This window comes from Kitasatospora sp. NPDC057223, assembly GCF_042669755.1.
Taxonomy (GTDB): Bacteria; Actinomycetota; Actinomycetes; order Streptomycetales; family Streptomycetaceae; genus Kitasatospora.
The window spans coordinates 57,672-115,342 of record NZ_JBHUWW010000003.1; the positions used below are offsets into that span (position 1 = coordinate 57,672).

General features: G+C 74.0%; 28 protein-coding genes (2 of these 28 cut by a window edge). 9 read left to right on the plus strand and 19 right to left on the minus strand.

Annotated features, from left to right (window positions below):
* Positions 1-113: the 5' end (the start) of a tannase/feruloyl esterase family alpha/beta hydrolase gene (locus tag ACFUK0_RS02335; RefSeq protein ID WP_380246119.1), read on the minus strand. It extends 1,483 nt beyond the left edge of the window; the window shows 113 of its 1,596 coding nt (coding positions 1-113); its start codon is at positions 111-113; its stop codon lies beyond the left edge, outside the window.
* A 677-nt stretch (positions 114-790) separates the two neighbouring features.
* Here ACFUK0_RS02335 and ACFUK0_RS02340 point away from each other — a divergent pair.
* The gene (locus ACFUK0_RS02340; RefSeq protein WP_380246120.1) at positions 791-1,372 is read left to right on the plus strand and encodes a hypothetical protein; all 582 of its coding nucleotides are present in this window, start codon (positions 791-793) and stop codon (positions 1,370-1,372) included.
* 7 nt (positions 1,373-1,379) lie between these two features.
* Here ACFUK0_RS02340 and ACFUK0_RS02345 read toward each other — a convergent pair whose 3' ends face one another.
* From ACFUK0_RS02345 to ACFUK0_RS02355, 3 genes are all read right to left on the minus strand, one after another.
* Positions 1,380-4,151 carry an AAA family ATPase gene (locus ACFUK0_RS02345; protein WP_380246121.1) on the minus strand — a complete coding sequence of 924 codons (2,772 nt, stop codon included), beginning with the start codon at positions 4,149-4,151 and terminating at the stop codon, positions 1,380-1,382.
* Positions 4,152-4,549: 398 nt separating this feature from the next.
* Positions 4,550-4,978: a hypothetical protein gene (locus ACFUK0_RS02350; protein WP_380246122.1), complete on the minus strand. Its 429-nt coding sequence runs from the start codon at positions 4,976-4,978 to the stop codon at positions 4,550-4,552.
* Positions 4,979-5,441: 463 nt separating this feature from the next.
* Entirely contained in the window at positions 5,442-6,311 is an 870-nt protein-coding gene (locus tag ACFUK0_RS02355; RefSeq protein WP_380246123.1) for a Bax inhibitor-1/YccA family protein, read from the minus strand.
* Positions 6,312-6,848: 537 nt separating this feature from the next.
* Between ACFUK0_RS02355 and ACFUK0_RS02360 the strand changes: the two genes are divergently transcribed.
* Both ACFUK0_RS02360 and ACFUK0_RS02365 read left to right on the plus strand, forming a co-directional pair.
* Positions 6,849-7,697 carry an alpha/beta fold hydrolase gene (locus ACFUK0_RS02360; RefSeq protein ID WP_380246124.1) on the plus strand — a complete coding sequence of 283 codons (849 nt, stop codon included), beginning with the start codon at positions 6,849-6,851 and terminating at the stop codon, positions 7,695-7,697.
* Between the two features lie 188 nt (positions 7,698-7,885).
* Complete coding sequence (locus ACFUK0_RS02365) at positions 7,886-8,077, plus strand: hypothetical protein (protein ID WP_380246125.1); 192 nt, start codon at positions 7,886-7,888, stop codon at positions 8,075-8,077.
* Positions 8,078-8,192: 115 nt separating this feature from the next.
* Here ACFUK0_RS02365 and ACFUK0_RS02370 read toward each other — a convergent pair whose 3' ends face one another.
* From ACFUK0_RS02370 to ACFUK0_RS02420, 11 genes are all read right to left on the minus strand, one after another.
* Complete coding sequence (locus ACFUK0_RS02370; RefSeq protein WP_380246126.1) at positions 8,193-9,176, minus strand: aldo/keto reductase; 984 nt, start codon at positions 9,174-9,176, stop codon at positions 8,193-8,195.
* Positions 9,177-9,586: 410 nt separating this feature from the next.
* Positions 9,587-11,389, minus strand: coding sequence for an IPT/TIG domain-containing protein (locus tag ACFUK0_RS02375; protein ID WP_380246127.1), 1,803 nt, complete (start codon positions 11,387-11,389; stop codon positions 9,587-9,589).
* A gap of 592 nt (positions 11,390-11,981) precedes the next feature.
* Positions 11,982-13,658: a ricin-type beta-trefoil lectin domain protein gene (locus tag ACFUK0_RS02380; RefSeq protein WP_380246128.1), complete on the minus strand. Its 1,677-nt coding sequence runs from the start codon at positions 13,656-13,658 to the stop codon at positions 11,982-11,984.
* A 283-nt stretch (positions 13,659-13,941) separates the two neighbouring features.
* A complete protein-coding gene (locus ACFUK0_RS02385) occupies positions 13,942-14,130 on the minus strand; it encodes a hypothetical protein (RefSeq protein ID WP_380246129.1) in 189 nt (62 codons plus the stop codon).
* 56 nt (positions 14,131-14,186) lie between these two features.
* Positions 14,187-14,936: an SRPBCC domain-containing protein gene (locus ACFUK0_RS02390; protein WP_380246130.1), complete on the minus strand. Its 750-nt coding sequence runs from the start codon at positions 14,934-14,936 to the stop codon at positions 14,187-14,189.
* A gap of 30 nt (positions 14,937-14,966) precedes the next feature.
* A complete protein-coding gene (locus ACFUK0_RS02395; protein WP_380246131.1) occupies positions 14,967-16,214 on the minus strand; it encodes a cytochrome P450 in 1,248 nt (415 codons plus the stop codon).
* Between the two features lie 10 nt (positions 16,215-16,224).
* Positions 16,225-16,440 carry an MbtH family protein gene (locus ACFUK0_RS02400; RefSeq protein ID WP_380246132.1) on the minus strand — a complete coding sequence of 72 codons (216 nt, stop codon included), beginning with the start codon at positions 16,438-16,440 and terminating at the stop codon, positions 16,225-16,227.
* Between the two features lie 3 nt (positions 16,441-16,443).
* The gene (locus ACFUK0_RS02405) at positions 16,444-40,578 is read right to left on the minus strand and encodes a non-ribosomal peptide synthase/polyketide synthase (RefSeq protein ID WP_380246133.1); all 24,135 of its coding nucleotides are present in this window, start codon (positions 40,576-40,578) and stop codon (positions 16,444-16,446) included.
* A gap of 104 nt (positions 40,579-40,682) precedes the next feature.
* Positions 40,683-42,992, minus strand: coding sequence for an ABC transporter ATP-binding protein (locus ACFUK0_RS02410; RefSeq protein WP_380246134.1), 2,310 nt, complete (start codon positions 42,990-42,992; stop codon positions 40,683-40,685).
* A 184-nt stretch (positions 42,993-43,176) separates the two neighbouring features.
* Positions 43,177-43,563 (minus strand): DUF5132 domain-containing protein, encoded by a 387-nt coding sequence (locus tag ACFUK0_RS02415; RefSeq protein ID WP_380246135.1) that lies wholly within the window; start codon positions 43,561-43,563, stop codon positions 43,177-43,179.
* Positions 43,564-43,858: 295 nt separating this feature from the next.
* Positions 43,859-45,559, minus strand: coding sequence for a DUF885 domain-containing protein (locus ACFUK0_RS02420; protein WP_380246136.1), 1,701 nt, complete (start codon positions 45,557-45,559; stop codon positions 43,859-43,861).
* Positions 45,560-45,767: 208 nt separating this feature from the next.
* Between ACFUK0_RS02420 and ACFUK0_RS02425 the strand changes: the two genes are divergently transcribed.
* The 5 genes from ACFUK0_RS02425 to ACFUK0_RS02445 are packed head-to-tail and all read left to right on the plus strand — an operon-like array spanning position 45,768 to position 52,285.
* Positions 45,768-47,345, plus strand: coding sequence for an ABC transporter substrate-binding protein (locus ACFUK0_RS02425; RefSeq protein WP_380246137.1), 1,578 nt, complete (start codon positions 45,768-45,770; stop codon positions 47,343-47,345).
* 14 nt (positions 47,346-47,359) lie between these two features.
* The gene (locus ACFUK0_RS02430) at positions 47,360-48,328 is read left to right on the plus strand and encodes an ABC transporter permease (RefSeq protein WP_380246138.1); all 969 of its coding nucleotides are present in this window, start codon (positions 47,360-47,362) and stop codon (positions 48,326-48,328) included.
* Between the two features lie 2 nt (positions 48,329-48,330).
* Entirely contained in the window at positions 48,331-50,196 is a 1,866-nt protein-coding gene (locus tag ACFUK0_RS02435; RefSeq protein ID WP_380246139.1) for a dipeptide/oligopeptide/nickel ABC transporter permease/ATP-binding protein, read from the plus strand.
* Complete coding sequence (locus ACFUK0_RS02440) at positions 50,193-50,984, plus strand: ABC transporter ATP-binding protein (RefSeq protein ID WP_380246140.1); 792 nt, start codon at positions 50,193-50,195, stop codon at positions 50,982-50,984. The genes ACFUK0_RS02435 and ACFUK0_RS02440 overlap by 4 nt, the downstream gene beginning before the upstream one ends.
* Positions 50,981-52,285: an NAD(P)/FAD-dependent oxidoreductase gene (locus ACFUK0_RS02445; RefSeq protein WP_380246141.1), complete on the plus strand. Its 1,305-nt coding sequence runs from the start codon at positions 50,981-50,983 to the stop codon at positions 52,283-52,285. Before ACFUK0_RS02440 ends, ACFUK0_RS02445 begins: the two co-directional genes overlap by 4 nt.
* On the opposite strand, the gene ACFUK0_RS02450 is transcribed toward ACFUK0_RS02445, so the two are convergent.
* Entirely contained in the window at positions 52,275-53,357 is a 1,083-nt protein-coding gene (locus ACFUK0_RS02450; RefSeq protein WP_380246142.1) for an alpha/beta hydrolase, read from the minus strand. The genes ACFUK0_RS02445 and ACFUK0_RS02450 overlap by 11 nt on opposite strands.
* Positions 53,358-53,617: 260 nt before the next feature.
* On the opposite strand from ACFUK0_RS02450, the gene ACFUK0_RS02455 reads away from it, so the two are divergent.
* Entirely contained in the window at positions 53,618-54,958 is a 1,341-nt protein-coding gene (locus ACFUK0_RS02455) for a glutamine synthetase (RefSeq protein WP_380246143.1), read from the plus strand.
* A gap of 60 nt (positions 54,959-55,018) precedes the next feature.
* On the opposite strand, the gene ACFUK0_RS02460 is transcribed toward ACFUK0_RS02455, so the two are convergent.
* The 3 genes from ACFUK0_RS02460 to ACFUK0_RS02470 form a co-directional block, all read right to left on the minus strand.
* Positions 55,019-55,591 carry a GNAT family N-acetyltransferase gene (locus tag ACFUK0_RS02460; protein ID WP_380246144.1) on the minus strand — a complete coding sequence of 191 codons (573 nt, stop codon included), beginning with the start codon at positions 55,589-55,591 and terminating at the stop codon, positions 55,019-55,021.
* The gene (locus tag ACFUK0_RS02465; RefSeq protein ID WP_380246180.1) at positions 55,588-56,760 is read right to left on the minus strand and encodes a type III PLP-dependent enzyme; all 1,173 of its coding nucleotides are present in this window, start codon (positions 56,758-56,760) and stop codon (positions 55,588-55,590) included. Before ACFUK0_RS02465 ends, ACFUK0_RS02460 begins: the two co-directional genes overlap by 4 nt.
* A 314-nt stretch (positions 56,761-57,074) precedes the next feature.
* Positions 57,075-57,671, minus strand: partial view of a 3-oxoacyl-ACP synthase III family protein gene (locus ACFUK0_RS02470; protein WP_380246145.1) — the 3' portion only. It continues 438 nt past the right edge of the window; only the last 597 of its 1,035 coding nucleotides appear in the window; the start codon falls outside the window, past its right edge; the stop codon is at positions 57,075-57,077.

The following is a 57,671-nucleotide window of genomic DNA, read 5'->3' on the forward strand; positions in this document are numbered from 1 at the left end:
GCCTTCACCGCAGGGCTCACACAGCTGTACGCGGTGGCCGCCGAGGCGCCCGGCGCGTAGACAGCGGCGGCCAGAGGTACTCCGGCCGCGATGGCCGCCAGAATTCGTTTCATCGAAGTCCCTTCCAGGGGGGTGGGCCCGGTGCCGGCGGAACTGCCGCTCCCGGGGCTGTGGTTGCAGGGTGTGCTCGGCCGGAGTGGGCGCCGTGCGGTCCGCTGCTGACGGGATTCAGACTGGCCCGGTGCACGGGGCGTGCACATCAGTCAGTTGACGGCGGCGGCAGCCGGCGCCGGGTGACGGCCCGCCCGAGCGGGCGGACCCGGGCCGTGGCGGCAAACACGCAGGTCGGCGCGGTGACTCCGGAAGGGTGACGGCCGGCGACGCGTACCCGTCGCGACGGGTGACCGGTCGTGCCCTGGGTCATTCGACGGTCCCGCCGGCCGTCGGTGCCCAGCACGTCGGAACACGTGTGCCACGAGTCCCGTGCACCATTGGCTCACCGGAGGACGTGTGCGACCTGTGCGGACGGCGCGGCAGATCTCGTTCGGGCCCCGGATCCCGCGCGCCGGCCCGGGCGACCAGGAGATGTGCCAGGATGGTCGCCGCCGACGGTTCAGCGGCACACCTCGGGGCAGGTCCCCGGAGAGGCCCTGATCGGGGCGGTACGGGTGGCGAATCACGTTGCGACGTGCTCACCGCCTCGACACCCGTCCAGGTGTCCGTCCAGGTGTCCCGGATCTCGGTGTGGAGACATGCGCAGCAGCATCTATGTACGGAGGAGTGACCGGTTGTGACCAGCCATTCAGCCACCACGCTCCGATCGCGGTACGTCGCACAGGCCGCGTCGGATCTGGAGGAGAACCGCCGCCGACAGCAGGACTTGGCCGAGAAGCTCAAGTCGCTGCAGCAGGAGGAGGCGCTCCTGATCGACATCATGACGCTGGCCGAGCACTACCAGGACGGCGCGGAGCCCTCCCCCCTCCCGGAGCAGGCCCAGGACGAACAGGGCGAAGAGGACGAACCGGTTCCCGCCCGGCCGCAGCGGCGCGCGAAGTCCGCACCCGCCGTGGCGGCGTCACCCACGGCTGCCGCGCGGGCCGGCGGGACGGGGAGGGCGCAGCGGCCGCTGCTGGGGGACATCCTGCTGGAGCTGCTCGCCGGGTACAGCGAGCCGCGCCTGGCGAAGGACCTGCGCGACGAGCTGATGGCGAAGCACCCGGCCCGCGAGCCGACCCCGCAGGTCGTGCGGAACACCCTGGAGTCGTTGGTCGCGAAGGGCCAGGTGCAGCGTCACAAGGAGGACCGGTCGGTGACGTACACCCTGGAGAGCGCCGCCCACCGGGCCGCGGCGTCCGGCGGCGCGGCCGGATAGAGCCCGCCTAGGATCCCGCGCCGGCGTCGTCCGGGATCGCCGCCAGGGCGTCCCGCAGGGCCGCGCGCGAGGTGATGCCCAGTTTCGGGAACACCCGGTACAGGTGGGAGCTGACGGTGCGCGGGGACAGGTGTGTCCGCTCCCCGATCTCCTTGTTGGTCAGACCGCGTGCGGCGAGGTCGGCGATCCGGAGCTCCTGCCAGGTCAGTGCCGCCGGGTCGGTGGAACGGTGCTGCGCGGGCGCCCCGCAGGCGCGCAGTTCGGCGTGGGCCCGTTCGGCCCAGGCCCCGGCGCCGAGCTGTTCGAAGGCTTCGGCGGCCTGGCCCAGCACCTGCCGTGCGGCCCTGGGCCCCTGGCTGTGGCGCAGCCGGCCGCCGTGCGCGAGGCGGATGCGGGCCCGTTCGAAGGGGAAGTCGGCGGCCCCGGGATGGGTCTCGGCCTGCCGGAACAGCTCGGCCGCCCGGTCGTCGTCCTCGGCGGTCATGGCGAGCACCCCGAAGGTGACCAGGGCGAGGCGGGGTGAGACGTCGGGCAGCTGCGCCGCCTGCGCCGCCAGCGCATGCTCGCGGGCCTCCCGGGCCCGGCCGGTGTGCAGGGCGGCTTCGACGAGGTCGAGCAGGGTGCGTGAGGCCTGATGGGCACCGGGTTCGAAGGTGCCGGGCCGGGTGATGCCGGTCGCGCAGAGGTAGGCGCTCTCGTAGTCCCCCTCGCTCAGGGCGGCGACCGTTGCCACGGCGTCGGTGATCTGGGTGAGGAAGCCGATCCTGCGGGGGCGGGCCCAGCGGTCGACGACGGCCTGCAGCTCGCGGGCCCGGTCGAGGTCGCCGCGCAGGGCGGCGAGGAGCGCCAGGTAGGCCTGGCTGTGGTGGGCGAACAGCACGTTGCCGTGCGCCGTGGTCAGTTTCAGCACACGCTGTCCGGTTCGCTCGCCCGCTTCCCAGTCGCCCGAGGCGATCTGGTCGAGCATGATCAGGTGCAGCATGGTCATGCCGTTCACCACGGCTCCGGTCTGCAGTTCGCGCTCCACGCTGCGGGCGAGATGCGTCCGGTGGTCGCCCAGGGTGTCGACGTGGTAGGCGGCGACGCCGAGGCGGGTGATGTCCCACGGGTCCAGGTGCGGGAAGGCGGCGTACGCCGCGGCGACGCGCTCGCGGACGCCGCGGCCCCGGCGGACCACGTCGCTCCAGGCGTCCTGGTAGATCCGCGACTTCGAAGGGACCAGGTCGCCCAGGGAGTCCAGCAGCCGGTGGGTCCGCTGCCAGGTGTCGTTGTCGCCGGCGTACTGGCTGATGGCCAGCAGGAGGTTGACGAGCCTGGCGAGTTCCTCGTCCGGCCCGGCCGGCCCGCTGTCACGCCTGCGCTCGACGGCCGCCGTCAGCTGCCGGTGCGAGGACCGCACGTCGCCGTCCTCGTAGAGCGCGGTGTAGGCGGAGACCAGGACCGCGGCCGCCGATTCGGTCTCGCTCGGCCCGCGGTCGGTGTCGAGGAGCCGCTGGGCGCGGTCGAGCAGTCCGGCGTGCCCGGCCACGAACGCGGCGTTCGCCAGCCGGCGGGACCGGTCCTCGCGGGTCTCGCTCAGCTCCGCCGCGCGGGTCAGCCAGGTCACCGCGGCGGCGGCACCGCCTCGCCGGGTCGCCGACTCGGCTGCCTCCTGCAGCGCTGCGGCTACCCCTTCGTCCGGGTCGACCGTGGCGGCGGCCAGGTGGGTGGCCCGGCGTTCGATGTCGTTGCGGTGCACCTGCGCCAAGGTGCCGTGGGCGGCCCGGCGGGCGTTCGGGGCGGCCGACCGTACGACCGTCGACCGCACCAGCGGGTGCCGGAACACGAACTCGCCGCTGCCCGGGTCGAGGTCCAGCAGGCCTGCCGCCACCGCCTCGTCGACGTCCCGCATGCGGTACCGCGCGGACCCCGCGAGGCCGGTCACCGCTCCGGCGTTCACGCCGTCCAGCGCTCCGAGCAGGAGCTCCGTCCGCAGGGCCGGTCCGAGGGCCGCGATGCGCGCCCCGTACACCTGCTGGAACCGGTCGAGCAGGGGGACGAGCCCGTACCCGGACAGCATGTCGAAGGTGTGCTCGGCGGTGTTGGCGCTGAGGTAGGACGGGAGTTCCAGCAGTGCGAGGGGGTTGCCCTGGGCCTCCTCCAGCACTCGGCGGCGGACCTTCGGGTCCAGGTGCGGATGACGTGTGTCCAGCAGGTGGGTCGCGGCGGGCTCGGACAGCGACGGCACCGGGAGGACCGGCAGGGCAGCCGACTCGAAGCCCGAGGACGCCTCGGGACGCATGGCGACGAGCAGCTTCACGGTGCTCCCGGCGAGACGACGGCCCACGAAGCCGCAGACCGCGGTGCTGGCCGCGTCGAACCACTGGCCGTCGTCGAGGACCAGCAGCAGGCGCGACTGCCCGGCCGCGACCGTGATCAGGTCCAGGACCGCGGTGCCCAGCGTCATGACGGACGGGGCCTCCGCGCGGCTGCGCCCGAACACCACGTCGAAGGCGACCCGGTGGACGCCGTCCAGGTGCTCGGCGTGCGTGAGCAGCGGATGGAGCAGCTGGTGCAGGCCGGCGAAGGGCAGGTTCGACTCGGCCTCGACACCGACCGCCCGGACCACCCGGAACCCCGCACCCGCCGCCTGCTCGGCGACGTGCTTCAGCAAGGCGCTCTTCCCCACGCCCGTCTCACCCCTGACCACGAGGGCCTGGCCCCCGGGCGAGGTGACGAACGAGGAGAGAACCGACTCCTCCGCTTCCCGGCCCACGATGGGCGACGCGAGCGACTCCACCTCCTGCTCCCTTCCCCGGACAGGCCGGGGTGCGCCCCGGTCCTTCGGATACTGCGACCACCTGCTGCGGGGCGCCCGGACGAGGCGCGCCTCGCGCTCCCCTTCTCCCGGGCTCCCCTGCTCCGGAATGACCGGTCCCGGGGTGACCGGTCCCGGGCCGCCGGAGGAGGAAGGCCGCGCTTACCGGCCCAACCTTCCTCCGCGCCCCCACATCAGGGCCAGGCGGCGAACAGGCGGTTGGCAGGCAGTTTCGCCTCCCGCCCGGACAACCTACCCGGCACACGTGTGAAGTGACCAGTCCACGGCCGTGGGCGAACATGTGTGTCGGGACGTGCCGCACGCCGGGCAGCCGCCGGATGCCGGCCGGTCACCGCACCGCGGACCGTACGACTGCCCCTTCACGCAGCCTGCAGCGGCCCGGCGAGGGACTTGCGCAGGGCCGAGGGCGCGACGACGGGGAGCAGCGAGGCGAGGATCTTCCCCTTGAGTGCACTGGGTCGGCGGGTCAGTTCCACGTCGACACGTGTGCCGTCGCCCTCGGGGGTCATCCGGAAGACCCAGCCGCCGCCGGCACCGAAGAGCTTCGAGTCGAGCGTCGTGACGGTGACGGTGTCGCCGTCGGGGGCCCAGTCGTAGCGGGCACGCTCCCAGGCCGCGGCGGTCCCCTCGGTCACTTCGGCCCAGTCGGCGCCCAGCTCGTGGACCGTGAAGTGTTCGGCGTCGATCGTGGACCAGGCCTGCGGACGGGAGGGGCCGAAGTCGGTGAGCACCTCCCGTACGGCCGACGGGCTCAGCGCGGAGACGAGATGGATGCGGACGACTGCCATGGGGGCGTTCCTTCGAGATGAGTAACCGTTCTGACAGGTGACGACTTTTCCATGGGCCATCGTCACCCGTCAAGGCGGTTACTGTGCGGCGGCCTACTCGCTGCGGCCTTCACCGCCTGGCGACAAGGGCCGCAACCAGTAGGAGGCCGACGGCAGCGATGCCGGGAGCCGGCCTGCGACGAGCCAGGCCACGGTGGCGGCGTCGGCGCGCTCCGCCGGCACCCACGACCCCGTGCTGCGGGCGAGCGACTCCGCGAGCGCCCCCGGTGCAAGCAGTGCCGCAATCCTGGTGGCAGCGTGTGGCAGCGCGGGACGCGGCCGCTCCGACCGGGACATGGTGTGGGTCCTTTCACAGGGCGCCGCCCATCGTGCAGAGCGGCTTGATCGACGAACCGTCAGGCCTCCGGGCCCTGTTACCGCCGGGGCACGCAGAGCGGACGGCGGATGGCGGACGGCGGTGGCATCAGTCGTCACCCCGCAGCAGCGTCAGCACCCGGAGCGCCTCCAGGTAGATCCACACCAGGGTCAGGGTGAGCCCGAAGGCGGCCAGCCAGGCCTCCTCACGCGGGGCGCCTTCCGCCACGGCGTCCTCCACCTGCCGGAAGTCCAGGGCCAGGAAGCAGGCGCCGAGGACGATCCCGCCGACGCCGAACGCGATGCCGAGGCCGCCGCTGTCGAAGCCGAGCCCGTTCCCGCCGCCGAAGGCCGAGAACAGCAGGTCGGCGAGGGCCAGCAGGACGAACCCGGTCGCCGCGGCCAGCACGAAGCCGGTGAACCGGGCGGTGACACGGATCCAGCGCATCCGGTAGGCGATCAGCACGCCGGCGAAGACCGCCAGGGTCCCGAGCACCGCCTGGACGACGACCCCGGGGGCGATGTACGTCGAGGTGACATCGGACAGGACACCGATGAAGACGCCCTCGAATGCCGCGTAGCCGAGGATCAGCACCGGTGACGGCGTGCGCCTGAACGTCTGCAGGAGCGACAGGACGAACGCCACCAGCGCGCAGCCGGCGGCGATGCCGTACGAGCGGTTGACGCCGGTCTCGTCCACGGGCAGCAGGGTCCAGGAGAGCACCGCCGCCAGCGCCACCGTACCCAGGCTCGCGGCGGTCCGGACCACCACGTCGTCCAGTGTCATGGGCGTGCCGCCGGCGGAGACGTCCTCGGCGGGGCCGGGGACGTCGAACCCCGCGTAGGGGCTCCCGGCGCGGGCGCCGGGAAGCTGCGCACCGGCCGGCACGGCGACCGACCCGGGCTGCGTGACCCCCGTCCCCGGGGCTGCGACGCGGCTGAATCCCCGCTTGGACAGGATCGGATTGCTGGTTCTCACGGTGTTCTCCTTCTGGTGGGCATGCCGTCGGACGGGTCGTTCGTGCCGGCCGGGCCCTCGGCCGATGACGGCGGGGCGAGGCGGGACGGGGACGGGACCGAGGACGGGGGTGGGCCGGCCGGCGCGGCGACGGTGCCGGTACGCGGGGGCACGCCGCCTCGGGCCGGCGCGTCGTGGCAGCCGCTGTTGTCCGGTGGCCCTCGCGGGCGACCAGCCCGGCGTCACCTACTCTCGGCCGAGCACCGCTCCGGCACATCAGTCAGTTGACGGTCAGGTGGGACCGGGACCGCGGTGCCGCCTGCGAGCCCTGGCATCCACGGTCGGCCCGGGCGGTTCGCGTGACGTAGGGAAGCCCGCGGCACGGAGCCCGGCAACCGACCGTCATGTGACGGATCCCCCGGCCACGGCCCGGCCGCGAGTGTGGAGCCCGGCAAGCCCCCTCGGCGGCGCCCGCAGCGGAGCACCAGGGCCGTGCGGCGCACGGCACGAGGCGGCCTCCCGCCACACACATCGCTCTCACCCGGAAGGGGTTCTCCCATGGCAGGCAACAGGAACCGACGCAAGCGGTGGTTCACGACGGCCGTGGTCCCGGCCGTCGCGGCCGGTGTCGTGCTGGGCTCGGTCGCCATCGGCGGCTCGGCGAACGCCACGACTCCCACCGTGACCGTCGAACGGGCCAAGCCCACCATCGTCCTGGAGCACGGCGCGTTCGCCGACGGCTCCAGCTGGAGCAGCGTCATCACCCGGCTGCGGTCGGACGGCTACCCGGTCGTCGCTCCCGCCGACCCACTGCGCGGGCCGGCCGCCGACGCCGCGGTGCTGCGCAGTGTCCTGGACGGCATCAAGGGACCCAAGGTCCTGGTGGGGCACTCCTACGGAGGTTCCGTCATCAGCGCGGCCGGGGCGAACGACCCACAGGTCAAGGCACTGGTCTACGTGGCCGCGTTCCTCCCGGCCCCGGGCGAGACGGCGCTGGAACTCACCAACAGGTTCCCCGGCTCCACACTCCCGGACGCACTGAACCCGGTCACCTACACCCCGGCGGGCGGCGCCCCCACCACCGACCTGTACATCCAGGCCGACAAGTTCCGCCACCAGTTCGCCGCCGACGTGCCCGCCGCCCAGGCCGCCGTCATGGCCGCCACCCAGCGGCCCATCGCCCAGAGCGCCCTGGCGGAGCAGGCCACCGCCGCGGCCTGGCAGGAGAAGCCCAGCTGGGACGTGGTCACCACCCAGGACCTCAACATCCCTGCGGCCGCGCAGCTCTTCATGGCCCGCCGCGCCCACTCCCACATCACCGAGGTGGCCGCCTCGCACTCCGTCGCGGTCTCCCACCCGGCCCTGGTCGCCCAGGTCATCGAGGAAGCGGCGAGTGCGGGCCGCTGACGCGGGCGGCACGACGTAGGACGTCGTCAAGCCCCCGAGGGAGCAGCTGTCACCCGGCTGCCCCCTCGGGGCCGCCAGCGCGTCCGACCCACCCTCGTCTATAACCGTCTTGACCGGTGACGAAATGGGGAGCATGCTGAGGGAGCACGGATAGCAGGACACCCGCGACAAGAGAGCGGAAGAGGACCATGAACGACGACGAAGTCACCGAGGTCGCTGCCGCGGCTCGGCGTGCGCGGTTCAGCAGCCTGCCCGAGCGCATCCGCTTCGAGGACATGACCGAGATCAGGGACGTCCCGGAGCCCGGGGAGCCGAACCCCTACAACCCGGAACGGTCGTGGACCTTCTACTCGTGCCTGCCCCTGGACCTGGGGCTGTAGGCCGTTCGCCGCCTCACACCCGGCTCACACCCCACTCACACCTTGGTTCACACTCCCGGCTCCACCCGGCGACGGCGCGGCCCGCACCATGCTGGTGCGGGCCCGCGCCGGCGGGTCAGCCCCGGAGCAGGGACTCCACCTGGGCGAACTCGCCCGGGGTGAGCGGGGACCGGGCAGCGAGGTTCTCCTCCACCTGGGCGACGGTGCGGCAGCCGGGGATGGGGATGACGGCGTCCGTACGGGCCAGCAGCCAGGCGAGGGCGCCCTGGGCGAGGGTCCGGCCGTCGGAGGTCAGGACCTCGCGGACGGCGTCGATGCGGGACAGGTGGTCGGCACTGCCGGTGCCGTCCTCCCCGAAGTAGGGGATCCACTGGTGGCCCTGGGCGCGGACGTCGTCGGCGGCCACGCGGCGGCCGTCGTGGTACTTGCCGGAGAGCAGGCCCATCGCGAGCGGGCCGCGGGCGACGGAGGCCACGCCGAGGGACTCGACCACGGCGACCATCTCGGCCGCCGGGTTGAGCACCGAGAAGTCGTGCTGGACGGCGGCGCAGTGGGGAGCCTTCGTGGCGAAGCCCTCGGCCCTGGCGGGGTCGTCGGTGGACCAGGCGTAGGCGCGGATCTTGCCTGCGACGACCAGGTCTTCGAGGGTGTCGACCAGGTCGAGGGCGGCGGACAGCGGGGCGTCCGAGATGTGGAACTGGTAGAGGTCGACGTAGTCGGTGCCGAGGCGGCGGAGGCTGCCGTCGATCGCGGTGCGGAGGTAGGCGGGGGTGGCGTCCTGGCCGGTGGCCTCGCCGGTGGACTCGTCGAAGGTGTTGCCCCACTTGGTGGCGATGACCACCTGGTCGCGGCGGCCCGCGAAGGCCCGGCCGAGGACGGTCTCGCTGTGGCCCGCACCGTAGTTGCTCGCGGTGTCGAAGAAGGTCGCCCCGAGGTCGAAGGCCCGGTGCAGTGCTGCGGTCGACTCCGCGTCGTCCACCGCGCCCCAGCCGAACTGCTCGCCCCCGGCGTGCAGCGGGCCGCCGATGGCCCAGCAGCCCACGCCGATCGGGCTCACCTCGATACCGCTGTTGCCGAGTGTGCGCGTCGTTCCGGTCATGCCGAATGCCCCCTGCTGGATGTTGGTCTGCGCCTGGCACCAGGCGGTCTTCTCATGACAAGTGCTGTCGCCGGCGCAGCAGTTCGCCGGCGGACTGCCGACCCTTGCCGCATGCTCATTGGGCAGCGCGAGCCGCTCCGCCGACGTGCGGCCGCCCTCGTGGACGGAGGGCGCGCAACCCCGACTCTCGCACCTGGAGCGCGCTCCAGGTCAAGGAAGTTCCGTTGGTGGCCGCGTGATCAGACCGACTGCGGTGCGGGGTGGAGTGGGCACACTGCCGCAGAAGGGCGCGCGGCCATCGGGTGGGTGGCGGACCCGGCTCACGCGCGAGTCCCCCACCGTGATGGGTCCGTGGCGGCACCCGGTGGTCCGGCGTGTGCGTGTGCCGGACCACCGGGCGGAGGGAGGGGTCAGGGGCAGGTGGCGAGGATGAAGGAGATGACGGTGCAGGTGGCGCTGCCGGCGTCGTTGGCGGGCGTGGTGTCGCTGGGCGCGGAGGCTGTCCGCAAGGCGGTGACCGGGACGGGCCCGAGGGACAGCAGGTTCAGCGGGACGCGGAAGGACTTCGCGCTGCCGGCGCCGTTGGCAATGCTGCCGTAGGTGCAGGTCACGGTTGTTGCCGCGGTGGTGCAGCCGGGTGAGGGGCTGGTGGCGCCGGTGCCCGGCGGGAGGGTCGCGGTGACGGTGGCCGAGGTGACCGGGTCGGGGCCGTTGTTGTGGGCGGTCAGGGTGTAGGTGAGGTAGGGCACCAGGATGCCCAGGTGGGGCTGGCCGGTGACGGTGACGGCGATGTCGGCGGTGGGCGGGACGTAGGTGAACTGGTCCGCGCCGCTGGTCTGGCTGGTTCCGCCGGGGGTGGAGACCTGGATGTCGACCGTGCCCGCCGCATGCGCCGGGGAGGTGGTGGTGCAGGTGGTGTCGGTGGTGCAGGACACGGTGGTGGCTGGGCTGCCCGGGCCGAAGGTGAGGGCGGTGGCGCCGGTCAGGCCGGTGCCGTGGACGGTGACCGGGGTGCCGCCGGCGGTGGGTCCGCTGCTGGGACTGACCGCGGTCACGGTCGGCTGCGCGATGTAGGTGTACTGGTCGGCTGCGGATGCGGGGCTGGTGCCGGCGGGGGTGGTGACGGTGACGTCCACGGTGCCGGCGGCGTGGGCCGGGACGGTGGCGGTGACTTCCAGGTCGTTGACGACGGTGACGTCGGTGGCCGGGGTGCCGCCGAAGTTCACGGCGCCGGCGCCGGCCAGGCCGGTCCCGGTGATGGTGACGGTGCCGCCGCCGGCGGCCGGGCCGTGCCCGGGGGTGATCGCGGTGACGGCGACCGGTGGCGGCGTCACGGTGACGCCGAACGGGGTGGTGCCCACCGGGACGGTGCCGGTGACGGTGCCGGTGGCCGTGTCGATCACCGAGACCGTGTTGGAGGCGGAGTTGGTGACGTAGGCGCGGCCGCCCGTCCGGTCGGCCGCGACGCCGACGGGCCCCGAGCCGACGGCGGTCGTGCCGGTGACCGTGTTGGTGGCGGTGTCGATGACCGAGATGTTGTTCGCGTTGGCGTTGGCCACGTACACGTGGGCGCCGTCCGGGGTGACCGCGATCCCCTCCGGCCCGCCGGGATTGGGGATGAGGGCGGTGATGGTGTTGGTGGCGGTGTCGATGACCGAGACGGTGTTGCTGTTGAAGTTGGCCGTGTAGGCGTGGGCGCCGTCGGGGGAGACGGCCACGGCTGCGGGTGTCCTGGCGTTGGGGTCGGCGATGGTCGCGGTGACCGTGCTGGTGGCGGTGTCCACGACCGAGACCGAACTGCCCACGAAGTTGGCGACGTAGGCATGAGCGCCGTCGGGCGTGAAGGCGATGCCGAAGGGCTGGCTGCCGGTGGCGAAGGTCGCGGTGACCGTGTTGGTGGCGGTGTCGATCACGGTGACCCCGCCGACGGCCGGGGCGATGTTGTCGCCCACGTAGAGCAGGGAGCCGTCGGGGGAGACCGCCGCCGGACCGGGGACCGCGCCGACGGGCACGGTCGCGGTGACCGTGTTGGTGGCGGTGTCGATGACCGAGACGGTGTTGTCCCCGTCGTTGACGACGTACACACGGGAGGCGTCGGGTGACTGGGTCACCCCTTCGGGGAACCTGCCGACGGGAACGGTCGCGGTGACCGTGCCGCTCGCGGTGTCGATGACCGAGACCGAATTGCCGCGCAGGTTCGTGACGTAGGCCATCCGACCCCCCGTGCTCGCCTGGGCCGGCGCGGCCGCGATGGCGACCAGGCCGGTCAGGACCAGGGCGGCGGAGCACGCCGCGGCTGTCAGGGGACGACGCCGGGAGCGGCGTGTCAGCGGTAAGGGCCAGGCTCGGCGAGAACGGGAAGACATCACTGTCTCTCCTTCCGGTCGGCACCACGACGGCGGGGACCGGCAGGCCCCGGGAAACCGGCAGCGGTGCGGTCGCACAGGACGGACCCGTCCCCTGCGGCACTCCGCCGGACCGTCCCCGCCCCCGCACACCACCGCCGCCCGGTCCAGGCCGCGACAGCGAGCGACTCGCACGCGCCCACAGGGTCAGGCACGTCCGATTTCTCACATGGTGTCAACGATGGACCCGCACCATGTCAGATGTTCGAACTGGACCGAAGATTGCCGACCGATGACTTTTCGTGACGCATACCGATCCCTCGGTTCCGGCCCGCAGAAGACTGCTCTGCGGCACCTCCGTGGAGATGCAGCGCACTGCTGTGGGGCAGGAGCTGCCCCACAGCAGCCACGACCGCGCCGGCAGGCTCAACAGCTGTCGGCAAGGTAGTCCTGCTGGTTCTCAGGCCAGGGAGAACTTCTGGGCGCCGGAGCCGTTGCAGTCCCAGATCTGCAGCCGGGTGCCGTTGGCGGTGGCACCCGACGGCGAGTCGATGCACCGGCCGCTGGTCGGGTTCGACAACGAACCGTCCGCGTTGGCGACCCAGTTCTGGTAGCCGCCGCCGTTGCAGGTGGCCAGCTGGAGCTGGGTACCGGCGGCGCTGTTGCCGCCGGCGATGTCCAGGCACTTGCCCAGCGTGCGCAGGGTCTGGCCGCTCCAGGTCCACTTCTGGTCGAGCGCGGTGGCCTGCTGGCAGTCCCAGAGCTGGACCGCGGTGCCGTCACCGCCGGTGTCGTTGCCCGCCACGTCCACGCACTTGCCACCCGGAGCGTAGATCGGGGTGCCGATGGCGAACTTCTGGGCGGCGGCGCCGTTGCAGTCCCAGATCTGCAGCCGGGTGCCGTTGGCGGTGGCGCCGGACGGGGAGTCGATGCACCGGCCGCTGGCCGGGTTCCGCAACGAGCCGTCGGACTGCCGCACCCAGGACTGGTAGCCGCCGGTGTTGCACGTGGCGAGCTGCAGCTTCGTCCCTGCGGCGCTGTTGCCGCCGACGATGTCCAGGCACTTGCCGAGGGTCTGCAGGGTCTGGCCGCTCCAGGTCCAGTGCTGGTCCTTGGCGCCCGACTGGCAGTCCCACAGCTGCACGGCCGTGCCGTCACCGCCGACGTCGTCACCCGCCACGTCCACGCACTTGCCACCCGGACCGGTGATCGTCTGGCCCGTCACCGCACCACCGCCGCCACCGCCGGAGCCAGGACCCTTGTTGTAGACGGCCAGCGAGTCGATGACCAGCTTGCCGCCGGAGACCGTCGCCGCGTTCGGGCCCCCGCCGAAGGCGTCCGGGAAGCCGCCGCCGATCGCCAGGTCGTAGATGATGAAGAACGGGTGGTCGATCGCGTTGGCCCAGGTCGTGGCGTCCACCTGGCCGGCGTTGACGGTGAAGTAGTTGTTCCCGTCGAGGTAGAACCGGATCTGCTCCGGTGACACCGAACGGTCGATCTCCGTCGCGTAGTCGTGGAAGCCGGTCTGACAGCCGGAGCAGGCGCGCTCGCCCGAACCGATGCCGGTCGACTCGTTGCACGGACCGCCCGGGTTCACACCGCAGTGGATCGTGCTGAAGACGGAGCTGCGGCCGTTGATGTCCTCCATGATGTCGATCTCGCCGGACTTCGGCCAGGTCACACCGTCGCGCAGGGGTGCGCCGAGCATCCAGAAGGCCGGCCAGTACCCGGCGCCGTTGGCGGTGCTGACGTTCGGCTGCTGGAGGACGGACTCGATGCGCACGACGCCGCCCGCCGGGGCGCCGAAGGACGCCGACTGGGTCTCCACGCGCCCGGAGGTCCAGCCGGCCCGCGGGTCGGAGCCGGAATGCAGGGCTTGGAGCACCAGGTGGCCCTGGCCGTCGTAGTAGACGTTCGAGGTGCTGCTGGTCATGGTCTCGATCTCGCCGGTGCCGAAGTTGCTGCCCGGCCCGGTGTCGTACTTCCACAGGCTCTGATCGATGCCGGTCCCGGACGCACCGTTGAAGTCGTCGCTCCAGGTGAGTGAGAAGCCCGACGGTGTCGGGGGCACGGCCGCCTCGACGTTCGCCGTCACGACGACGGTGGCCGCCACCGTGAGCGCGACGACGGGTACCAATGAGAGCGCTCTCTTCCACGCGCGGCGCCATGGCCTCGCCATAAGGGGTGTCATGGATGCATCATTGCGATCGGCCATTCGTTCGACAAGAAGGTCGACGCATTCATCTTCCGGAAACCCCGTCAACTCACCCCCCGCATCAGCCCGGAGACGGTGCGCGGCGTTGCGGTGCCGGTGCCCGTCCCGGACGGCTGGAGGCTGTGGAGCACGTTCCTCGCCGGCGGCCGATGCCGCACGGGGTTGCGGGAGCCCCGGGACGGCATCGGCCGCCGGCCGCCGGGGTCTACCAGCGGCTGCGCGCCGGTGCGGAGGCGAGCTTGGCGCTGAGCGCCGAGAGGAAGACCGGGAGCTTGTCCACCATGGCCCTGGGGACCGGGGTGGTCTGGACGGTGTCCCGCCGCACGTCCTGGACGACGAGGGTGTAACTGCCGTTCTCCTCGACGAGTTCGGCGGCGTAGAGCAGTGTTTCCACAGCGGTTTGCACAGGGGTTTGCACGGGGGTCTCCACAGAGGTTTCCATCGAAGGTCCTAGGCCTGGGGGTCGTTGAGCCAGGCGTTCCACGCCTTGGTGGCCTGCTGCTCGTCGGCGTCCCCGGCGAACAGGTGGTGCCCCAGCCAGATCGGCACGTCCCAGGTGCTGCCGTTGAAGAAGCGGTAGAGCGCGTCGGGGCCGCGGAGCCCGAGGAAGTCGGTGCTGAGCCAGTCGACGACCACCTCCTCCGGGCCGCTGTCCCGGCCGGGAACGTGGAGCGGGAACCGGTCGCCGACGGCCGCGTCGTCGGCGAGGCCGAGGCGGCGGCGCAGGGCGGCGAAGTCGGCCGGGTCGGAGGTGGGTTCGGGGCGCTGGGCCCTGACGTAGACGGCGGGGCGGCCCGGGAAGTGCCGCAGGTACTCGGCGAGGCCGTGCTGGTAGAAGTCGACGTGCTTCTCGGCCGCGTCCGACTTGGCCTCCCACCTCCAGGCGTCGTCGACGACGCCCGTGTGCACCCAGTGGATCCCCATCCGCAGGTGGCTCGTGCCGCCGTCGGCCGGCTCGATCCGGTAGGTGAGCGTGTTGGAGAACCCGCCGTCCTGGGTCGCCCGGACGGCGAAGTGCCGCGGCGGCTCCCACGCCACGACGGTGGAGTCACCACGGGTGGCCTTTCCGCCGACGCGCGGCTCGACCTCCATGGGGTACAGCCAGCCGAGGTTGCCGGCGCCGGTGGCGACCGCGTCCCAGACCTGTTCGGGTGTGACGGCCAAAGCCTGCTCCCGGCGGACCTCGAACTCTCGGGCCATGGTCGGTTCTCCTTCGTCGTCGTTCATCGGTCAGTAGGTGATCGGGAGGGCGCTCAGCCGCCGTTGCAGCGGGTTGGGCCGCCAGTCCAGCACCGCCCCGTCGGCCAGCCGCAGCTGTGGCAGCCGACGGACCAGCGTGCCGACGGCCACCTCGGCCTGGAGCTTGGCCAGCGGTCCGCCCAGGCAGAAGTGCGGGCCGTTGCCGAAGCTCAGGTGCCGGTTGCCGGCGCGGGACAGGTCGAGCCGGTCGGGGTCCTCGAAGCGTTCGGGATCGCGGTTGGTCGCGCCGAGGAACAGGTACACCAGCTCGCCCTCGCGCAGCGTCCGCCCGCCGATCTCCAGGTCCTCCGCGACGACCCGGACGATCGCCTGGGTCACCGTGTCGTAGCGGGCCAGCTCCTCGACGGCGCCGCGGATCAGCCCCGGGTCCGCGCGCAGCCGGGCCAGCTGGTCGGGGTGGCGCAGCAGGGCCAGCAGGCTGTTGCCGATGAGGTGGGTGGTGGTCTCGTCGCCGGCGGTGATCAGGACGAAGCAGGTGGACAGCAGTTCGGAGTCGGTGAGCCGGTCGTCCTGCGTCTGGGTGGCGACCAGGGCGCTGATCAGGTCGTCGCCGGGTTCACGCCGGCGCTGCCGGATGAGCCCGGACAGGTACTCCTCGTACTGCCCGATCGCCTCCTCGGACTTGTCGATGTCCTCGCTGAGCCGGCCGAAGCGGCTGAACCAGGCGTTGACCTGCGGGAGGTCCTCGGCCGGGATGCCGAAGAGCTCGCAGACGACGGACATCGGCAGCGGGGAGGCGACCGCCTCGATCAGGTCCATGGCCGGCCCGGCCGCGACCGCCTCGTCGATGAGCCGGTCGACGATCCGCTGGATGCCGTCGCGCAGGCCTTCGACCCGCCGGGCGGTGAAGGCCCGGTTGGCCAGTTTGCGCAGCCGGGCGTGGTCCGGCGGGTCGGTGTTGGACATCACCCGGCCGAGCCGGTCGGAGAGCCGGCTGAAGGCCTTCAGGTCGCCGCCGAGCGCGACGTAGGCGCGGGTCATCCGGTCCCGGTCGTTGGACAGCCGCAGGTCACCCAGGGCTGCCTCGACGTCGGCGTACCGGGTGAGGTACCAGATGCCCTGGTCGCTGCGGTAGACCGGGTGCTCGCGCCGCATGCGGGCGTAGAACGGGTACGGGTCCTGCCGCGCCTCGGGTGTCTGCAGTGCCGCGGCGAGGTCGTCGGACCGGGCGGGGCCCGCGGCGTCGCGGGCCCCGTCCAGGGTGTCGGTGGAGGTCACGTCGGCCCTGTTACCGCTGGGCGTTCATGGCGTCGGCGAGGCTCTTGGGCCGCATGTCGGTCCAGGACCGCTCGACGTACTCCAGGCAGGCGGCGTGGGTGTCGGGGCCGTGGGCGGTGGTCCAGCCGTCGGGGACATCGGCGAAGTGCGGCCACAGCGAGTGCTGGTTCTCGTCGTTGACGAGCACGAGGAAGGTGCCGTCCTGGTCGTCGAAGGGGTTGGTCATGGGTCAGTCCTCCTGGTGGGAAAGGGTGGTGTCACCGGTGTCATGGGTGTCTCCGGTGTCACAGGTGGCACCGGTGTCTCCGGTGGCCTCGGCGAGCCTGGCGGCCAGGATCGGTCCGATCTGGGCCAGTGAGCCGGCCTGGGTCATCCGGTCGTGCCGGGTGGTGATCTCGTGCGATTCGATCCGGCCGGTGACGTAGGGGCGCCAGGTCTCCGGCCCGGCGTTGTCCTCGGTCCGGTCGATCGTGGAGTTGAAGAGCAGCAGGTCTCCGTCGAAGCCGCCGGGGACGAAGTCCACCGCCAGCTGCGCGTTGTTGATCATGATCTCGACGATCACCTCGACCTGTCGCTCGTTCAGGCCGGCCAGCGCGCTGCCCCGCCGGTTCAGCACCTCGGCGACGTCGGCGTAGGTGATCTCCTGGTCGCCCAGTTCGTCCGGGTCGACGTCGAGCACACCGACGAGCACGTCCCGCACGGTGGGCACCGGAGCGACCTCGAACTTCACGTCCTTCACCGGGTAGGCGTCGAGGATCGCCAGCAGTGCGGTCCGCTCGCCGCGCGACTGCAGCTCGCAGGCCAGCGCGTGGGCGATCAGGCCGCCGGCGGACCAGCCGAGCAGCAGGTACGGGCCCTCCGGCTGGATCTTCTGGATCTGGTCGGCGTAGTCGGCCGCCATCTCCTCGTAGGACGTCGGGAGGGGTTCGGGCCGGCCGAGGCCGCGCGCCTGGATCGCGTAGACCGGGTGATCGGGAGCAACGTGGTTCAGCAGCCCGCTGTACGACCAGCTGATGCCGCCGCCGGGGTGGACGCAGAACAGCGGTGTGCTGGTCCCGGTCGAGCGCAGCGGCAGGACCACGTCCAGCGCGTCGGCGGGGTTGTCCATGACCAGCCGCTCGGTGAGACCGGCCACGGTCGGCGCCTCGAACAGCATGCGCAGGCCCAGCTCCAGACCGAGGGTCTCGCGGACGCGGGACGCCAGCCGGGCGGCCAGCAGCGAGTGCCCGCCGAGGTCGAAGAAGTTGTCGTCGATGCTCACCAGCTCCCGGCCGAGGACCTCGGCGAAGAGGCCGCACAGCAGCTGCTCCTGCGGCGTCCGGGGGCCGCGCCCGGCCTCCGACGCCCCGTACTCGGGGGCGGGCAGGGCGGCCCGGTCGAGCTTGCCGTTGGCGGTCAGCGGCAGCGCGTCCACGGTGACGAACGCCGCCGGCACCATGTAGTCGGGCAGGTCGCGGCGCAGCCGGCCGGCCAGCTCGCCCGCCTCGGGCAGGCCCTCGGGGGTGGGCACCAGGTAGGCGACCAGCCGCTTGTCGCCCGGCCGGTCCTCGCGGGCGACCACCGCCGCCTGGGCGACGCCCGGGCAGCCCGCCAGGACAGCCTCGATCTCGCCGGGCTCGATCCGCAGGCCGCGCAGCTTGACCTGGTGGTCGGCGCGTCCGGCGAACTCCAGCGTGCCGCCCTCCCCGCCCCCGGCCATGGCACTCCCGGACGGACGCCACCAGGCCAGGTCACCGGTGCGGTACATCCGGCTCCCGGGCGGCCCGTAGGGGTCGGCGGTGAAGCGCTCCGCCGTCAGGCCGGGCCGGCCGAGGTAGCCCCGGGCCACGCCCACCCCGGCGAGGTACAGCTCGCCGACCAGGCCGGTCGGTACCGGCCGCAGGTGCTCGTCGAGCACGTAGGTGCGCATGTTCGCCATCGGGCCGCCGATCGGCACGGTCGCGGCGTGTTCGGGGAGGGTACGCACCGGATGGCAGGTGGCCAGGGTGGTTGCCTCGGTGGGCCCGTAGCCGTTGACCACCTCGATGCCGGGGCAGGCCGCCAGCACCCGGGCGGCGGCGGCCGGGGAGACCACGTCGCCGCCGGTCCACACCTCGCGCACCCCGGCGAGCAGGCCCGGGCGCTCCTCGGCGACCAGGCGGAACAGGCCGGCCGTCAGCCAGAGCGCGGTCACCCCGTGCGCGGCGATGGTGTGCTGGAGCAGGTCGAGGTCGAGCTGCTCGGGCGGTGCGACGACGATCCGGCCGCCGTTCAGCAGCGGCACCCACAGCTCGTAGGTCGAGAGGTCGAACGCCGTCGGGGAGTGCATCAGGACCCGCTCGTGTCCGCCGCCGCGGAATTCGGGGGTCAGTGCGTGGCCCACCACGTCCTGGTGGGTGACGGCCACGCCCTTCGGCCGGCCGGTCGAGCCGGAGGTGTACATGATGTACGCCAACTGTCCTGGTTCGCAGCGGACTTCGAGGCCGGACCGGTCAGGCTCCACCTGTTCCAGGGCGGTCATCACCTCCCGGGTGAGCACCAAAGCGGCCCCGCTCTCCCGCAGGATCAGGTCGATCCGGGAGGAGGGGAAGCGCGAGTCCAGGGGCACGTAGGCGCCGCCGGCCCTGACGATCGCCAGGATCGCCACGACCAGCTCCGCCGAGCGCTCCAGCAGCACCGCGACCGGTGTCTCCGGCCGTACGCCCTCGCGGACCAGTGCCCGTGCGAGCCGGTCGGACCGCCGGTCGAGCTCCCGGTAGGTCAGCTCGGCGGCGCCCGCCACGACGGCCACCGCGTCCGGGGTGGCCCGCACCTGGCGGGCGAACAACTCCGGCACGGCGGCGCGGGGAAGCTCGGCCGCCGTGTCGTTGAACCCGTACAGCAGGCGCTGGCGTTCGGCGTCGGACATGATGTCGATCCGGCTGATCGGCCGGTCCGGGTCGGCGACCGCCGCCCGCAGCAGCCGCGCCCAGCGGTCGAACAGCAGCTCCACGGTGGCCGGGTCGAAGAGGTCGGTGGCGAACTCCACCGCGCCGACCAGGCCGTCGGGGCTGGGGGCACCGCCGGCTCCGGGGCGGCCGTCCGGGCGGAACTGCTCGGCCAGGCTGAAGGTCAGGTCGACCCGGGACGTCCCGGTCGGTGCCGCCAGGTGGCCGGTCTCCAGCCCGGGCAGCCCGAACTCGCCCAGTGGCGCGTTCTGCAGCGCCAGCATGATCTGGAACAGCGGGTGGTGGGCCAGCGACCGCGCCGGGTTGACCACCTCGACCAGGTACTCGAACGGCACGTCCTGGTGGTCGTACGCGGTGAGCGCCTTCTGCCGGACCCTGCCGAGCAGGTCGGCGAAGCCGGGGTCGCCGCTCGTGTCGGTGCGCAGCACCAGGGTGTTCACGAAGAAGCCGACGAGCTCGTCCAGTGCCTGGTCGGTGCGCCCGGCGATCGGGCTGCCGATCGGGATGTCCGTACCGGCGCCGAGCCGGGTGAGCAGGGCGGCGAGGCCGGCCTGGAGCACCATGAACATGCTGGCGCCGCGCGCTGCGGCCAAGTCCCGCAGGTCCTGGTGCAGTTCGGCGTCCAGCCGGACCACCACCCGGCCGCCCCGCTGGGAGGCCACCGGCGGCCGAGGTCGGTCGGCGGGCAGCTGCAGCTGCTGCGGCACGCCGGTCAGCTCTCCCTTCCAGTAGGCCAGTTGCCGGGCGAACAGGCTGGCCGGGTCGGCCGCGTCGCCGAGCAGGTCGCGCTGCCACCGGGAGTAGTCGGCGTACTGCACCGGCAGCGGGGACCACTGCGGCTCCCCGCCCCGGCAGCGGGCCCCGTAGGCCGCGGCCAGGTCGCCGGCGAGCGGGCCCATGGACCAGCCGTCGGCGGCGATGTGGTGCACCACGACCAGCAGCGCGTGCCGGTCGGGGGCGAGCGCGTAGAGCTCCGCCCGGACCGGTGGCTCCGCCGCCAGGTCGAAGCCGCGCTGCGCCGTCTGTGCCAGCCGCTCGGCCAGTGCGCTCTCGTCGAGCTCGATCACCGGCAGGGCGGGCTGCGCGGCCGAGGCGTCCAGCACGACCTGGTACGGCACGCCGTCCGTCTCGCGGAAGACCGTCCGCAGGCTCTCGTGCCGGGCGATCACGTCCGCGAGCGCGGCGTGCAGGGCCAGGCGGTCCAGCTCGCCGGTCAGGCCCAGCGCGAGCGGCATGTTGTAGGTGGCGCTCGGCCCGTCCATCCGGTGCAGGAACCACAGGCGGCGCTGGGCGAAGGAGAGCGGCACCCGGTCGGGACGGGGCTGGGCGGTGAGCGCGGGCCGGGCCGTTCCGGAGCCGTCCAGGCGGGCCGCCAGGGCTGCCACGGTCGGGGTCTCGAACAGCGTCCGGACCTCCAGCTCGGCGCCGAGGGTGGCCCGGACCCGGGAGGCCAGCCGGGTCGCCAGCAGGGAGTGACCGCCCAGGTCGAAGAAGCTGTCCTCGACCCCGACCTGTGCCAGCCCGAGCACCTCGGCGAACAGCTCGGCGAGCAGCTGTTCCTGCGGGGTGCGCGGCGCCCGTCCGGCCGCGCCGGAGCCGAGGTCGGGGGCGGGCAGCGCGCGGCGGTCGAGCTTGCCGCTGGCCGTCAGCGGGAGCGCCTCCAGCGCCACGAACGCCGACGGGATCAGGTAGTCGGGGAGCCGTCCGCGCAGCCAGTCGCGGAGTTCACCGATGAGGGCGCCGGTGCCCCGGCTGCCGGTCGGACGGTTGGTCAGCATGGACAGCGCGGGCAGCACCCTGTCGGTGGCACCGGCGGGCCGGTACGGCTCGACAAGGGACCCCTGCCGGGCCTGCGGGTCCGCGAGGACGACGTCCAGGGTGTCGGCCGCGGTGGCCGACCAGGTGACACCCACCCAGCGGTCGAACTCCAGCCCGAGGGCGTGGAAGTCCTCCGGGTCGGGGAGGCCTGCCTCCTCCGGGCCGTGCAGCCGCTCCAGCAGCTCGGCGAGCGAGGCGTCCCCGGTCTGCAGGGCACGGGCCAGGGCGGCTTCCCGCGCCACCCGGCGGTTCGGCACCCCGGTGATCCGCAGCACCCCCTCGGGCGACTGCGCGAGCAGCTCGCGCAGCTCCGCCGCCGCGGCGACCTGCCGCCCCCACACCAGCTCGACGGACGGGCCCGGGGCCGCCGGGGCCACCGGCGGCCTGTGCAGCGTCACGTCGTAGCGGTAGCGGCTCAGTTCGTTGTGGTGCCGCCCGCGCTTGACCTCGACCACGACCGCACCGACCTCCGTGCACCGCTCCCGCAGGACGGTGAAGAAGTCCGGGTCGACCAGGAGTTCCTTCTCCACCCGCACGGACTGCTCGACCGCCCGGCGCACGGCCGCGAGGTCGGCGCCGTCGCCGGTCCGGTGCAGCTGGACGGCGGTGGCCAGCGGGCGCAGCAGGCGCAGGTTGCGGACGTCGCCGACGAAGAGCGCACCGCCGGGGGCGAGCAGCCCCATCAGCTTCTCGACCACGTCGGCGAGGTAGTCGGCGGACGGGAAGTACTGCACCACCGAGTTGATCACGATGGTGTCGAACTGCCCGGCCGGCAGTCCCTCGGTGTCGTGTGCCGGGCGGGTCTGCAGCACGACGCGGTCGGCCAGCTGCTCCTCCTCGGCGACCTGGGCGGCCAGGGCGTCGATGGCGGTGGCGGAGAAGTCGGTCGCCCAGTACGACTCGCAGTGCGGTGCGACCCGCGAGAGCAGCAGACCGGTGCCGACGCCCACCTCCAGCACCCGGCGCGGGCGCAGGGCCAGGATCCGGGCCACGGTGGCGTCGCGCCACTCCCGCATCTGCTCGACGGGGATCGGGCTGGTGTCGTAACTGCTGTTCCAGCCGACGAAGTTCTGGCCGAAGGCGGCTTCCTCGGGGGTGATGGGCAGGGCGTCGTAGATGTCCTGCCACTCGCCCACGTGGTCCGCTTCCAGGCCGTCGTCCCGACCGGTGGCCTGGTGCGGGACGACGTAGCCGATCAGCCGGTCGTCCTGGGCGAGGACGGCGGCCCGGGCGACGGCGGGGTGCTCGGCCAGGGCGGCCTCGACCTCGCCGGGCTCGACCCGGAAGCCGCGCACCTTCGCCTGGTCGTCGGCGCGGCCGACGTACTCCAGCTGGCCGTCGGCACGGAATCGGACCACGTCACCGGTGCGGTACATCCGCCCTCCCTGCCCGCCGTCGGGCTGGGGGCACCTCCCAGCCGCCAGGCTGGGGGCGAGGGGCCCGGCACCGGCCGGGCCGAACGGGCAGGCGACGAACCGTCCGGCCGTGAGCCCCGGCCGGTTCAGGTAGCCGCGGGCCAGGCCGGCCCCGGCGACGTACAGCTCTCCCGGCACGCCCGGCGGCACCGGCCGCAGGTGCTCGTCCAGGACGTACACCCGGGCATTGGCGATCGGGCGGCCGATGGAGGGCACACCGGATCCCGCCGGCAGCGGGTCGCTCATGGTCGCGCACACGGTGGTCTCGGTCGGGCCGTACGCGTTGATCATCCGACGCCCGGGGGCCCAGCGCTCCACCAGCTCCGGCGGGCACGCCTCACCGGCCACCACCAGCGTCGACACGGTCACCGAGCCCACCGGCACGGCGGCGAGGACGGACGGGGGCACGGTCACGTGCGTGACCGCGAGGCCCGGGTCGGTCAGCGCGGCGACCGGGTCGGCCGCCGGGGGCAGCACCAGGGTCGCGCCGCACAGCAGGGCGGTGCAGATCTCCGACACCGAGGCGTCGAAGCTGGGCGAGGCGAACTGGAGCACCCGGCTGTCGGCGTCGATCGCGAACCGCTCGATCTGCCCGGCGACCAGGCTCGCCACACCACTGTGGGCGACCACGACGCCCTTGGGGCGGCCCGTCGAGCCCGAGGTGTAGATCACGTAGGCCGGGTGCCGGACGTCCAGCGCGACCTGCGGATCGGTGTCCGGCCAGTCCCCCTCGACCACCGCCGCCGCGTCGTCGACCATCAGCGCCGGACGGGCGTCCGCCAGCATGAAGTCGATCCGCGACTGCGGGTACGCCGGATCCACCGGCAGGTACGCAGCCCCGGCCTTCAGCACGCCGAGGACGGCCACCACCGACTCCACCGACCGCGGCAGCGCCACCGCCACCAACTGCTCGGGGCCCACCCCCCGGGCGATCAGCGCATGCGCGAACCGGTTCGCCCGTTCATTCAGCTGACGATACGTCAGCTCTTCACCGTCGCGGACGAGGGCGACCGCCTCCGGGGTCGCCGCCACCTGGGCGGCGAAGGCCTGCGGCACCGGCACCGCGCCCACTTCGCGGGCGGTCGCGTTGCCCAGTTCCAGCAGGCGGTGCCGCTCGTCGGCGTCGAGCAGGTCGATCCCGCCGATCGGCTGCTCCGGGTCGGCGGTGACGGCCTCCAGCAGCAGCGTCCAGCGGCGGACGAGGGCCTCCACCGTCGAACGGTCGAACAGGTCGGTGGCGTACTCGACCGCGCCGACGATGCCGGCCGGGCTCCCGTCCGCACCGAACTGCTCGACCAGGCTCGCACCGAGGTCGAACTTGGCGGTTCCGGTGGCCACCGCGTAGGTGGCCACGTCCAGGCCGGGCAGCGAGAAGCGGCCCATCGGCGCGTTCTGCACGGCCAGGATGGTCTGGAACAGCGGGTGGTGCGACAGCGACCGGGACGGGTTCAGCGACTCCACCAGGTGCTCGAACGGCACGTCCTGGTGCGCGTACGCCGACAGCGCCGTCTCCCGCACCCGACCCAGCAGCTCCGCGAAACCCGGGTCACCGCTGGTGTCCGTCCGCAGCACCAGCGTGTTCACGAAGAACCCGACCTGGTCGTCGAGTGCCTCGTCGGTACGTCCCGCGATCGGACTCCCGATCGGGATGTCCGTCCCGGCGCCCAAGCGGGTGTACAACGCCGCCAGGGCCGCCTGCAGCACCATGAACAGACTGGTACCGGTGCTCCGCGCCAACTCGGTCAGTGCGGTGTGCAGTCCGGGGCTCAGTTCCAGGCCGACATGCCCCCCGCGCCAGCCGGTGACGGCCGGCCGCGGCCGGTCGGCGGGCAGCCGGAGCAGCTCCGGCAGGTCGGCCAACTGCCGCTTCCAGTAGGCGAGCTGCTCGGCGAACCGGCTCTGCGGGTCGGCGACGTCGCCGAGCAGGTCGCGCTGCCAGAGGGTGTAGTCGACGTACTGGACCGGCAGGTCCGGCCAGGCCGGCGGGTGGCCCTCGCTCCGGGCGGCGTACGCCTCGGCGAGGTCCCGTGCCAGCGGGCCGGTGGACCAGCCGTCGCCGGCGATGTGGTGCATGACCAGCAGGAGCACGTGCTCGCCCGGCGCGACGGCGAACAGCCGGGCCCGCAGCGGGGGTTCCGCCGCCAGGTCGAACGGCAGGCGGGCGAACTCGGCGAGCCGCTCGTGCAGTTCGGCCTGCGAAACCTCGGTCAGCGGAGCCCGGGGCCGGACCTCGGCCGGGTCCAGGACGCGCTGGCACGGGACACCGCCGACCTCCGGGAACACCGTCCGCAGGCTCTCGTGCCGGGCCACCACGTCGGCCAGCGCCTCCTCCAGCGACACCTGGTCGAGCGCGCCGGTCAGTTGCAGCGCCAGCGGGATGTGGTAGGTGGCGGCGCTGCCGTCCATCCGGTGCAGGAACCACAGGCGGCGCTGGGCGAAGGAGAGCGGTACCGTCTCCGGCCGCTCCTGCGTGGTCAGCGCCGGGCGGGCGTGGCCGGCCCCGGCCAACGCCTCGGCCAGCCCCGCGACGGTGGGCGCCTGGAAGAGCGCGCGCAGCCCGAGCTCCACGCCGAGCACCGAGCGCACCCGCGCGGCCAGCCGGGTGGCGAGCAGGGAGTGTCCGCCCAGGTCGAAGAAGTCCTCGTCGACCCCGACCCGTGGCAGGCCCAGCACCTCGGCGAACAGCTCGCACAGGATCTGCTCCTGCGGCGTGCGCGGCGCCCGGCCTGCCTCGGCCGAGCCGAGGTCGGGGGCGGGCAGCGCCGAGCGGTCCAGCTTGCCGTTGGGGGTCAGCGGCAGCACGCCGAGCACCACGAAGACCGTCGGCACCAGGTAGTCGGGCAGTCGGTCGCGCAGGTGGGCCGCCAGCTCCCCCGGCGTGAGCGGCCTGCCGGAACGGGCCGCCACATAGCCGACCAGCCGGTCGTCCCGCGCCACGACGGCGGCCTGGGCCACGGCGGGGTGCTCGGCCAACGCGGCCTCGACCTCAGCGAGTTCGACGCGGTACCCGCGCACCTTCACCTGGTCGTCGGCGCGGCCGACGTACTCCAGCTCTCCGTCGGCCCGCCGGCGGACCAGGTCACCGGTGCGGTACATCCTGGCGCCCGGAGGGCCGAACGGGGAGGCCGTGAACCGCCCGGCCGTCAGGCCCGGCCGGTCCAGGTAGCCGCGGGCCAGACCGGGGCCGGCGACGTACAACTCCCCCGCCACACCCGGCGGCACGATGCGGAGCCGCTCGTCGAGCACGTACGCCCGGAAGCCGGCGACCGGTCGCCCGATCGGCGGCACACCGGCCCCCGGGGACAGCGGGTCGCTCATGGTCGCGCACACGGTGGTCTCGGTCGGGCCGTACGCGTTGATCATCCGACGCCCGGGCGCCCAGCGCTCCACCAGCTCCGGCGGGCACGCCTCACCCGCCACCACGAGGGTGGTGACCGTGACGTCGGCGGTGTCCAGGGCGGCCAGGGCCGAGGGCGGCAGCGTCACATGGGTGAGGTCGAGCCGGTGGTCCGTCAGGGCCTCCAGCGGGGCCCCGGCCGGGGCCAGGACGAGGGCGGCGCCGGTGAGCAGGGCGCTGCAGAGGTCCCAGAAGGACGCGTCGAAGCTGGGCGAGGCGAACTGCAGCACCCGGCTGCCGGGCGCCACGCCGAGCCGCTCGACCTGCGCGGCCACCAGAGCGGACACGCCGGTGTGGCTCACCACGACGCCCTTGGGGCGGCCCGTCGAGCCCGAGGTGTAGATCACGTAGGCCGGGTGCCGGACGTCCAGCGCGACCTGCGGATCGGTGTCCGGCCAGTCCCCCTCGACCACCGTCGCCGGATCGTCAACCATCAGCGCCGGACGGGCGTCCGCCAGCATGAAGTCGATCCGCGACTGCGGGTACGCCGGATCCACCGGCAGGTACGCAGCCCCGGCCTTCAGCACGCCGAGGACGGCCACCACCGACTCCACCGACCGCGGCAGCGCCACCGCCACCAACTGCTCGGGGCCCACCCCCCGGGCGATCAGCGCATGCGCGAACCGGTTCGCCCGTTCATTCAGCTGACGATACGTCAGCTCCTCACTGTCGCGGACCAGCGCGACCGCGTCCGGCGTCGCCGCCACCCGCGCCGCGAACAGCTCCGGCAGGCTCGCCCCGGCCGCCCCGGCCTCGACGGCGGGCAGCAGCTCGCGGCGCTCCTCGGCGGACAGCAGGTCGATCCCGCCGATCGGCCGGTCGGGCGCGGCGGCGACCGCGGCCAGCAGCCTGGTCCAGCGGGCGGTCAGGGCCTCGATCGTCGGACGGTCGAACAAATCGGTGCTGTACTCGACCGCACCGCTGAGCCCGGCCGGCGCGCCGTCGGGCCCGTGCTCCTCCGCGAACCCGAAGGTCAGGTCGAGCCTGGCCGTCCCGGTGAGCACGCTCACCCCGGAGACCTGGAGACCCGGCAGCTCGAAGTCCCCACCCGGCGCGTTCTGCACGACCAACCCGGTCTGGTACAGCGGGTGGTGGGACAGCGAACGGGACGGGTTCAGCGCCTCCACCAGGTGCTCGAACGGCACGTCCTGGTGCGCGTACGCCGACAGCGCCGTCTCCCGCACCCGACCCAGCAGCTCGGTGAAGCTCGGATCACCACTCGTGTCCGTCCGCAGCACCAGCGTGTTGATGAAGAACCCGACCAGGTCGTCCAGTGCCTCGTCGGTTCGCCCCGCGATCGGGCTCCCGATCGCGATGTCCGTCCCCGCGCCCAGCCGGGTGTAGAGCGCGGCGAGCGCGGCCTGCAGCACCATGAACAGGGTCGCACCCGAGCGGCGCGCCAACTCCACGAGGGCGGAGTGCAGTTCGGCGTCGATCCGGAGTTCCAGCAGGTTGCCGCCGTACGACATGGTGGCCGGGCGCGGCCGGTCGGCGGGCAGCTGCAGCTGCTCGGGCAGCCCCGCCAGCGCCTGCTTCCAGTAGGCGACCTGGCACGCGAACACGCTGTCGGCATCGTGCTCGTCGCCCAGGATCTCGTGCTGCCACACGGTGTAGTCGCCGTAGGTCACCGGCAGCGGCGGCCAGGCCGGCACCCCGCCGCCCCGCCGGGCGGTGTAGGCGGTGGCCAGGTCACGGGCCAGCGGGCCCATGGACCAGCCGTCCCCGACGATGTGGTGCATCACCAGGAGCAGCACGTGCTCGTCCGGTGCGAGCGCGAACAGCTCGGCCCGCAGCGGTACTTCCGACGTCAGGTCGAAGCCGCGCACTGCCACCTCGCGCAGCAGGGCGGGCACCTCCGCCGCGCCGGCCGCGCGTACGGTCAGCGGGACGGCCACCTCGGCGCTGTCCCGGACCCGCTGGTACGGGACTCCGCCGGTGTGCGGGAAGACCGTGCGCAGGGTCTCGTGCCGGGCCACCACGTCCGCGAGGGCGGCCCCCAGCGCGGCCCGGTCGAGGTCGCCGGACAGTCGTAGGGCCAGCGGCATGTGGTAGGTGGCGCTCGGCGCCCCGAACTGCTGGAGGAACCAGAGCCGGCGCTGGGCGAACGACAGCGGCATCGGTTCGCGGCGGGGCCGGGGCACCAGGGCCTGCCGGGCGGCGCCGGCGTCGTGCAGCCCGGCCGCCAGTCCGGCGGGTGTCGGGGTGCGGAACAGGCCGCGCAGCTCCAGCTCGACCCCGAGGGTCGCCCGGACCCGCGAGACCAGCCGGGTGGCGAGCAGGGAGTGCCCGCCCAGCGCGAAGAAGTCCTCGTCGACCCCGGCCTGCGGCAGGCCCAGCACCTCGGCGAACAGCTCGCACAGGATCTGCTCCTGCGGCGTGCGCGGCGCCCGGCCACCGGCGGTCGTGCCCGGCTCCGGCGCGGGCAGCGCCGCCCGGTCCAGCTTCCCGTTCGGCGTCAGCGGCAGTGCGTCCAGCAGCACGAAGGCGGACGGCACCAGGTAGTCCGGCACCCGGTCGCGCAGGTACGCCGCCAGCGCCGCCGCGGTCGCCTCGCTCCCGGCCAGGGGGACGACGTACGCGACGATCCGGTCCTCGCGGGCGAGTACGGCCACCTGGGCGACGCCCGGGTGCGCGGTCAGCTCGGCCTCGATCTCGCCCGGCTCGACCCGGAACCCGCGGACCTTCACCTGGTGGTCGACCCGGCCGGCGAACTCCAGCTCCCGGTCGGCCCGCCAGCGGACCAGGTCGCCGGTGCGGTACATCCGGGTACCCGAAGGGCCGAACGGGTCGGCCACGAAGCGTCCGGCGCTGAGCCCGGGCCGGTTCAGGTAGCCGCGAGCCAGGCCCGTTCCGGCCAGGTAGAGCTCGCCCAGCACGCCGGGGGCGACCGGTCGCAGGGCCGAATCCAGCACGTACACCCGGCAGTTGTCGACCGGCCGGCCGATCGGTACCGGCAGCGGGCAGTCGGCCGGGTCGGCCGGCAGCGGGTAGGCGGTGATCACGTGGGTCTCGGCGGGCCCGTAGTGGTTGTGCAGCACCCGGCCCGGCCGGCGTGCCCCGAAGCGGCGCACGGCACCGCCGAGGCGCATCGCCTCGCCGGCCTGGGCGACCAGCCGCAGGGCCGGCAGCTCCAGCCCGGCCTCCTCGGCGGCCCCGGCCAGGGCCTCGACCACCAGGTTGGGGGCGAACAGCTCCTCCACCCGGTGCCGGTCCAGCCAGTGCGCGAACAGCTCGGCGCTGCGGCGCTGCTCCTCCGTCGGCACGACCAGGGTCTTGCCGTACAGCAGCGCGGAGAGCGTCTCCTGCACCGAGACGTCGAAGCTGATCGCGGTGAACTGCGCGGTGCGCGTGCCGGGTTCGCCGCCGACGGCCTCGTGGTGCCAGGCCAGCAGGTTCAGCAGCCCTGCGGCGGGCATCACCACGGCCTTGGGCCGGCCGGTGGAGCCGGAGGTGTAGATCACGTAGGCCGGGTGCCGCGCGTCCACGGCGACGGCCGGGTCGGTCTCCGGCAGGTCCCCGTCCGGTGCGACGGCCGCGAGGTCGTCGAGCACCACGGCCGGGCGCGCGTCCTCCAGCATGTAGGCGATGCGGGCGGCCGGGTAGTCCGGGTCGACCGGCAGGTACGCCGCGCCGGTCTTGAGCACCGCGAGGACGGCGACCGCCAGTTCGGCGGAGCGCGGCAGCCGCAGAGCGACGACCTGCTCCGGCCCGGCCCCGCGCGCGATCAGCGCGTGGGCCAGGCGGTTGGCCCGGCGGTTCAGCTCGCGGTAGGTCAGCACGGTGTCCTCGAACAGCACCGCCGGGGCCTCGGGGGTCGCCCGGACCTGCGCCTCGAACAGCGCCGGCAGGCTCGTGCCGCCGGCCGGGCGGGCGGTGTCGTTGCGGGCGACCAGCAGCTCGTGCCGCTCCTCGGCGGTGAGGACGTCGATCCGGCTCAGCGGCCGGTCCGGCTCGGCGACCACCGCCGCCAGCAGCCGCAGCCACCGGTCGACCAGCGCCTCCACCGTGGCGGGGTCGAACAGGTCGGTGCTGTACTCGACCCGCCCGACGATGCCCTCGGCCGGCCCGCCGGTGCCGCCGCGCTCCAGCAGGTGGATGCCGAGGTCGAACATCGCCGTCGGCGTCCGCACCAGGACGATCTCGCCGGCCAGACCGGTCAGCGCGAACTCGGTGCGGGGCACGTTCTGCAACGCGAGCAGCACCTGGAAGAGCGGCTGCCGGGCGAGCGACCGGGACGGGTTGAGGGCCTCGACGACGTGCTCGAACGGCAGGTCCTGGTGGGCGTACGCGCCGAGCGCGCCCTCCCGGACCCGGACCAGCAGCTCGGTGAAGGACGGGTCGCCGGCGGTGTCCGTGCGGAGCACCAGGGTGTTGACGAAGAACCCGACGAGGTCGTCCAGCGCCTGGTCGGTCCGGCCGGCGATCAGGCTGCCGACCGGGATGTCGGTGCCCGCGCCGAGCTTGTCCAGCAGTGACGCCAGGGCGGCCTGCAGCACCATGTAGACGCTCGCGCCGTGCTCCCGGCCCAGCCGGACCAGCCCGGCGTGCAACTCGGCGTCCATTTCGATCGCGAGGTGGCCGCCGGCGTGGGAGGGGGTCGCGGGCCGGTGGCGGTCGGCGGGGAGCGGGATCTGCTCCGGCAGGTCCGCCAGCGTCCGGGTCCAGTAGTCCACCTGACGGGCGAACAGGCTGTCCCGGTCGGCGGCGTCGCCGAGCAGCCGGTCCTGCCACAGGGTGTAGTCGGCGTACTGCACCGGCAGCGGCGCCCAGTGCGGCTCCTCACCCCGGCAGCGGGCCGCGTACGCGGTGGCCAGGTCGGCGGCCAGCGGGCCCAGCGACCAGCCGTCGCCGGCGATGTGGTGCATCACCAGCAGCAGCACGTGCTCGTCCGCCCGGAGCTCGAACACCTCGGCGCGCAGCGGCGGTTCGACGGCGAGGTCGAATCCGCGCACCGCTGCCGCCGTCAGCAGGTCCGGCAGGGCCGGCTCGTCGGCCGGGGTGGGCGACAGCCTCGGGCGCGCCTCTCCGGCGGCCAGCACCTGCTGGTGGGGCACGCCGTCCGTGGCCGGGAAGACCGTGCGCAGGGTCTCGTGCCGGTCGACGACGTCGCCCAGCGCCGCCTCCAGGGCCGCCAGGTCCAGCGGTCCCGAGAGCCGCCACGCGAGCGGCATGTTGTAGACGGAGTCGGCGCCCTCCAGCTGGCGCAGGAACCACAGCCGCCGCTGGGCGGAGGACAGCGGCACCCCGACCCCCACGGGCCGCTCCGCCCGCTCCAGGGCGAGCCGGGCCCGGTCCGCGCCGCCCAGTGCGGCGGCCAGCCCGGCCACGGTCGGGCTGCGGAACAGGGTGTGCAGCGGCAGCTCCACGCCCAGGGTCGCGCGGATCCGGGCCACCAGCCGGGTGGCCAGCAGGGAGTGCCCGCCGAGGTCGAAGAAGTCGTCGTCGGCGCCGACCCCGGTGAGGCCCAGCACCTCGGCGAACAGCCCGGCGAGCACGTGTTCCTCGGGAGTGTGCGGTGCCCGGCCGGTCCCCGTCACGGTGGACTCGGGCTCGGGCAGGGCGCGCCGGTCCAGCTTGCCGCTGGCGTTCAGCGGCAGGGCGTCGAGGGAGACGAACGCGGCCGGCACCATGTAGTCCGGCAGCCGCTCGCGCAGGTGCGCCCGCAGGTCCTCCGGCCGGAGCTCCGCACCGGTGGCGGGCACCAGGTAGGCGACCAGACGGGAGTCCCGGTCCCGGTCCTGCCGGACGATCACGGCGGCCCGGGCGACCTGCGGGTGTTCCGCCAGTACCGCCTCGATCTCACCGAGTTCGATCCGGAAGCCGCGGATCTTGACCTGGTCGTCGGTACGGCCGAGGAACTCCAGGTTCCCCTCCGGGTTCCAGCGCACCAGGTCGCCGGTGCGGTACATCCTGGAGCCGGCCGTACCGAACGGGTCCGCCACGAACCGCCCGGCGGTCAGACCCGGCCGGTTCAGATAGCCGCGTGCCAGCCCGACGCCGGCGATGTACAGCTCACCCGGCACACCGGCCGGCAGCGGCCGCAGGGCGCCGTCGAGCACGTGCAGCCGGACACCGTCGAGCGGTCGGCCGATCACCGGGTGCGGGCTGGACCCCAGCGACGCGACGACCGAGTCCACCGTGCACTCGGCCGGCCCGTAGTAGTTGAGGGAGAACACCTCGTCGGCCGCCCGCAGCTGCTCCCACAGTCGTTCCGGAACGGGCTCCCCGCCCAGACCGACCATCGAAGGGCGCCAGCGCGGGTGCTCCAACAGGCCGTGCTCGACGAGGACCTGCAAGTAGGACGGGGTGCCGCCGACAGTGTGCAGCCCGACCCGCGCGGCGTACGCGAGGTAGGCGTCCGGGTCGGTCCAGGTCGCCTCGTCCAGGACGTGCAGCTCGTGGCCCGCGTACAGGGCGAACAGCTGGTCGCAGGAGGCGTCGAACGACACGGACGTGGTCAGCCCCACCCGCATCCGCTCCCCCGTGCGGAACATCAGCGGCCGCTGGTTGGCGAACAGGTTGGCCAGTCCGCCGTGCGTCGCCACCACGCCCTTGGGCTTGCCGGTGGAGCCGGAGGTGTAGATGACGTAGGCGGGGTGGCCCGGATCGACGGCCACGGCGGGGTCCGTCACGGGGCATGCCGCCACCAGGGCAGCCGTCTCCGGGTCGTCGGTCACCAGCCGGCCGGCGGGGCCGTCCGGCAGTCGGCCCCGGGTACGGGCGTCGGTCACCACCAGGACCGGCCGGGCGTCGTCCAGCATGTACCCGATCCGGGCGGCCGGGTACTCCGGGTCGACCGGGACGTACGCCGCGCCGGTCTTCAGCACCGCGAGGATCGCGACCACCAGTCCGGCCGACCTCGGCAGGGCCACCGCCACCAGCCGCTCCGGCCCCGCGCCCCGCGCGATCAGCGCGTGGGCCAGCCGGTTCGCCCGCGCGTCCAGCTCGGCGTACGTCAGTGACGCCTCCGGCCCCACCAGGGCGACGGCGTCCGGGGTCGCAGCCACCTGGGCCCGGAACAGCTCGGGCAGCGCGGCGGTGAAGGGCCGGGCCGCCGGCCCGGTGCCCAGCGCCGTCAGCTCGGCGTGCTCCTCGGCGGTGAGCAGGCCGAGCCGGCTGAGCCGCCGCCGCGGGTCGGCGGTCACGGCGCGGAGCAGCCGCTCCCACCGGCCGATCATCGTCTCGACGGTGGCCGGGTCGTAGAGGTCGCTGGTGTACTCGACGAAAACGTCGATCCCCGCCGGGGTGGGGGCACCTCCCGGGCCGCCAGGCCCGGGCGGACCGTCCTGCGCGTGCCGTTCCGCCACGGTGAAGATCAGGTCGAGCTTGGCGGTGGTCGACGCCGACGGCACGTCCTCGACGCGCAGGCCGGGCAGCGTGAAGTCGGCCAGGGGTGCGTTCTGCAGCACCAGCATGACCTGGAACAGCGGGTGGTGCGACAGCGACCGGGACGGGTTCAGGACCTCGACCAGGTACTCGAACGGCAGGTCCTGGTTGGCGTACCCGGCCAGCGCGGTGTCCCGGACCCGGCCCAGCAGCTCGGCGAAGGTCGGATCGCCCGAGGTGTCGGTGCGGAACACCAGGGTGTTGACGAAGTAGCCGACCAGGTCGTCCTGCGCCTGGTCGGTCCGGCCGGCGACCGGGCTGCCGACGGGGATGTCGTCGCCCGCGCCGAGCTTGCTCAGCAGCGCCGCCAACCCGGCCTGCAGCACCATGAACAGACTGGTCCCGTGCGCGCGGGCCAGCTCGCGCAGACCGCGGTGCAGCTCGGCGTCCAGCCCGGCACGCACGGAACCGCCCCGGTGCGAGGCGACCGCCGGGCGGGGCCGGTCGGCGGGCAGCTGGATCCGCTCCGGCAGACCGGCCAGCGCCCGCGTCCAGTGGTCCGCCTGGCCGGCGAACAGGCTGCCCGAGTCGGTGGAGTCGCCGAGCAGTTCGTGCTGCCACAGGGTGTGGTCGGCGTACTGGACGGGCAGTGGCGCCCACTGCGGCTCACTGCCTCGGCAGCGCGCCGCGTAGGCGGCGGTCAGGTCCCGCGTGAGCGGGCCCAGCGACCAGCCGTCACCGGCGATGTGGTGCAGCACCACCTGGAGCACGTGCTCGTCCGGGGCCGGCTCGAACAGCTCGACCCGCAGCGGCAGATCGACGGCCAGGTCGAACGGGCGGTCCTTCGCCCTCGCCATGTCGCCGGGCAGCCCGTCCTCGGTGGTGCGGCTCACCAGCAGCCGGGGGCGGCCCGCCACGGCGTCCAGCACCTGCTGGTGCGGCACGCCGTCCACCGCAGGGAAGACGGTGCGCAGGCTCTCGTGCCGGGCCACCACGTCCGCCAGGGCGGCTTCCAGGGCCGGCCGGTCCAGGTATCCGGACAGCCGCCAGGCCAGCGAGATGTGGTAGTTCGCGCTGGCGCCCTCCAGCTGGTGCAGGAACCAGAGCCGCCGCTGCGCGAACGACAGCGGGATCGTCCCGGGGCGCTCGCGCCGTACCAGGGCCGGCTGCGCCGGACCGGCCGCCACCAGGGCGGCGGCCAGGCCGGCCGGCGTCGGCGCCTCGAACAGGGTGCGCAGCGGCATCTCCACGCCGAGCGTCGCGCGGATCCGGGCGGCCAGGCGGGTGGCGAGCAGGGAGTGCCCGCCCAGGTCGAAGAAGCCGTCCTCGACGCCGGCCGACGCGACGCCCAGGACCTCGGCGAACAGCTCGCAGAGGATCTGCTCCTGCGGGGTGCGCGGTGCGCGGCCGGTGGCCGCCGGGGCGAGGTCGGGAGCGGGCAGGGCGCGGTGGTCCAGCTTGCCGTTGGCGGTCAGCGGCAGCGCGTCCAGGGTGACGAACGCCGACGGCACCATGTGCTCCGGCAGCCGCTCGCGCAGGTGCGCGCGCAGATCGGCCGGGCGCGGTGCGGCGCCCGTGGCCGGCACCAGGTACGCGACCAGCCGGGTGTCGTCGGCCCGGTCCTGCCGGGCCAGGACGGCGACCTGGGCGGCGCCGGGGTGCGCGGCGAGCGCCGCCTCGATCTCGCCGAGCTCGATCCGGAAGCCGCGCACCTTCACCTGCTGGTCGGCCCGGCCGACGTAGCGCAGATCACCTCCGGCGTCCCGGCGCACGACGTCGCCGCTGCGGTACATCCGCGATCCGGCCGGTCCGAACGGGTCCGCCACGAACCGCCCGGCGGTCAGGCCGGGTCGGTTCAGGTAGCCGCGTGCCAGGCCGGGGCCGGCGACGTACAGCTCGCCGGGCACGCCCGGGGCCACCGGTCGCAGGCCGGCGTCGAGCACGTACGTCCGCAGGTCCGGGAGGGCCGTGCCGACCTGGCCGGCGGCGGCGGTGGAGCGGTCGAGCGCCGCGTACGTGACGTGCACGGTGGTCTCGGTGATGCCGTACATGTTGACCAGGCGCGGCGCGTCCTCGGGGTGCCGCTGGTACCAGGGGGCCAGCCGGGCGTGTTCCAGCGCCTCGCCGCCGAACACCACCGTGCGCAGGGCGAGTTCGAGCGGGTGCTCGGCGTCCGCCTGCATCAGCTGGTAGAAGGCGGACGGCGTCTGGTTGAGCACCGTCACCCGCTCGCGGGCGAGGAGTTCCAGGAACCGGTGGGGCGAGCGGCTGGTCTCGTGGTCCACGACGACCAGCCGGCCGCCGTGCAGCAGCGGGCCCCACAGCTCCCACACCGAGAAGTCGAAGGCGTAGGAGTGGAAGAGGGTCCAGACGTCCCCGGCGGAGAAGCCGAACTGGGCCCGGGTGGTGTCGAACAGGCGCACCACGTTGTGGTGCGGGACCACCACGCCCTTGGGGTTGCCGGTCGACCCGGAGGTGTGGATGACGTAGGCCGCGTGGCCGGGGTCGACCGCGACCCCCGGGTCGGTGTCCGGCTGTCCGTCCAGGTCGGCGGTGTCCAGCAGCAGCCGCTCCAGCCTTTCTGCTCCCGGCAGTTCGCCGGTCCGGCCCGTCGTCACGAGCAGCGACGGCCGGGTGTCCTGGAGCAGGTAGGCGATCCGGGCGGCCGGGTACTGCGGGTCCACCGGCACGTACGCGGCGCCGGCCTTCAGCACCGCGAGGACGGCCACGACCAGCTCGGCCGAGCGCGGCAGGGCCAGTGCCACCAGCTGCTCCGGGCCGACGCCCCGGGCGATCAGGGCGTGCGCGAGCCGGTTGGCGCGGGCGTTCAACTCGCCGTACGTCAGGGTGACTTCGCCGTCCGTGAGGGCGGCTGCGGCCGGGTCGGCCCGGACCTGCCGCTCGAACAGCGCGGTCAGGCCGCTCTCCGGCTGCTCCTCGCCCCGGTCGGTGCCGGCCGGGAGCAGTGCGCGGATCTCGTCGGCGGACAGCACGTCCACCCGGCCGATCCGCCGGCCGGGGTCGGCGGCGACGGCCCGCAGCAGCCGCAGCCACCGGTCGACGATCCCCGCCACGGTGGCCTCGTCGAACAGGTCGGTGCTGTACTCCACCAGGCCCGACAGCCCGTCCCCGTCGGGCTGTTCGGCCAGGACGAAGGTCAGGTCGCACTTGGCCGTCCCGGTGGGGACGAGGTCGGTGGCCACCCGCAGCCGCGGCAGGTCGAGGCTGCCGAGCGGCGCGTTCTGCAGGGCGAGCATGGTCTGGAACAGGGGGTGGTGCGCCAGTGTGCGGGTCGGGTTCAGTGCCTCCACCAGGTGCTCGAACGGCACGTCCTGGTGCCCGTACGCGGAGAGCGCGTCGCCGCGCACCCGGCCCAGCAGCTCGGTGAACGACGGGTCGCCGGACAGGTCGGTGCGCAGCACCAGGGTGTTGACGAAGAAGCCGACCAGGTCGTCCAGGGCCTCGTCGGTGCGGCCGGCGATCGGCGTGCCGATCGGGACGTCGCTGCCCGCGCCGAGCTTGCCCAGCAGGGCGGCCAGTCCGGCCTGGAGCACCATGAAGAGGCTGGCGCCGCCGTCCCGGGCGAGCGCGCGCAGGCCCTGGTGCAGGTCGGCGTCGATCCGCATCGGCAGCTGGGCGCCCCGGTAGGACATCGCGGCCGGCCGGGGCCGGTCGAACGGCAGCTCGATCTGCTCGGGCAGGTCCGCCAGCTTCTCCCGCCAGTAGGCGAGTTGGCCGCTCACGAGGCTGCCCGGGTCCGCGCCGTCGCCGAGCAGCTCCTGCTGCCAGAGGGCGTAGTCGGCGTACTGGACCGGCAGCGGATCCCACTGCGGCTTGCCGCCGCCGGCGCGGGCCGCGTAGGCGGTCGTCAGATCCCGCAGGAGCGGCCCCGCCGACCAGCCGTCACCGGCGATGTGGTGCAGCACCAGCAGCAGCACGTGCTCCTCGGTGCCGAGCCGGAACAGCTCGGCGCGCAGCGGCGGCTCGTCGGAGAGTTCGAAGCCGTACCGTGCCGCCTCCGCCAGCAGGCCTGGCAGGTCGCGCTCGCCGGCCTCGGTCACCCGCAGCCGGGGCCGGGCCGCGTCGGGGTCGAGCACCCGCTGGCACGGCACGCCGTCGACCACCGGGAAGACGGTGCGCAGGCTCTCGTGCCGTTCGGCCACGTCCGCCAGGGCGGCTTCCAGCGCCCGTTCGTCCAGCTCGCCGGACAGCCGCAGGGTCAGCGGGATGTTGTAGGTGGCGCTCGGGCCGTCCATCCGGTGCAGGAACCAGAGCCGGCGTTGTGCGAAGGACAGCGGGACGGTCCCGGGCCGCTCGCGCCGCCCCAGCGGCGGGCGCGCCCGGCCCGCGACGTCCACCGCCGACGCCAGTCCGGCCACCGTCGGCGCGTCGAACAGGTCGCGCAGCCGCAGCTCCACCCCCAGCACCGACCGGGCCCGGGCGACCAGCCGGGTGGCCAGCAGGGAGTGCCCGCCCAGGTCGAAGAAGCTGTCGTCCGCGCCGACCTCCGGCACGCCGAGTACGTCGGCGAACAGGCCGGTGAGCAGGTGCTCGGTCGCGGTGCGGGGGGTGCGTCCCGGTGCGGTGTGCTGCCGTTCGGGGGCCGGCAGGGCGCGCCGGTCGAGCTTGCCGTTCGGGGTCAGCGGCATGGCGTCGAGCAGCACGAAGGCGGACGGCACCATGTGCGCGGGCAGCCGGCCCTGCAGGTGTTCGCGCAGGGCGGCGCCGGCCACCGTGGCACCGGGTGCGGCTACGGCGTAGGCGACCAGCCGGGGCTCCCCCTCGGTGCGCAGCACGACGGCGGCCCGGGCGATCTGCGGGTGCTCGGCGAGGACGGCCTCGATCTCGCCGGGCTCCACCCGGAAGCCGCGGATCTTGACCTGGTCGTCGGTGCGGCCGAGGAACTCCAGGTTGCCCTCCGGGTTCCAGCGTGCCAGGTCGCCGGTGCGGTACATCCTGGACCCGGCCGCGCCGGACGGGTCCGCCACGAACCGCCCGGCGGTCAGCCCCGACCGGTTCAGGTAGCCGCGGGCGAGGGACGGGCCGGCGATGTACAGCTCACCCGGCACACCGGCCGGCAGCGGCCGCAGGGCGCCGTCGAGCACGTACAGCCGGGCGTTGGTGGCGGGCCGGCCGATGACCGGGCGCGTGCTCGAACCCACGGACGCGATCACGGGGTTGACGGTGCACTCGGACGGTCCGTAGAGGTTGAGGCAGGACACCCCGTCGGCCGCCCGCAGGTCCGCCCACAGCTGCTCGGGGACAGCCTCGCCGCCTGCCGCGACCAGCGCCGGGCGCCGGCCGCGGTGGCCCAGCAGCCCGTGGGCGACGAGGACCTGAAGGTAGGACGGGGTCGCTTCGACGTAGTCCAGCCGGCAGCGCGCCGCGTAGTCGACGAAGGCCGCGGGGTCGGTCCAGGTCGCGTGGTCCAGGACGTGCAGCTCGTGGCCCGCGAACAGGGCGAGCAGCTGGTTCCAGGAGGCGTCGAAGGACACCGAGGTGGTGAGGGCCACCCGGAGCCGCTGCCGGTCCCCGAGCACTGCCCGGAAGTGCACCTGGCGGAGGTCGGTGAGCAGGTTGAGCAGGCCGCCGTGGGTCGGCGCCACGCCCTTGGGCCGACCGGTGGAGCCGGAGGTGTAGATGACGTAGGCCGGGTGCCCCGGATCGACGGCCACCGCCGGGTCGTCCGCCGGGCAGCCCGCCAGCAGGGCGGCCGTCTCCGGGGTGTCGAGCACCAGCCGGTCGGCGCGGCCGCCGGCGGGCAGGCGGTCCCCGCTGAGGGAGTCGGTGACCACCAGGGCCGGACGGGCGTCGTCGAGCAGGTGGGCGGTCCGGGCGGCCGGGTACTCGGGGTCGACCGGGACGTACGCCGCTCCGGTCTTCAGTACCGCCAGGATGGCCACGACGAGCTCGGCGGACCTCGGCAGGGCCACCGCCACCAGCCGCTCCGGCCCCGCGCCGCGGGCGATCAGGGCGTGGGCCAGCCGGTTGGCCCGCGCGTCCAGTTCGGCGTACGTCAGCGAGACGTCCCCGCAGACCAGCGCGAGGAGGTCCGGAGTCGCCCGCACGTGCTCCCGGAACAGCTCCGGCAGGCTCGTGGCCGGTGCCGCCGCCACCGGCCCGTTGCCGAGGGCCGCCAGCTCGCGGTGCTCCCCGGCCGTGAGCAGGTCGATCCGGCCCACCGCCTCGTCCGGGTCGCAGTGCGCCACCGCGTCGAGGAGGGCGAGCAGCCGCTGCTGGTGGCCGGCGAGGTCGTCGTCGCCGTACGCCTGCGGCGCGCCGTGGAGCCGGAGGAGCGGGGGGTTGCCGTCGCGGTAGTCGAAGACCCAGACGGCGAGGTCGGTGGTCGACCCGGACACGAAGTGGTGCACGGAGGCGGGGTGCCCGGCGAAGTCCGGCCTGGAGTTGAAGGCCATGATGTTGACGATCAGCGGGAACGCCGTGCCGATGCTGCCGGGCGCGCCGAGGTCCCGCAGCAGGTCCTCACTGCGGTAGCGCTCGTGCGCGACGGCCGCGTCGACCTCCTGCGCCACCTGGGTCAGGAGCTCGCTCCACCGCATGTCCGGCCGCACGGTCAGCCGCAACGGCACCACGTTGGACACCGTGCCGGGCACCGACATCAGGTCGCGGTCGGCGCCCCGACGGGCGGTGACGGGCATGGCGAGCACCACGTCCTGGGTGCCGCTCAGCCGGTGGGCGTAGAGCGCGGTCGCCGCGATCACCACCCGGGACCACCGGACACCGGCCCGTTCCGCCGCCGCGCGCAGCGCCTCGGGGCTCCGCAGCTCCAGCTCCTCGGCCAGGCGCAGGGCGCGGTGCGGGTCGGTCGCGGAGCCGTCGCTGATCCGGGTCGGGGCGGGCAGGCCGGCCAGGCGCTCGGTCCAGTGGGCGCGGTCGGCGGTGAAGGCCGCCGACTCGCGGTAGGCGGTGTCGCTGTCGACCAGGTCCCGCAGGGAACCGAAGGGGGACGGCGGAATCGCCCTGTCCTCGGCCAGTGCCGAGTACACGTCGCCGACCCGCTGCCTGACCAGGGAGCTGCTGATCGCGTCCAGCACCACGTGGTGGTAGTTCAGGTACCAGAGGAACCCGGTCGGCGACAGCCGGATCAGCGCGTGACCGAACAGCGGGTCGCGTGCGAGGTCCAGCGGGCGCAGCAGGTCCCGCTCCATCCACTCCATGGCCGCCGCACGGGGTTCGCTCTCCGCGCTGAGGTCCAGGTGCGCCGGCGCCCAGTCCCAGGTGCTGCGGAGGATCTGGCGCGGCCCTTCGCCGTCGTCCACGAACGTCACGTGCAGGGCGTCGACCTCGTCGACCACCCGGCGCAGCGCGGTCTCGAACAGCTCCGGGTCCACCGGCCCGTGGATCTCCAGGCACTCACCGACGCGATAGCCCGGGATCGCCGTGCGGGAGCGCTGCTCGGCGAACCAGATCTCGCGCTGGGCGGCCGTCAGGGGAAGGACGTCGCCGTCGCGACGGGACATGGGGGTACCTCCAGAAGTGTGGGCGGGCGTGGTTCGCCGGGCGCGCCGAACCACGCCGACCGCGGTGGTGTCACGCGGTCGGCGAGGTGGCGCGGGTACGGCGGTCAGGCGGCGAGTTCGCCGGCCTGGAGCTGCCAGAGGGACGCGTAGAGGCCGCGTCGGGCGACGAGTTCGTCGTGGGTGCCCTGTTCGGCGACGATGCCGCCCTTGTCCATGACGTAGATCCGGTCGGCGTGACGGACGGTGGAGAGCCGGTGGGCGATGATGACCATCGTCCGGTCGGCCGCGAAGCCGCGGAGCGTGCGTTGGATGGCGGCTTCGGTCTCGTTGTCCACGGCGGAGGTGGCCTCGTCCAGGATCACGACCGGCGCGTCCTTGAGGATCGCCCGTGCCAGGGCGATCCGCTGACGCTGACCGCCCGAGAGTGCGGCTCCGCGTTCGCCGATCAGTGTGCCGTAGCCGTCCGGCAGCGCCGCGATGAAGGTGTGCGCCTCGGCCATCGTGGCGGCCTCGGCCACCGCCTCGTCGGAGGCGCCGAAGCTGCCGTAGCGGATGTTGTCGGCGATGCTGCCGTCGAAGAGGAACGGGTCCTGGGCGACGAACCCGATGGCGTGGCGCAGGTCGCGGCGGGGCAGGTCGCGCACGTTCCGGCCGTCGAGCAGCACGCTGCCGGAGTCCGCGTCCTGGAACCGCATCAGCAGCTTGGCGACGGTGGTCTTGCCGGAGCCGGTGGCGCCGACGAGGGCGGTGGTCCGCCCGGCGGGGATGGTGAGCGAGAGGTCGTCGAGCGTCGACGGCCGGCCGGGGTAGGCGAAGGTCACCCCGTCGAGGACGATCTCGCCCTGGACCTTCTCCACGTCGAGCTGCCCGCCGGTGCCGTCGGTCTCGACGGGCAGGGCCCGCAGCCGCTGGACCCGGTCGTAGGCGGCGAGGGTGCGCTGGTACTGGTCGACGATGCCGCCGAGGCGGTTCATCCGGAACAGCACCATCTGGGGCAGTCCGATCAGCGGGCTGAACACCTCGAAGCGCAGCGTGCCGTTGAGCACCGAGCGGCCGCCGATCAGCAGGGTGCCGGCCATCGAGGCGGTGGTGCAGGCCCGGACGGTCTCGGCGTGGCGGATCGTGCTCCGGTCGGTCTGCCGGTTGCTCTCCCGGACCGCCTCGCTCAACCCGTCGATGCGCATCGCCTCGTAGTCCTCGGTGCAGAAGCCCTTGACGGTGGCACCGGCTTCCAGCGTGTTGACCAGTTGGCTGTGCAGCCTGGCCCGGTTCTCGCCGGCGACGGCGTAGTCGGCGGCGGCCTTGTCCTGGTGGCGGAGGGACAGCCAGGCGATGACCGGGATGGGCAGGAACGCGATCCAGGCGATCTGCGGGGCCAGCAGCAGGAACGCCGGCACCAGGAGGGCGATGCTGGTTCCCAGGTGCAGCACGTCGTTGGCCGAGTTGGTGAAGAAGGCGGCCAGCTGGCCGACGTCCTCGGTGAGCGCGCCGGCCACCCGGCTGGTGCGCTCGCCCTCCAGGTGCCGCAGTTCGAGGTGCTGCACGTGGGCGTACGTCCGGCTGCGCCAGTCGTGCTCGATGTCCTGGCCGAGTCCGCGCCAGTGGAGGTTCGACGCGTACGACAGGCCCGCCACGGCGGCGCAGGCGACCGCCACCAGTCCTGCCAGTCCCCACAGTTGGGCGGAGGCGGTGGTCAGTCCGAGGCTGACGAGCGGTGCGGCCCGGCCCTTGATGAGGACGAGTCCCGTCCAGCCGAGGAAGGTGCCGAGCGCCATCTCCGAGACCTGGCACGCGACCGAGAGCGCGGTGGCGCGGTAGAGCCGTTTGCGGTGCGGTCCGACGATCTCCAGCAGGGGATGCCGTCCGGCTCCGGTCCCGGCGAGGTCCCGGGTCGCGTCGGCCGATCTGCGCCAGGCCTCCCGGACGACGGCCCCGGTCGCCACCGCGACCCCGCCCAGTGCCACCAGTTGCCTGCTGATCGCCGACCCGCGGATCAGTGCGATGCCGGCCGCCACCCCGCCGCCCACGGCGAGGACGGGGCGCACGGCGAGGCCGCGCTCCGGACGTGCGGCCGGACGTGCGGCCGGTTCGGCGGCCGGGCGGCCCGGCGCCGTGCGGCTGGTCCTGGCCGGCCCCTGGGCCACCAGGACGACCGCCCGCCGCATGATCCGGCCGATGTCCGCCGTGGCCACCCGCGCGTCGTGCCGGACGAGGACGCCACCGGTGACCGGGTTGGCCCGGGCCTCGGTGATCCCGGGGACGCGGAGCAGGGCCGCGGCAAGGACTTCGGCCGCCCGGGGCCGGCCGAGGACCAGCTTGACGTCCCAGCGCTGGCGGCCCGGAATGACCGAGCGCGGGCTCGCGTCCAGATCCACGGAGCGGAATCCGGCTGCAGCACCCAGCAGAGATGGCATGTGTACGATCACCTGTTTTGCAGAGGCCATGGAAACCGTCGGACATATGACGGAAAACTGCGGCGGAACGGGAATGACGGAAAGCGGGTCGTGCGGCGGGCCTTCGGCAGGCCGCCGCCCGGGAACACTCCTCCAGGAGGACCGGAATGCGCCCGGGCGGCGTCCGGAACCGGCGGACGGACCGTCAGTGCGACCGACCGGCCGTGGTCCCGGCGGTCGCCCGGATCTTGGCGGACCTCGCCTCGCCCTCGGTGCGGCCGGCGGCCTCACCCTTCTCGCCGTTCGGGGTGCCCTTCTCGCCGTTCGAGGCGTCACGCCCGGCGGCGGCCCGCTGGCCGTCACCCGCATGGGATCCGGCGTCACCGGCGACGATCTGAGCCGCCATCACGTCGGCGGCCACCTCGGTGGCGAGATCGTGGATGTTCTCTCCGGCCTCTTGGGCCGCCTTCTTCACCTCGAGGACGAGGCCGACGGACGTCTTGACGACGCCGCGAACCAACGGCTTGATGAGGCGCTTGGCCAGTGGCGCAAGGACGAGGCCGATCAGGAAGGGCGGTACGACGGGCGGCATGATGCTCCATCCTCTCTACGCATACGTATGACAGGGAACCCGGCCACTGGGAAAGCCGGGAGCAGCTCACAGCCGGGCAGTCGGAAGCATTCCACCTGGAAATCCTGGATTCACCTAGCGAACCGGATTTCCGGCCGTCAGCATCCCCCCGCCCGATCCTTGGGAAACCGTACTCGAACCAAGACCTTCGGAGCCAAACGGCCCCTTGGACTTCACCCACACGAGTGCTCTTCGGTTTCCCGCTGTACGTGAACGTTCAGCATTCGTACCAACCGCTTGAATTACAGTCCTACTTTCAGAATTCCCCATCTGTTCCGAGCTCTCGCGCCACCCTCCGACGCAGGGCGGGAAACGGCAGCGCGCCGCCTCCCAGCACCGCCTCGTGGAAGGCCCTCACCGTGAACCCGGCTCCCAGGTCCGCCTCGGCACGCGCCCGCAACCGGACGAACTCCAGGTAGCCCGCACGGTAGGAGAGCGCCTGCCCGGGCAGGTCCGTCGAGTACCGCAGCAGGTCGGAGTCGATCTGGGCGTCCGCCTCGGTGGAGTTGGCGCGCATGAAGTCCCGGGCCTGCGCGAGGCTCATCGTCCCGAGGTTGAGCCCGGTGTCCACGACGAGCCGCTGTGCGGTGAACCGCTCCTGCGCGAGGCGCCCGTACGCGTCCCACGGGTCGTCGTAGAGCCCCATCTCCCAGCCGAGCCCCGCCGCGTACTCGGCCCAGCCCTCGCTGAACGCACCGAACTCGGCTGCCTCACGACGCAGTTGCGGGAGTGATCGGTCCTCCGCCTGCCGGGCGAGGTGGAAGTGGTGCCCCGGCGCCAGCTCGTGGTAGATCAGGGAGGCCGAGCCGATCAGCGACCGCTCCTCCAGGCCCGATCCGTTGTAGCGGTAGCGCCCGGCCGGACTCGCCGCAGTGGGCAGCTCGTAGTACCCGAAGGTCATCCCGGACTCCAGCGCCCGGTCCAGCCGGGCCAGTCCGTACGGCGCGGCCGGCACGGTGGCGAACCAGCGCGGCAGCAGCGGGGCCAGCCGGTCGAGATGGCCGCGGAACCGGGCCTCGACCTCCTCGGGCGTCCGGGCGTACAGCCGGGGCTCGGTCCTGAGCCGGTCGTGGAATTCGGCCTCGGAGCCCCGGAAGCCCAGGGCCGCGCGCACCTCCCGCATCCGCCCGGCCAGTTCGCCGCACTGGTCGCGGCCGAGCCCGTGGAGCAGCTCGGGCGCGACGTCGCCACCGGTGCCGGTCCGGACGAAGTCCCGGTACGCCTCCTCGCCGCCCTCGTAGCGCGCCCAGCCGACCTCCTGCGGCGCCTCCCCCCGGTAGGCCGGGTCGTCGACGACAGCCAGCAGCCGGTCGAAGGCCGGCGCCAACTCGGTCTCCGCCAGCCGCCGCACGCCGTCCCGGAGGCGGCCGCGCCCGGCCTGCCCCAACCCGCCGGTCCGGTCGTCGGCGACCGTCACCCGGCGCACCGCGGCGGACCGCAGACCCTCGACGGTGGCCCGCACCCCGGCCAGGGCCGGGGCGGGCACCCGGAAGCCGCGCGCGGCCTGTCCGACCACCTTGTCGCCGACGGAGCGGACCACCCGTGCCAGTTCGCGCACCAGCGTCAGGTACCGCTCGACGTCGGCCGGTTCGGCGAAGCCGAAGGGGCACAGGACCGCGTCGAGGTACAGCGACAGCGGGAACAGCCGGTACGGCGTGACGACGGGCGTCAGCCAGTACCACCGGCGGGCCCGGAGCTCCTGCTCGGCCAGCGCCGTGAGGACGGCCGCGGTGTCGGTGTCGGCGCCGGACATCCCCGCGCCGTCGAGCACCCGCACCCGGTCCAGCACCTCGGCGGCGAACCGTGCCCGCTCCTCGGCCTCGGCCAGCGACGCCCCCGGCAGCGTCTCGACCGGAAGCCCCTGACGGACTCGCAGCAGCGGGTCCCGCTCCAGCAGAAACGCCCAGTAGCGATCCGCCAGGTGACGGACTTCGTGGCCCGGTTCGTTCGTCCTCATGCCGACATCCTGGCCATGACGGACCACCGGGGCGGCCGGTCGGCGGCGCGCAGGGCCCGACACCGCTCGAAAGAGTGAATCAGGAACGCCACCCCCGTGCTCCCCCACCGCCCAGGGCAAGGCGACGGTCAATTCCATTCACTCGAACGATCCTTCGCCGCAGTCGAGTTGACTCGGCACGGGTGATGCCCGGTGGCACCATGACGGCATGCTCCGCCGCCCCCTGCCGGCCGCCCTGCCGGCCGCCGTGACCGCTGCGGCCCTCGCGCTGAGCGGCTGCGACGCCGCCCCGTCCTCGACGACCACGCCCGTGGTGGACCGCGGGACCGTCCGGATCGCGGCGGCGAGTGAGACGCCGAGCTTCGACCCGTACTCCGCGTTCGGCGCCGCCCAGGCCCGCTACGCCTACGACTCACTGGTCAACCTCGCCCCCGACGGCGCCGTGGTCAGCGGCCTGGCCTCGTCCTGGCAGGCCACGACCACCACGGCGGTCTTCACCCTCCGCCCGGGCGTCACCTGCTCGGACGGCACTCCCCTCACCGCCTCGGCGGTGGCCCGGGCGCTCAGCTACGCGGGCGACCCGGCCAACCAGCTCGCCGGCGCCCGGACCGTCCTCCCGAACGTCCCGTTCACCGCGACGGCCGACGACGCGGCGGGCACGGTGTCGGCGGCCACCGCTGCCCCCTTCCCGTTCCTCACCCGCACCCTCGGCCTGCTGCCGATCGTCTGCCCCGCCGGACTCGACCGGCCCCAGGCCCTGGACCGCTCGTCCCAGGGCACCGGCCCCTACGTCCTGACCCGCTACTCCCCCGGCGGACCGTACGAGTTCACCGTCCGCGACGGGTACGCCTGGGGCCCGGACGGTGCGACCACGGCGGCGCCCGGCCTGCCGGCCCGCATCGTCCTCTCGGTGGTGCCCCAGGCCTCCACCGCGGCGAACCTGCTGCTCACCGGCGGCGTCGAGATCGCGAACGTGAACGGGCCCGACCGCGCCCGGCTCACCGGCCACGGCCTGGCCACCACCGACGTGGCGACCGTGGTCGGGCTGACCTTCTTCAACCAGCGGCCCGGCCGGCCCCTGGCCGACCCGCAGGTGCGCCGGGCCCTGGTCGCCGCCCTCGACCGCCAGGGGCTCGCCAACGTCGCCGTCGGCGGCACCGGCCGGCCCGCCGCCGGCTTCGGCGCCGAGGGCTCGGTCTGCCACACCGCTCTCCCCGCCGACCCGCCCTCGCGGGACGCCGCCGAGGCGCTGCGCACCGCCGGCTGGACCCGTACCGGCGCCGGTCCGCTCACCAGGGACGGCCGGGCCCTGCGCCTGCGCCTGATCACCAGCCCCGACCTCGGCCCGACCCTGCCGTCCGTGGCCGAGCTGATGGCCCGGCAGTGGACGGCGCTCGGCGCGCAGGTCGACCTGGTCACCGAGGGCCTGCCCGCGCTCGTCAACGCCATGTACCGGAGCGGTGAGTTCGACGTGGTGGTCGGCACCTCGCCGGGCTTCGCCCTGCCGGTCGGCTTCGTCCCGTTCTTCTCCGGCCCGGCCCCCGCCGAGGGCCTCAACTTCGCGGGGGTGGCCAACCCCGAGTACGACGCGCTGGTCTCCCAGGCGCTCCAGGAGACCGACACGGCCGGGTGCGCCACCTGGAACCGGGCCGCGGCCGCCCTCCTCCGCTCGGCCGACGGCCTGCCGATCGCCGACGGGCTGAGCGGCGTGTACGGCCACCGCACCACCTTCGCCACGACCTTCGGCGGTCAGATCGTCCCCACCAGCATCCGCCTCCACCAGTGACCGGGGGATCCACCGTGCCCGTACCCCAGCTGCTGCGGCACCCCTGGACGGCGTTCCTCGGCCGCCGCACCGCCCGGCTGCTCCTCTCCCTCGGGGTCGTGCTCACCGCGTCGTTCGCGATGATCCGCCTCGTCCCCGGCGACCCGGTCCGGGCCGCGCTCGGTGTCGACGCCGCCCCCGACCTGGTGGCGGCCCGCAGACACGGCCTCGGGCTCGACACGCCCTTCCTGACCCAGTACCGGCACTACCTCGACGGGCTGCTGCACGGCGACCTCGGCACCTCGCTGGTCACCGGCACGCCGGTCGCGGAACTGGTCCGCACCCGGCTGCCGGCCACCCTGGAGATCGCCGGCCTCGCCTTCCTCGTCACGCTGGCGGTCGCCCTGCCCGGTGGCCTGCTGGCCGCCCTCCGCACCCGCGACGGACGGCACCCCCGCACCGAGCTGGCGTTCACGGCGGTCACCGCCGGCCTGGTCGGGGTGCCGGACTTCGTCCTCGCCACCGGCCTCACCGCGCTGCTGGCCGTCGGCCTCCAGTTGCTCCCGGTGGCCGGTGCGGCGGGCGCCGGGTCGTTCGTGCTGCCGGTCCTCGCGCTCTCCCTCGCGCCCACCGCCGTCCTGCTGCGCATCGTCCGGGTGGAGGCGCTGAAGGTCCTGGGCGAGGACTACCTGCGCACCGCCCGCGCGAAGCGGCTGTCCCCCGCCCGCCGCTGCCTGGTGCACGCCGGGCCGAACACGGCGACCGCCGCGCTCACCGTCGCCGGAAGCCTGCTGCCCGCCCTGATCGCCGGCACGGTGCTGGTCGAGAAGGTCTTCGCCTGGCCCGGCATCGGTTCGGCCATGGCGCAGTCCGTGGTCGCGCAGGACTACCCGGTCGTCCAGGCGATGGTGCTGGTGCTGGGGACGACCGTGCTGCTCGCGGGCCTCCTGGTCGACGTGCTGCTGGCCGTGCTGGACCCCCGTTCGACGATCCGGGAGATGTGACCGTGCCCCGTCCGCCCGCCCGCCGGCGCTCGCCCCTGGCCTGGGTCACGGCAACCATGCTGGCGTCGCTGATCGTGCTCGCGCTGGTCGGCCCGCTCGTCGGGGGCGCCGCGGCCGAGCTCCCGGACCTCGCCGCGGTACTCCAGGGGCCCTCCCCGGCCCACCCGTTCGGCACCGACAACCTCGGCCGGGACGTCCTCTCCCGGGTCCTGGCGGCCACCCGGGCCTCCCTGGTGCCGGCGCTGACCGCCGTCCTGCTCGGCGCGGGCGCGGGCGTCCTGCTCGGGGCGTCCACCGCCGTGGTCGGCCCGCGCGCCCGCCGGCTGCTCGCCGGGCTGATCAACCTCCTGCTCGCCTTCCCGGCGCTGCTGGTCGCGATGTTCCTCGCGGTCGTGTTCGGCGCGGGCGCCGCCGGGGCGGTGCTCGCCCTCGCCGTCGCGGGCGTCCCCGGATTCGCCCGGCTCGCCCAGACCCTCGCCGCCGGCGTGGCGGGCACCGACCACCTGGCCGCGGCGAGGGTCCTCGGCCTGCGCCGGCACCGCCTGCTGTGGCGGCACGTCCTGCCCAACATCGCCGAACCGCTGCTGCTGAGCACGACCACGGCGGCGGGCACCGCCCTCGTCGCGCTCTCCGGGCTGAGCTTCCTCGGCCTGGGGGTCCAGCCGCCCGGGTACGACTGGGGTCAGCTGCTCAACCAGGGGCTCGACCGCATCTACGCCGAGCCGTTGCCCGCCCTCGCCCCCGGCCTGGCCGTCCTCTACGCGGCCCTGACCTTCCAACTGCTCGGCGAAGTCCTCGCCGGTGGCGTCGCCCGGCGCGGCCCGGCGACGCGCACACCCGCGCCGCCGCCGCTCCCGTGCGGGCCCGCCGAGGACGGCCTGGTGCTCCAGGTCGAGGACCTCCACGTCGAACTCCCCACTCCGGACGGCGTGGTGCGGCCGGTGCGCGGGGTGAGCCTCGCCCTGCGGCCGGGCGAGATCGTCGCTCTCGTCGGCGAGTCGGGCTCGGGCAAGTCGCTCACCGCGCTCGCGATCGCCGATCTGCTCCCGGCGGACGCCCAGGTGTCGCGGCGCACCCTGCGACTGCTCGGCGCCGACTTCGGCGCCATGACACCGAAGGAGCGGGACCGCCATCTCGCCACCGGCCTCGCGATGGTCTTCCAGAACCCGGCCTCGGCGCTCAACCCGTCCCTGCGGGTGGCCACTCAGCTCACCGAGACCGTCCGGGCGCATCGCGGCGCGCGGCGCGCACAGGCCGCGTGGGAGGCCGCCGACGCCCTGCGCCGGGTCGGGCTCCCGCCGGCGCTGCTGAGCTCGCGCCCCCACCAGCTCTCCGGCGGCCAGCGCCAGCGGGTGATGATCGCGTCCGCGCTCATGGTGCGGCCCGGCCTGATCATCGCCGACGAGCCGACCACGGCGCTCGACGTCACCGTGCAGCGGCAGATCACCGGGCTGCTCTCCGGGATCCGGCGGGACACCTCCGCCGCGATCCTGTTCATCACCCACGACGTGGCTCTGGCCGGCGAGTTCTGCGACCGCGTGCTGGTGATGTACGCGGGCACCGTCGTCGAGACCCTGCCCGCCGACCGCCTCGCCGACGGCGCCCGGCACCCCTACACCCGGGCCCTGGTCGAATCGGTCCCGGATCTCGGCGCGGACCGCGACCGGCCGCTGCCGACGGTGGGGGGTGCACCTCCCGACCCGCTCGCGCCCCCGCCGGGGTGCCCGTTCGAGCCCCGCTGCCCGCACCGCCGGGCTCACTGCGCCGAGCAGGCCCCGCCGATGGAGGGCCTCGACGCCGGCCACCGGGTCGCGTGCTGGTACCCGGTGCCGGTCGCGGCGGGCCCGGCGACGGCGGTGGCGTCATGACCACCCTTCAGGTGGCCGGCCTCACCGTCCGCCACCCAGGCCGGCCCGGCTGCGGCGCCGCCGTGGACGGCGTCTCGCTGCAGATCCCGTCCGGCACCACGCTCGGACTCGTGGGCGAGTCCGGCTCCGGGAAGTCGAGCCTGGCCCGCGCGATCGTCGGCCTCACCCCCGTGCACGGCGGCCGGGTCCTGCTCGACGGCCAGGAGGTCCGCGTCCGCACCGTCCGGGACCGGCGCCGGCTCGGCCGCCAGGTCCAGGTCGTCCTCCAGGACCCGGACACCGCGCTGGACCCGCGGATGACGGTCCGCCGGACGCTCGTCGAAGCCGCCACCGTCTTCCACCGGCTCGACCGGGCCGCCCGCGCCGCGCGCGTCACCGAGCTGCTCGGCCTCGTCGGCCTGGACCCGCTGCTCGCCGACCGCCTGCCGGGGCGGCTGTCCGGCGGGCAGCGCCAACGGGTCGCCATCGCCCGCGCCCTGGCCGTCGGACCCGGCCTGCTGATCGCCGACGAGATCACCTCGGCGCTCGACGTCTCGGTGCAGGCCGCCGTCCTCAACACGATCCGCGAACTCCAGCGGCGGCTCGGCCTGTCCATGCTGTTCATCGGCCACAACCTGCCCGCGGTCTGCCACGTCTCCGACGCGGTGGCGGTCATGCGGCACGGCCGGATCGTCGAGACCGCCCCCACCGGCGCCCTCCTGCGCACGCCTCAGCACCCCTACACCCGGACTCTGCTGGCCGCCGTGCCGAGCCTGCGCACGCCCCCGGCCGACGGGAGGCCGTCGTGACCACCGGCCGGCCGGACGCGGTGGTGGTCGGCGCCGGGGTGATCGGCACCGCCATCGCCCTCGAACTCGCGCGCACCGGGCGGCAGGTGGTCGTCGTGGACAAGGCGGGCGCCGCGGGGCACGGCTCCACCAGCGCCTCCAGTGCGATCGTCCGGTTCAACTACTCCACCTTCGACGGTGTCGCCACGGCCTGGGAGGCGCAGCACCTGTGGACGTCCTGGCGCGAGCATCTGCGGCTCACCGGCAGCCGCCCGATCGCCGCCTTCCACCGCACCGGTGCCGTGCTGCTGGACAGCCCCGCCGCCGTACCGTCCGAGGTCGCCGCCCTGTTCGACCGCGCCGGTGTCCCGTACGAGCGGTGGGACGCTCCGACCCTGCGCGAGCGCGTCCCGGGGATCGACCCCGGCCGGTACTGGCCGCCGAGACCGGTGGACGACGACGCCTTCTTCGACAGCCCGGCCGGTGAGCTCGGCGCCCTGTTCACCCCGGACGCCGGGTTCGTCGACGACCCGCAGCTCGCCGCCCAGAACCTGGCGGACGCGGCGGGGCGGCTGGGCGCGCGCTTCCTGTTCCACCGCCGCGTGGTGGCGGTGGACCGGCAGGCCGGCCGGGTGACGGGCCTCCGCCTCGCGGACGGCGCACGGATCGCCGCACCGGTCGTGGTCAACGCCGCCGGTCCGTGGTCGGGCGGCCTCAACCGGCTGGCGGGGGTCGGGGGCGACTTCTCGGTCGGCGTGCGCCCGCTGCGCGAGGAGGTCCACCAGGTCGCCGCACCGGGCGGCCGCGCCGGCGCCCCCGGCCCGGTGGTCGCCGACCTCGACCTGGGCACCTACCTGCGGGGCACCGTCGGCGGCCACCTCCTCGTCGGCAGCACCGAGCCGGAGTGCGACCCGCCGGAGTGGGTCGACGATCCGGACGATGCCTCCCCCCGCCCGACCGCCCACCGCTTCCGGGCCCAGGTGACCCGGGCCGCGCGCCGCTTCCCGGCGATCGGCGTCCCGAACCGGCCGCTCGGGGTCGCGGGGGTGTACGACGTCGCCGACGACTGGACCCCGATCTACGACCGCACCGCCCTCGACGGCTACTACGTCGCCATGGGCACCAGCGGCAACCAGTTCAAGAACGCGCCGCTGGTGGGCCGCTTCCTCGCGGCCCTGATCGACCGGGTCGAGGCCGGCCACGACCACGACGGCGATCCGGTCCGCCACCGCTGCGAACACACCGGAAACGTGGTGGACCTGGGCGCCTTCTCCCGCCGGCGCCCGGTCCGGGCCGGCTCCGCACGGACGGTCATGGGCTGACCGCACGCAGTTCCCGCACCAGGTCCGCGACCACGCCGGCCACGAACCCGGGCGCCTCGTGCGGGAAGTCGTGCCCGGTCCCCTCCGGCGTGTGCACCAGCCGCGAGGTCGTCGACGCCGCCAGGTAGCGGACCCTGGTCCGGAGGTAGAAGCGGCTGATCCGCTCGGCCTCGGCCGGATCCCGGGCCCCGGCCAGCACGGCCTCACCGCCGATGAGATCCCGCGGTATCACCAGCACCAACGGCAGGTCACCGAGATCCCCGTCGTACACCACGGTCTCCCAGCCCACCGCGGCCAGCCCGGACGGCGACAGCTCGGCGAAGGCCGACGCGGCGGCGCAGCCCTGCCCGGCCCGCCCACCGGGGTCGCGGTGGGCGCCGAACAGCTGCCGCAGCGACATCAGCAGGAAGCCGCGACGCATCCCCGCGAGCTGCGGGCTGATCGGTGCGAAGGCGATCACCTCCAGGGGGGTCGGATCCAGCAGGACGAGCCCGGCCACCAGATCCGGCCGGCGCCTGGCCGCGTTCGCGACCAGCAACCCGCCGAAGGAGTGCCCGACGAAAACGAAGGGCCCCCGCTCCCCCGCTCCCTCCAACGCGGCCAGGAGTTCCTCCGCCTCGCCCGCCGTCGTCCTCGGGAACGGCCCGACGTCGCTCCACCCCGAACCGAACCGGTCGACCAGCACCGAACGGGTCCGGGCCGCCAGCATCGTGTGCAGCTCCCGTAACTCCGCACCGGGGGCGTGCCCGCCGGGCATCCAGACCACCGTCGGCCCGCCCCCGGCGTCGCCCTCGGCGAGGACGTGCATCTGGTGGCCGCCCACGTCGACCAGCCGGCCCGGCGGAGGGCTCTCCCGCCGCTCGCGGGCCACCAGCACCAGGTGCCGGACGGCTCCGACCGCCAGCAGCACACCGACAGCCATCAGCAGGCCACCGAGCGCCACCGCCCAGGCCACCCCCACCCCGACCAGCCCGCCGCCCACCGCCGTCACCAGCACCGCGACCGGCACCCCGAGCCAGTCCCGGCTGAGCGCTGCGAGCAGGGAGTTCGCCATCCGTCCGTCCCGTCGCATCGGACCTCCGCAACGGCATTCGAAAACCGGTCCCTGCCAGTGTCATCCGCGCGTCCCCCCGGCACAACGCCGGGCCGGGCCGCCGGTAGTCGTCCGAGGACGCACCGCACATGATCCGGCCGAATGCGGTTGCCACCGGTCACCCGGGCCCGCCGCGTCAGCTGTCCGGAAGGTGCGGGGCGGCTCCGGCCGTTCACGGACGGGTGAACTCCCCGCCCGCGGCTGGCCCGCCGGCCGCCCCGCACGCCAGCATGGCTGGCATGACCACCACGTACCCCCGAGCCGAGCGGGCCGCCCAGGCCCGCGAGGCCGGAGCCCAGCTCGCCGCCGCCGGAATCGACGGGGTGGTGTTCGGCTGGGTCGACAACGCCGGGCTCACCCGGGTGAAGTCCGTTCCGCTCGCCCAGCTCGAACACTCCGCCGAGTACGGTGTCGGCGCCGTACCGTACTTCGACGTCGCCCTGGTGGACGACTCCTTCACGAGTACGCCCTCGAACACCGGCCCGGTCGGCGACCTGCGGCTCGTCCCCGACCTCGACCGGCTCACCCCGCTCGCCGCCCAGCCCGGCTGGGCCTGGGCCCCGGCCGACCGCTACGCCCAGGACGGCACCCCGCACCCCGGCTGCCAGCGCCACTTCGCCCGCCGGGTCACCGAGGCCGTCGAGCGGCGCGGGCTCTCGGTGCGGGCCGGGATCGAGATCGAGTGGGTGGTGGCCGACGCCGCGGGCGCCCCCGCGACGGTCGCCCCCGCGTACGGCATGACCCGCTTCGTCGAGCACTCCGACTACCTGCGGGAGGTGCTGCGCGCCCTCACCGCCCAGGGGTTGGCCGTGCTCCAGCTCCACCCCGAGTACGCCGCAGGGCAGTTCGAGGTCTCGGTCGCCGCCGAGGGGCCGGTCGAGGCGGCCGACACCACGATGCTGGTGCGCCACACCGTCCGGGCCGTCTCCGCCCGGCACGGGCTGCGGGTCTCGTTCGCGCCGGTCTTCACCGAGGGCTCGGTCGGCAACGGCGGCCACCTGCACCTCAGCCTCTGGCGAGCGGGGCTGAACCTCGGGCACGGCGGCCCCGGCCGCCACGGGCTGCACCCCGAGGCCGAGCAGTTCCTCGCGGGCGTACTGGCCGAGCTGCCCGCCCTGCTCGCCCTCGGCGCGCCCGGCGTCGCCTCCTACCTGCGGCTGGTCCCCTCCCACTTCGCCGGGGCCTACCGCTGCTGGGGCCTGGAGAACCGTGAGGCGGCCCTGCGCCTGATCACCGGCTCCACCGCCGGGCAGGCCAACGCCGAGGTCAAGTGCTTCGACGCCACCGCCAACCCGTACCTGGCGATCGGCGGCGTGCTCGCCGCCGGACTCGCCGGCCTGGACGCCGGCCTGCCCCTCCCGCCCGAGACCACGAGCGACCCCGCCGCCCTCGACGCCGCCGAGCGCCTCCCGGCGAACCTGCCGGAGGCGGTCGACGCGTACGAGAAGTCCGACCCGCTGCGGCAGGCACTCGGCCCCGAGCTGTTCGAGACCGTGCTGGCCGTCCGGCGGGCGGAGGCGGAGCTGTTCGCGATGCACACGGACGCGGAGGTCATCGAGGCCGTCCGCTGGCGCTACTGACGGCCCGTCGGTTCCCGAGGGTGGGGAACGGCGGAGCGCGACGGGGCCTGGGCGTCCGCGTCAGCCCGTGACAGCCCCGAGCGAGGACCCGACGGCCGGTTGGGCACCCGGGAGCCCGAGTGGCTTCGCCATGTAGAGGGCCTCGGCGCCGTAGCTCGCGGGCAACCCGATCTCGGGCCGGGCGCGGAAGCCCGACCGGCTCCACAGCACGTGCGAGCCGCGGACGGCGACGAGGGAGACGGTCCGGTGGCCGGATTGCCGGGCGGTCCGCTCCAGCTCCCGCAGCATCCGGCCGGCCAGACCCTGGCCCCGCAGCCCCTCGGCGATGACCACGTCGTGGACGTGCATGTTGGTCGGCCGCGTGCTCCCGCCACCGGCGTCCCCGCTGCGGCCGGGGTCCTCGCTGCGGCTGAGGTCAGGGCAGCGGAACAGCGGGTACGGCAGGGCGAGCAGGTAGCCGCCCAGGCTGCCCGCCTGCGCCAGCACGAAGCAGGTCGAGGGCGAGGCTCGGTGCCGGGACCGCAGCGCCTCGCGGCCCTCGGACAGGCCGTCGGCGGCGTACGCGCGTTCCTCCAGCGCGACCAGCTCGTCCCAGTCCTCCTCCCGGAGCAGCCGGATCCGGGTCTCGCTCATGCGTCCCCTCCGGCCGGAGCCGGGCCGCCGACGCAGGTGTACGGCAGCGGCGCGAAGCCGTTGAACCCCCGGGTGGCGTAGGCGGCGGCGTACGCGCCGCAGGAGTGGACCCACACCGGGTCACCGGAGGCGATCGCGCGCGGGACGGGTACCAGGCCGTCCTCCTGGGCGTACGCGTCGTCGCTGTCACAGGTCGGACCGGCCACGACGGCGCTGACGAGTTGCCCGCCGGGGTGGGTCGGGAACTCCAGCCGGTACTGCAACTGGTCCATCTCGTACAGGCCGTTGAACTTTCCGCAGCTCAGGTAGAGCCAGTCCTCGCGGGTGCCGTCGAGCCGGTGGCGGGAGGAGAGCCGCGCCACGTGGGCGCGGATCGCGCCGTGGTCCGCGACCAGGTGGCGGCCGGGCTCCATCAGGAAGTCCAACGGACCGGCGTTGACGGCGCGCAACCGTTCCATGCCCTCCCGGATCACCACGAACATCTTGTCCAACGGCGGTTCCAGCAGCCGGCCGTGCCGGTCGAGGACGCCGAGCGCGGGCAGCCCGCCCCCGAGGTTGATCCGGTACGGGGTGATGCCGATCGGGTCGAGCGCCTCCAGGACGGCGGCCAGCGAGTCGACGGCCGCGACCCAGGCCTCGGTGGTCATCTGCTGGGAACCCACGTGCACCGACAGGCCGGAGGGCACCAGCCCGGCGGCCCGGGCGGCGCCGAGCACCCGCACGGCGTCCTCGGGCGAGCAGCCGAACTTGCGGCTCAGGCCCCACAGCGCCCCCTCGCCGGTGGTCGCGATCCGGCAGAACACCCTTGATCCGGGGGCGTGTTCGGCGATCGCGGCGATGTCCTGCGGACAGTCGGTGGCGAAGTCGCGGATGCCCAGCCGGTAGGCCTCGGCGATGTTGCGGTCCGACTTGACGGTGTTGCCGTAGTGGATCAGCTCGGGTGCCACGCCGGTGCGCAGCGCCTGGGCGATCTCCTGCGGGCCGGCCGCGTCGAAGCCGGAGCCGAGCGCGGCGAGGTGGCCGAGCACCTCGTCCACCGGACAGGCCTTGATCGCGAACCGGACGGCGACACCGGGCAGTTCGGTGCACAGCGCGGTGTACTGGCGGCCGATTCCGTCCAGGTCGTAGATGACGGCGTCCTCGGTGGCGGCACGGAGCGCGGCACGCAGGGCGGGGTGGTCGTGCCGGTCGGGGTGCTCGCGCTGGTCGGGGAGGTGTGCGGTGGATGCGTCCACGGTGGCCGGCCCGGTCGGAGCGCGGCTGCCGGCCCTGCCGTCGTCGACCGTCCAGCGCCGTTCGGCGCTCCGGCGCAGGTCGGTGATCTGAGGCCTCACGTGTGAACTCCCGGTCCGACTGGATGGTTGGCGCCAAGGGCTTGCCGGCACCTATGAGATGAAACGAGGGAGTCCAGGGGTCGGTGGTGTCTCCTGACCCGCGCTCCCTTCTCCCGCCGCACTCTTCCGGCTCCGCCCTGCGGGGCCGGTCAGGCGTGTCGCAGGCAGAGGGTTCCCCACTGGAATCCCGCACCGATCCCGGACAGTACGTAGGTGTCCCCCGGGCGCAGGGCGCCTTCGGCCACGGTGGCGTGAAGTGCGGTGAACAGGCCGGCCGATCCGGTGTTGCCCAGCCGGTCGACGGTGACGGGGACCCGCTGACGGGGAACGCCCAGGGCGGTCATGGTCTCGGTGAGGATGTTCAGGTTGGCCTGGTGCAGGAAGAAGTACCGGATGCCGTCGATCGGCACGCCGGCCCGGTGCGCGGCGTTGGTGATGCTCTCGGGCAGCCGGGTGGTGGCGGCGTTCCAGACGGCACGGCCGTCCATCCGCAGGTAGTGCTCCCCGGCGGCGACGGTGGCCGTGCTGGCGGGCAGCCGGGAGCCACCGGCGCGGATCTGGACGTCGTAGGACAGTTCGGAGCCCAGGTCGTAGGAGAGCAGGCCCGCCCCGGCGTTGTCGGAACGGGTGATGACCACGGCTGCCGCCGCGTCCCCGAAGAACACACCGGTGGTGCGGTCGGTGGGATCGGTGATCCTGGAGGCGCAGTCGGCCGCGATGAGCAGAACGGTGGTGATGGAGGGGTT

What these genes read in the sequence shown, in the direction of transcription:
- ACFUK0_RS02455 (WP_380246143.1), top strand. Translation starts at nt 53,618, where the DNA reads ATGACCACCACGTACCCCCGAGCCGAGCGGGCCGCCCAGGCCCGCGAG.
- ACFUK0_RS02390 (WP_380246130.1), bottom strand. Translation starts at nt 14,936, where the DNA reads ATGGCCCGAGAGTTCGAGGTCCGCCGGGAGCAGGCTTTGGCCGTCACA.
- ACFUK0_RS02360 (WP_380246124.1), top strand. Translation starts at nt 6,849, where the DNA reads ATGGCAGGCAACAGGAACCGACGCAAGCGGTGGTTCACGACGGCCGTG.
- ACFUK0_RS02405 (WP_380246133.1), bottom strand. Translation starts at nt 40,578, where the DNA reads ATGTCCCGTCGCGACGGCGACGTCCTTCCCCTGACGGCCGCCCAGCGC.
- ACFUK0_RS02425 (WP_380246137.1), top strand. Translation starts at nt 45,768, where the DNA reads ATGCTCCGCCGCCCCCTGCCGGCCGCCCTGCCGGCCGCCGTGACCGCT.
- ACFUK0_RS02440 (WP_380246140.1), top strand. Translation starts at nt 50,193, where the DNA reads ATGACCACCCTTCAGGTGGCCGGCCTCACCGTCCGCCACCCAGGCCGG.
- ACFUK0_RS02460 (WP_380246144.1), bottom strand. Translation starts at nt 55,591, where the DNA reads ATGAGCGAGACCCGGATCCGGCTGCTCCGGGAGGAGGACTGGGACGAG.
- ACFUK0_RS02420 (WP_380246136.1), bottom strand. Translation starts at nt 45,559, where the DNA reads ATGAGGACGAACGAACCGGGCCACGAAGTCCGTCACCTGGCGGATCGC.
- ACFUK0_RS02365 (WP_380246125.1), top strand. Translation starts at nt 7,886, where the DNA reads ATGAACGACGACGAAGTCACCGAGGTCGCTGCCGCGGCTCGGCGTGCG.
- ACFUK0_RS02450 (WP_380246142.1), bottom strand. Translation starts at nt 53,357, where the DNA reads ATGCGACGGGACGGACGGATGGCGAACTCCCTGCTCGCAGCGCTCAGC.
- ACFUK0_RS02415 (WP_380246135.1), bottom strand. Translation starts at nt 43,563, where the DNA reads ATGCCGCCCGTCGTACCGCCCTTCCTGATCGGCCTCGTCCTTGCGCCA.
- ACFUK0_RS02410 (WP_380246134.1), bottom strand. Translation starts at nt 42,992, where the DNA reads ATGCCATCTCTGCTGGGTGCTGCAGCCGGATTCCGCTCCGTGGATCTG.
- ACFUK0_RS02375 (WP_380246127.1), bottom strand. Translation starts at nt 11,389, where the DNA reads ATGGCCTACGTCACGAACCTGCGCGGCAATTCGGTCTCGGTCATCGAC.
- ACFUK0_RS02400 (WP_380246132.1), bottom strand. Translation starts at nt 16,440, where the DNA reads ATGACCAACCCCTTCGACGACCAGGACGGCACCTTCCTCGTGCTCGTC.
- ACFUK0_RS02370 (WP_380246126.1), bottom strand. Translation starts at nt 9,176, where the DNA reads ATGACCGGAACGACGCGCACACTCGGCAACAGCGGTATCGAGGTGAGC.
- ACFUK0_RS02350 (WP_380246122.1), bottom strand. Translation starts at nt 4,978, where the DNA reads ATGGCAGTCGTCCGCATCCATCTCGTCTCCGCGCTGAGCCCGTCGGCC.